The sequence below is a fragment of the Streptomyces sp. NPDC033136 genome (assembly GCF_055578235.1).
In genome coordinates this window covers 406,100-463,770 of the sequence record NZ_JBVIPD010000005.1, presented here as the reverse complement: position 1 = coordinate 463,770, position 57,671 = coordinate 406,100, and the positions used below count along the sequence as shown (strand labels likewise).

Genomic DNA, 57,671 nt, shown 5'->3' with positions numbered 1-57,671 from the left:
CCGCCTGGAAGGTCGGCCCCGCACTCGCCGCGGGCAACAGCCTGCTGCTCAAGCCCGCCGAGGCCACCCCGCGCTCCACCCTGCACCTGGCCGCTCTGGCGGCCGAGGCAGGCATGCCGGACGGCGTGCTCACCGTGCTGCCCGGCCACGGCACCGTCACCGGTACGGCGCTCGCCCGCAGCCCGCTGGTGCGCGCACTGTCGTTCACCGGATCCACCGCCACCGGACGCCGCGTCCTGGCCGCCGCGGCGGAGACCAACTTCAAGCGGGTCTCCTTGGAGATGGGCGGCAAGAGCCCCCAGATCCTCATGCCGGACGCGCTCGACTACGGCGACGAACTGATCGACAGCATGATCGAGGCCGCGTTCCTGACCATGGGGCAGAACTGCACCGCCGGCTCCCGCGTCCTGGTCCACCACAGCATCGCCGAGGAGGTGCTGGACCGGTTCACCGCCGCCGCGGGGAGCCTCACCATCGGCGATCCCGCCGACGTACGCACCCAGGTGGGGCCGCTCATCAGCCGTGCCGCCTTCGACCGGGTCGCGGCGGCGGTGGACGCGGCCCGTTCCGCCGGAGCCCACATCCGCACCGGCGGTCTGCCGCACGGTCTGCCGCCCCGCGGTGCCTACTACCCGCCCACCGTGATCAGCCGGGCCCCGGCGGGCAGCGACGTGCTCACCAAGGAGCTGTTCGGCCCTGTCGTCACCGTGCAGACCTTCACCTCGGAGGACGAGGCGGTGCGGTTGGCGAACGCCACCGAATACGGGCTCGCCGCCTCGGTGTGGACCCGCGACCTCGACGCCGCGCTCCGGCTCGCGCGGGGTGTCGAAGCCGGGGTGGTCTCCGTCAACGCGTACAGCGAGGGCGACATCACCACTCCCTTCGGCGGGTGGAAGCAGTCGGGGTTCGGCGGCGCGGAGAAGTCCACCGACGCCTTCGCGCAGTGGACCAGGGAGAAGACCGTCTGGATCCGCACGCGGTGACCGGGTGGCCCAGTGGGACGTGGGTACCGGCCCTACTGTTCCGCGGCCTCCCCGCGCAGCCGGGCCGGGGTCACCCCGTGCCAGCGGTGCACCGCCCGCCGCAGTGCTCGCACGTCGGAGAAACCCGCCTGCCGGGCGATGTCCCGCAGGGTCAGCTCGGGACGGCCCAGCAGCTGCTCGACCCGCTCGCGGCGCACTCCGCCGACGATCGCCTCGTACGTCGTGCCGCACTCGGCCAGCCGACGGCGCAGCGTGCGCTCGCTGGAGGCGTGCCGTCGGGCCTGCTCGACGAAGGACGGCACGTCGGGCAGGCTCTGCGCGATCGAGATCTCCAGCACCTCCAGCAGGTCCTGCTGATCGCGCCTCGACGCCGCCTGCTCTTCCAGGAGCTCCACGACGGCGGTGTACGTGACCGGGTCGCGGCCCGGCATCGGCCGCCCGGCCCATGCAGTGGCGAACACCAGGCGGTTCGCAATGGCGCCGAAACGCACCGGGCAGCGGAACTGTTCCGTGAACGGCCCGGTGTCGCGTGGGGCGGGGAAGGCGAACTCGACGCTCTGCGGGGCGAACTCTGCCCCTGAACTCAGCCGCGTGAGGGCGACGACGCTGGCGAACGCCTCCTCCGCCAGGAAGACCGCGACCGTCGGATCGAGGCCGGGATCGGGCAGTTCCGCCCGTAGCGCGTAGCCGGCTTCCTCCGGCCCGGCCGACCAGACCACCATCGCCCCGGACAGGTTCTGGAAGCGCACGCCCGTCTCGATGGCCTCCCGCAGCGTGCCGGCGGCCAGCTGGGCGAACCCCAGCAGCCCCCAGGAGGTCAGGTGCTGCGCGGCACCCACCCGCAGGCCCAGGTGGGCGTCACCGGCGAGCTCCACGGCACGCCGGATGACGGCACTGCCCTGGCGGTAGGAGACCCGCAGCGCCGCCGAGCGCATCATCGCCTCGTCCAGCCCGACCCGGATCAGCTCGGGCCGGAGGTCGACCCCGTACCCCTCGGTGACCGGGGTGAGACAGCGCAGGATGTTCGGCGGGATGGTCGCCGAGGTGCTGCGGCTGGTTCCCGGCGGGTGCGCCGGGGCGGGGCTGTCGGGCATGGCGTTCCTCGTGACCGGGTGTTGCTCGCTGCACACACAGTAGAAGGGCACTGTTTCCCGATGCTGCTCAGGCGGGCCTCGACCTGGCCTCCACCGTCGTACGCGTACGCCTGGCGCTGACCGGTGTGACGCTCGCGGTCATCGGCTACGGCCGCTCCTGGCTGGCGCTCCACCTCGTGCCCGGCGCGCTCTTCGCCATCGGCGAATACCGGGTGGGGGGGACCCGGCGAGCGCGTCATGGTCCGACACTGCCGATCCCCGGTCGGTGACACCCCCTCAACTGGCTGCTGATGACCTCCCCGCACAGCGAAACGACCCTGTCGATCCTCGGCAACACCGGTGTGGCGATCACCGTCTCGACCGCCTGTCTCGCCGCGACGTACACCTTCCCCCGCCTGCGCCGCCTGACCGGGCCGGTGCGAGGGCATCGATTGAGAACTGCAACCACTTTTTCTGCGTGCGGGTGTTCGAGACCGCCGCCGGGACGACGGGCCTGTGTCAGTGGACGGTGGAACACTGGGCAGCGGGCCGGACTCCGGCTTCCCGGCAGCGGACTCGCGGCGGGACTCGCAGCGGGAACCCAGCGAGACACGAGGAAGTGATCGCCATGGCAGGCACCTCCGGCGGGCGTCCGAGCGTCTACCCGACACTGTTGTACGCGGACGCGAAGGCGGCGATCCGGCAGCTCACGGAGGCCTTCGGGTTCACGGAGCTGTCGGTGTTCGAGGGCGAGGACGGCGCGGTGCTGCACGCCGAGCTGGTGCAGGGCAACGGCGCGGTGATGGTCGGCAGCAAGGGCAGGGGCGGTGTGTTCGACGCGGCGATGAAGGGCGCGGGCACGACCGGGGTGTACGTGGTGGTGGACGACGTGGACGCGCACCACCGCCGCGCCGTGGACCACGGCGCGGAGATCCTGATGCCCCCGACGGACCAGGACTACGGCTCGCGGGACTACATGGCCCGGGACGTCGAGGGCAACGTGTGGAGCTTCGGGACGTACGCGCCCGAGATAGGGGGCTGACGCCCCACGGGAGTGGGTGCCGGCTAGCTGCCGCCGGTGTGCACCTGGAAGGCGGCCCGGCGGACGGCCTTGGCCAGGGCCGGGTCGGGGTGGGCCGCGGCGAGGGCGACCAGGACCTGCACGGTCCGCGGGTGCCCGACGGCGCGGACCTCGTCCAGGAGCATCGGTATGGTCGGCTGCACGGCGGACTCCAGGTGGCGGACGAGCAGCGGGGCCTCGCCGTGGTCGGCGACGGCCGCGGCGGTGTCCACCCACAGCCAGGTCGCCTCCTGCCGGGTGAGGACCTCGTGGGCGTCCTCCGGGTCGGCCCCGTCGTGCTCGGCCAGCCACAGCAGCGCGTACGGCCGCAGCGTCGGCTCGGTCAGCACGCCACGCACGTCCGGCTCGGCGGGGGCGCCGACGACGCGCAGCGCCTCGAAGGCGAGGCCGCGCAGCAGGGCGTCCTCGCCGCGGGCGGCGCCGAGGAGTTCGGTGACGGCGCTGCCGACGGGACGGGCGGCGAGCCAGGCGCGGTACTCGGCGCGGGCCGCGTTCGGGCGCAGCTGGGCGCAGCCGCGGAGCATGTCGTCGGCGGCCTGCTCGATGTTTCCGGCCGGGCTCTGCGCGGCGACGCAGATCTGCTCCAGCTTGACCCAGACCGCCCAGCTGCCGAGCGGGGTGAGCGTGGCCTGGCCGTCGCCGTAGGTGAGGGCGCCGACCGAGGCGAGGGCGCGCAGGGCCCAGTCGAGGAGCGGGGCGAGCGGGGCGTCGGTGGGCTGCGGGTCGGCCGGCGCCTCGGGCCGGGGGCCGTAGGGGATCTCGCAGCGGGCGGTGCGCAGCTCGGTGACGCGCTGCTCCAGGAGGTCGAGGAGCTGCTCGACGGGTACGGGGCCGGCGGACAGCTGGAGGAAGGAGAGCGCCTGCGGCATGGCCGAGACGACCTCGGCGACGGCGGCGGGCTCGTGGTCCTCGGGCTCAGGAAGGGCGAGCGACCAGGCGTCGAAGAGGGCGACCCAGCCGCGCAGGACGGCGCTGTCGTCACGGTCCCAGGCGCGCAGCCGCCAGCCGGGGCGGGCGCTGTCGCCGTGCACTTCGATGAGGCCGGCCAGGCGGGCGGTGTCCCAGTCGGTCCGGACCTGAGCGGGGGTCAGGCCGAGGTCGTGGGCGGCGCGTTCGGCGGTCGCTTCGGAGAGGGTGGCCTTGCCGTCGGCGGTGGCGCTGTCCCCGCCGGGTCCGAGCGCGGCGTCGGCCCAGCGGGCGACGCGGGCCGCGCCGGCCAGGCCTGAGCGTGCCATTCCGGCCAGCTCCGCCGGTGCCGGGGTGCCCTCCGGGGGGCGCGGTGCGGGTCGGCGCGAGCGCCGCTGGTTCATCGCTCGGGGGGCGGCGGCCAGGGGTCGCGGGCGGACGAGTCGAAGCCTGGAGTCGCGCGGGATACGGGACGTCACGGGTGCAGTCTTCCGGTTGACGGTCCGAAAACCCAAACGGAATGTCACGGCGGGCGACGGGGATGGCCAACGCACCGGTTCCCGTGAGCGGTCGGGGGCCGGGAACAGGCCAGTGGTACGACGCTAAACGGAATCATTACGACCGGTCGGCGGGGGCGGGATCCGGACGCGGTAGCGACGGGGTGAAGGGGGCGTGAACGGGAGGGTGCGTCCGCGCCCGCGGCGAAGGGCGCGCGAGACGCGCCGCCCGGAGGGTCACAAGGGGAAGGGAAAGGGAAAGGGACCGCGGGACAGGCCTACGGGAGGGATACATGGGAAAGGGCGCGTGCGACAGGCCGGCCGGAGGGTCACATGAGGGGGGTCAGGAAGCGCCGGAGTGCCTCCTCGTAGGCCGTGGGGTCGGCGTTCCACATGGCGCCGTGCGGGGCGTTGCGGACGATGCTCAGGGCGACCAAGTCGGGGCGGGCCTCGGCGAAGCGGCGGGACAGCTGCCAGGGGGCCACCGTGTCGCCCGGCCCGTGGAAGAGCAGCGCCGGGGCGCGGAGCCCCTCGGACGCGGCCGTGGCCGCACCGCGGCCGCCGTACAGGCCGGTGCGGCCCTGGGCGGCGCGGACCGCGAGGGGCAGCAGCGCGCCCGGGGTGCGGCGGGCCGAGGCGAGGGCGCGCAGGGTGGTCTCCCAGCTGAGCACCGGGGAGTCCAGGACGAGCCCGGAGATCCGGTCACGCAGTCCGGAGCGCTCGGCGGCGCGCAGGGCCATGGTGGCGCCGGTGGACCAGCCGTGCAGGACGACCTGCCGGGCTCCGTAGCGCACGGCGTAGCGGATGGCCGCGTCGAGGTCGCGCCACTCGGCCTCGCCGAGGTGGTTCAGGCCGTCGGCCGGGCGGGGGGCACCGAGGTCGCCGCGGTAGGCGAGGGCGAGCACCGGGAAGTGACTGCGCTGCAGGAACCCCATGACGTTCATGGCGAGTTCCCGCGTGGTGCCCAGGCCGTGGACGGCGATCACCCAGGTGTCCCGGGCGCCGGGCACGAACCAGGCCGGCAGGGCGCCGAGTTCGCCGGGGACGTCGACGTCGGCGTGTTCGAGGCCGAGGGCGGCGCCGGGGTTGCCGACGTACACGTTCGGGGTGAGCCAGACCTTGTCGCCGGGTTTCAGGGTGCCGTGCGTGATGCTCTCCAGGCGGCGTACGACGGTGTCGGCGGTGTGCGGGGCGTCGGCCAGGACGGGTCCGACGACCGCGTGGGAGCCGTTGCCGGAGAGGCCGTAGCGGCCGGGGCGCAGGGCGGCCAGGTCCCGGGTGAGGGTGATCTGGCCGGCGGCGGTGCCGTGCACGGTGAGCCGGGGCTCGCCCGGCAGCGGCCTGCCGGGCGGCGCCTTGAGCGCCGCGTCGCTGGCGAACCGGCCGACGGCCACCGCGGCGGCACCGGCACCTATCACGGCGGTGACGGCAGCGGCCGTCGCTCTGACAGTGCGCACGGGTCCAGTGTCCCGGCGGACCCGGCGGGCGACCAGTGGGAGGCCGCGGCGGGGTGACGTCCGCGGCGGAAGGGTCAGGCGCGCTGGCCGTAGCCGCGCAGCCGCTCCTCCACCTCCGCCAGCTGGTCGCGGGACAGCAGGCTCGGGGCCAGGCCGGGCACCGATGTGGCGGTGAGCCACAGGCGGCACATCCATTCCAGCTGGGCCGTGCGGTCGTAGGCCTGGGCGAGGGTGGTGCCGTAGGTGACGGTGCCGTGGTTCTGCAGGAGGCAGCCGGAGCGGCCGGCGAGGGCGCGCAGCATGTTCTCGGCCAGTTCGTCGGTGCCATAGGTGGCGTACGGGGCGACCCGGACGGGGCCGCCGAGCGCGGCGGCCATGTAGTGGATCAGCGGGAGCTCGCTCACGAGCGTCGAGACGGCCGTCGCGTGCACGGCGTGGGTGTGGACGACGGCGCGGGCGCCGGTCGACCGGTAGACCGCGAGGTGCATGGGCAGTTCGCTGGTCGGGACGAGCGTGCCGAGGACCTGCCGGCCGTCGAGGCCGACGCCGGTCACGTCGCCGGGCGTCAGGTGGTCGTAGGGGACGCCCGACGGTGTGACCAGGACGGTGTCGTCGACGCGTACCGAGACGTTGCCCGACGTGCCGACGACGAGTCCCTCGGAGACCGTCCGGCGGGCCGTGGCGAGCAGGTCCTCCCAGGCGCCGGCCTCCTCGGGACGCACGTCCCTGCGCCGCGGCTCCCCCGCGTCCGGTCCGCCGTCCCGTACGCCCCTCGTGCCCGGCTCGTCGTCTCGCTGCTCAGCCATGCGGCGATCCTGCCAGGCAGGGTCCCGACGAGCCGCAGGACGGGGGCACTTCCGGCCGGAGGCCGACCGCCCGCCGGGGCCGGTCGGCGCGCCGATGCCGCGGGGGTCGAGATCGCATACAACCCGTATGACAAGAAACACATGTGCTACGCCCTGAGCACGGCGCGAGCGGGCATGCTGCCGGATGGTCCAGGACGGCCGGCCTGGACCATCCGGCAGCACGACGACGTCAGCGGCCCCCTGCCGGGCGACCGGAACGTCTTCAACGGGTCACTCGATCGGCTGAAGTGGTTCGCCGGAGGCGCCTTGATCGCGGGGGCGCGGGGAGCCTGACAGCACGGTGGAACGGCAACCCTCCGATGTGGACACCCCTGCGCCCCTCCCAGTTCACCTTCCGTTCACTCGGGTTACCTACGTTCGTCCAGCCAATGACCTCGAACGATTGCCTGGGTAAATGGAAAGCTTCTCGCTGATCCTCGCGATTGTGGTGGTAACCGCACTCGCGTTCGATTTCACGAACGGTTTCCACGACACCGCGAACGCGATGGCCACGACCATTTCCACGGGTGCCATGAGGCCCAAGGCCGCCGTCGCCATGTCCGCCGTCCTCAACCTGGTCGGCGCCTTCCTGTCCGTGGAGGTCGCCAACACGATCTCCAAGGGGCTCGTCGACGAAGCCGGCATCCGTCCCGAGGTCATCTTCGCCGCCCTGGTCGGAGCGATCCTCTGGAACCTGCTGACCTGGCTGGTCGGTCTGCCGTCCAGCTCCTCGCACGCCCTCATGGGCGGTCTGATCGGCGCCACGGTCGCCTCGGCGGGCATCGGCGCGGTGCACGGCGACGTGCTCGTCACCAAGGTCCTGATCCCGGCGATCGCAGCTCCGCTGGTCGCGGGCCTCGCGGCGATGCTGGCCACCCGGCTGACGTACTCCCTCGGCAAGAAGGCCGACGGCGAGGCGTCCAGGAAGGGCTACCGGTCCGGCCAGATCGCCTCCGCGGGCCTGGTCTCCCTGGCGCACGGCACCAACGACGCGCAGAAGACGATGGGTGTCATCACCCTCGCCCTGGTCGCCGGCGGCGCCGTCGCACCCGACTCCGACCCGCCCATGTGGGTCATCCTCTCCGCGGGCATCGCGATCGCGCTCGGCACCTACCTGGGTGGCTGGCGCATCATCCGCACCATGGGCAAGGGCCTGACCGACCTCCAGCCGCAGCAGGGCTTCGCCGCCCAGACCAGCGCGGCCACGGTCATCCTGGCCTCCTCCCACCTCGGCTTCTCCCTGTCCACCACCCACTCCGTGTCCGGCTCGGTGATGGGCGCGGGGCTCGGCCGCAAGGGCGGTGTCGTCCGCTGGTCGACCGCGACGCGGATGTTCGTCGCGTGGGGTCTGACGCTGCCGGCGGCCGCGCTGGTGGCCGCGATCGCCGAGTACGTCACCGGTTTCGGCGACTGGGGCACCGCGGCGGTGGCCGTCTTCCTCGTCGCCTCCAGCGCGGCGATCTGGATGCTGTCCCGGCGTGAGGTCGTCGACCACACCAACGTCAACGACACCGACGAGACGGAGCCCGCCGGTGTGGTGACCACGGCGATGGCCGCGGTGACGCCGCCGCCGACCGGCACGGCGACGGAGGACCCGGCGTCGTTCCCGGCCCAGGCCGCCTCCGAGCGGACGCCCTCGCCGACCACCACGGTCTGACCCCGCCCACCGGTAACAAGGAAGAGTCTCCGATATGAAGATCGACTGGGCGTCCCTCGGCTCCGTCTTCGGCGTCAGCCTCGTGGTCACCGTGGCCCTCGTGGGCCTGTTCACCCTCGGCATCACCGGCCTGTCCCGCCGCGAGCGGGCGGTGGCCCAGGGCGGCTCCGCGGGCCTCGCGGTCACCGGCGCGTACGCGTGCTTCGCGGCGTGCGCGGCTGCCGTGGTGTACGGGATCTACCTGATCGTGGCCTGACGGCCCGACCGCGCGACGCATCCGACCGGGCGGCACAGGACTTTGGTCCTGTGCCGCCCGGTCGTCGTGTGTGCCCGGGGGGCGATGTGGGGTTCTCCACACTCTCCCCTCGCAGGTCAACGGCAAGTTGACGGCGGTTCGCGGCCGTGGTGGACTGCCGGGGCCAGTACGGCGGCAGGAGAGGAAGCCGGTGCGAGTCCGGCGCGGTCCCGCCACTGTCACCGGGGTAGCAATCCCCGGGAGCCAGGAACTCTCACCGCCGGTCTAGTCGAACCAGGGCGCGGACACCCTGAGTGAGGACACATATCGCCATGCGCGGCTGCCGATCAAGGTTCAGCACCCCACCCCTGCCCGCCCTTTCGGCCGGCTGAGCCCATGGGTGCCGGTCGCGTCTTCGCGTACGGCGCCGCCGCCGGTCTGATCGGTGACCTGCTGCTCGGCGATCCTCGCCGGGGGCATCCGGTCGCCGTGTTCGGGCGGGCCGCTGCTGCCGTGGAACGGGTGTTGTGGCGGGACCACCGCGGGTGGGGCGCCCTGCACACCGCCGTGTGTACGGGAGGGACCGTCGCCGTCGGGTCCGTCGCCGCGCGTGCCGTGCGGACCTCCCCCGTCGCCTCCGTCGTCCTGACCGGTGCCGCCACCTGGGCGGTCGTCGGGGGGACTTCACTCGCCCGGGAGGCGCGGGCCATCGGGCGCGCCCTGGAGACCGGGGACGTCGAGGCGGCCCGGGCGCGGCTGCCCCATCTGTGCGGGCGGGACCCGCAGGCCCTCGACGCCGACGGGATCGCCCGGGCCGTGGTCGAGTCCGTCGCCGAGAACACCTCCGACGCGGTGGTGGGGGCGCTGGTGTGGGGAGCCGTCGGCGGGGTGCCCGGGCTGCTCGGCTTCCGGGCCGTCAACACCCTGGACGCCATGGTCGGGCACAAGTCGGCCCGGTACCGGCGCTACGGGTGGGCCTCGGCGCGGCTGGACGACCTCGCCGGATGGCCGGGGGCGCGGCTGACCGCCGTACTCGCGGCGCTGGCCGGGCCGGATCCGCGCGGGGCCGTACGCGCCTGGCGGGCGGACGCGGCGAAGCATCCGAGTCCCAACGCCGGGCCCGTGGAGGCCTCTTTCGCCGGGGCGCTCGGGGTACGGCTGGGCGGGACGCTCTCGTACGGCGGGCGGGCGGAGCACCGGCCCGTGCTGAACACCGGGGGGCGTGCCGTCGGCACGCACGACGTCGCGCGGGCCGTGCGGCTCTCGCGGCGCGTCACCTGGCTGGCGCTCGGCGTGTGCGCCGGAGCGCGGCTGCTGAAGAGGGGGACATGACATGAGCGGTGGGCTTCTCGTCGCCGGCACCACCTCCGACGCCGGCAAGAGCGTCGTGACGGCCGGGATCTGCCGTTGGCTGGTGCGGCAGGGCGTCAAGGTCGCGCCCTTCAAGGCGCAGAACATGTCCCTGAACTCGTTCGTGACGAGGGAGGGCGCCGAGATCGGACGGGCGCAGGCCATGCAGGCCCAGGCCTGCCGGGTCGAGCCGACCGCGCTGATGAATCCCGTGCTGCTCAAGCCCGGTGGCGAGCAGAGCAGCCAGGTCGTGCTGCTGGGCAAGCCCGTCGGTGAACTCAGCGCGCGGGGCTACCACGGAGGACGGCAGCAGAAGCTGCTCGGGACGGTGCTGGACTGTCTGGAGCAGTTGCGGGGCACGTATGACGCGGTGATCTGTGAGGGGGCCGGTTCTCCCGCCGAGATCAATCTGCGGCGGACGGACATCGTCAACATGGGTATCGCCCGGGGCGCCGGGCTCCCCGTGCTCGTCGTCGGCGACATCGACCGGGGCGGTGTCTTCGCCTCGTTCTTCGGGACCGTCGCGCTGCTGTCGCCGGAGGACCAGAGCTGCGTCGCCGGGTTCCTCGTCAACAAGTTCCGCGGGGACGTCTCCCTGCTGGAGCCGGGCCTGGACATGCTGCAGGGGCTCACCGGGCGGCGTACGTACGGCGTTCTGCCCTTCCGGCACGGGCTCGGGATCGACGAGGAGGACGGGATGGGGGTCTCCCTGCGGGGGGCGGTGCGGGAGTCCGTCGTCGCCCCGCCCGTCGGCGAGGACGTGCTGCGGGTCGCGGTGTGTGCCGTGCCGCTCATGTCCAACTTCACCGACGTGGACGCCCTGGCCGCCGAGCCGGGGGTCGTGGTGCGGTTCGTGGACCGGCCCGAGGAGCTGGCCGACGCCGACCTCGTCATCGTGCCCGGCACCCGCGGGACGGTCCGCGCCCTGGAGTGGCTGCGCGAACGGGGTCTTGCCCAGGCCCTGGTCCGCAGGTCCGCCGAGCAGCGGCCCGTCCTCGGCGTCTGCGGCGGCTTCCAGCTCCTCGGCGAGCACATCGAGGACGACGTCGAGAGCCGGCGCGGGCACGTCGACGGGCTCGGGATCCTGCCCGTGCGGGTGCGGTTCGCCCGCGAGAAGACCCTCACCCGGCCGGAAGGCGAGGCCCTCGGGGAGCGCGTCGAGGGTTACGAGATCCACCACGGGGTCGCCGACGTCACCGGAGGAGTCCCCTTCCTGGACGGCTGCCGGGTCGGCCAGACCTGGGGCACGCACTGGCACGGCTCGCTGGAGTCGGACGGCTTCCGGCGGGCCTTCCTGCGCGAGGTGGCGGCCGCCGCGGGCCGCCGCTTCGTCCCGGCACCGGACACCTCGTTCGCCGCGCTGCGCGAGGAGCAGCTCGACCGGCTCGGCGACCTGATCGAACAGCACGCGGACACGGACGCGCTGTGGCGGCTCATCGAGTCCGGCGCGCCGCAAGGACTGCCCTTCATTCCACCGGGAGCACCCGCATGAGCACTGTGTTGTTGTTGTCGACCGCCGACACGGACCTGCTGGCGGCCCGGGCCGCCTCGGGTGCCTCGTACCGGATCGGCAATCCGACCCGCGTGGACGTCCGCGAGGAGCTGCCGGCGCTGCTGGACGGCGCCGACCTCGCCGTCGTCCGGCTGCTCGGCGGCAAGCGGGCCTGGGAGGACGGGCTCGCCGCGCTGAAGGCCTCCGGGATCCCCACCGTGCTGCTGGGCGGCGAGGCCGTGCCGGACGCGGAGCTGATGGCCGAGTCGTCCGTGCCGGCCGGTGTCGTGGCGGAGGCGCTGAAGTACCTCGTGGAGGGCGGGCCGGACAACCTCACCGAGCTGGCCCGGTTCCTGTCCGACACGGTGCTGCTGACCGGCGAGGGCTTCGCGGCACCGCGGAAGATGCCCGAGTACGGCGTCCACGGCGAACGTCCGCACGTTCAGGACCGCCCGACCGTCGGTGTGCTCTTCTACCGGGCCCACGAGCTGAGCGGCAACACCGCCTTCGTGGACACCCTGTGCGACGCGATCGAGGCGCACGGCGCCAACGCCCTGCCGGTGTACTGCGGTTCGCTGCGCGGCGCGGACGACGGGCTGTACGAGATCCTGGGCCGGGCGGACACCCTGGTCGCCACCGTTCTGGCCGCCGGCGGCACCCACGCCTCGCAGGCCTCCGCGGGCGGTGACGAGGAGGCCTGGGACATCGGCGCCCTCGCCGAACTGAACATCCCCGTGCTGCAGGGCCTCTGTCTGACGACCTCCCGGCGGGCCTGGGAGGAGTCGGACGCCGCCCTCTCCCCCATGGACGCCGCGATGCAGGTGGCGATCCCGGAGTTCGACGGGCGTCTGATCACCGTGCCGTTCTCCTTCAAGGAGCAGGGCCCGGACGACGTGCCCGTGTACGCCGCCGACCCGGAGCGGGCCGCGCGGGTCGCCGGCATCGCCGTACGGCACGCGCGACTGAGGCACAAGGAGAACGCGGAAAAGCGGCTCGCGCTGGTCTTCACCGCGTATCCGACCAAGCACTCGCGCGTGGGCAACGCGGTCGGACTCGACACCCCCGCCTCGGCGGTGCGGGTGCTGGACGCGCTGCGGGACGCCGGGTACGTCGCCGAGGGGTACCCCGACAACGGCGACGAGCTTATCCACCGGCTGATCGAGGCCGGCGGGCACGACGTGGAGTGGCTGACGGAGGAGCAGCTGTCCGCCGCGCCCGCGCGGGTGCCGCTGGCGGACTACCGGGCCTGGTTCGGCAAGCTCGACCCGGAGCTGAAGGACGCCATGACCGAGGCGTGGGGCGAGCCGCCAGGCAGCCTCTACGTCGACGGGGACGACATCGTGCTGGCGTCCCTGCAGTTCGGGAACGTCGTGGTGATGATCCAGCCGCCGCGCGGCTTCGGCGAGAACCCCATCGCGATCTACCACGACCCGGACATGCCGCCGTCCCACCACTACATGGCGGCCTACCGCTGGCTGGAGGCCGCGACATCCGAGGGGGGCTTCGGCGCCGACGCGATCGTGCACATGGGCAAGCACGGCACGATGGAGTGGCTGCCGGGCAAGGGCCTCGGGCTCAGCGGCGGCTGCGCCCCGGACGCGGTCCTCGGGGACCTGCCGCTGGTCTACCCGTTCATCGTCAACGACCCCGGCGAGGGCACCCAGGCCAAGCGCCGCGGGCACGCCACGGTCGTCGACCACCTGGTGCCGCCGATGGCCCGCGCCGACACCTACGGCGACCTGGCCAAGCTGGAGCAGCTCCTCGACGAGTACGCGCTCGTCTCCGACCTGGACCCGGCCAAGGCCCAGGCGGTGCGCGCGCAGATCTGGACGCTGGTGAAGGCTGCCGAACTCCACCACGACCTGCATGTGGACGAGCAGCCGGACGACGACACGTTCGACGAGTTCGTCATGCACATCGACGGCTACCTGTGCGAGATCAAGGACGTCCAGATCCGGGACGGCCTGCACATCCTGGGCGGCGGGCCGGTCGCCGAGCCGCGCGTCAACCTGGTGCTGGCCGTGCTGCGCGCCTCACAAGTCTGGGGCGGGCAGGCGGGCGCGCTGCCGGGGCTGCGGGCCTCGCTGGCGGAGCACTTCGGGTTGGTCGAGAAGGAGTTGCTGGCCGAGCCGGGCGCTCCGGTGAAGGTGCCCGTCGAGCTGACGGACCTGGTCGAGGGCCCGTCCCGCAGCGCCGCCGACGCGATCGACCTGCTGGAGCAGCTGTGCCGGCGGCTCGCGGAGGGCATGGAGGAGCGCGGCTGGGCGGTCGCCGAGAGCGCGCCGCTGGTCCGGGAGGTCCTCGGCACCGAACTGCCCGAGGCGGTCGCCGTGCTGGAGTTCGCCTGTGCCGAGGTCGTGCCGCGGCTGGAGCGGACCACCGACGAGATCGGGCACATCCTGCGGGCCCTGGACGGCGGTTACGTCCCGGCCGGTCCCTCCGGCTCGCCGACGCGCGGTCTCGTCAACGTCCTGCCGACGGGCCGGAACTTCTACTCCGTCGACCCCAAGGCGATTCCGTCCCGGCTGAGCTGGGAGGTCGGGCAGTCGCTCGCGGACTCGCTGGTGCAGCGGTACCTGCAGGACACCGGGGCGTACCCGAAGTCCGTCGGCCTGACGGTGTGGGGCACCTCGGCGATGCGCACCCAGGGCGACGACATCGCCGAGATCCTGGCGCTGCTGGGCTGCCGGCCGGTGTGGGACGACGCCTCGCGGCGCGTGACCGGGTTCGAGGTGGTCTCCCTCGAGGAGCTCGGCCGGCCGCGCATCGACGTGACGGTCCGCATCTCCGGCTTCTTCCGGGACGCGTTCCCGCACGTGGTGGGGCTGATCGACGACGCCGTGCGGACGGTCGCCGAGCTCGACGAGCCCGCCGACCGGAACTTCGTGCGGGCCCACGCCGACCAGGACACCGCCGAGCACGGCGACCGCCGCCGGGCCACGGCCCGTATCTTCGGCTCCAAGCCGGGGGCGTACGGGGCCGGTCTGCTGCCGCTGATCGACGCCCGCAACTGGCGCTCCGACGCGGACCTCGCCGAGGTGTACGCGGTGTGGGGCGGTTACGCCTACGGCCGGGGGCTCGACGGGCGGGCCGCGCGCGGGGACATGGAGACGGCGTTCAAGCGGATCGCGGTCGCCGCCAAGAACGTCGACACCCGCGAGCACGACCTGGTCGACGCCGACGACTACTTCCAGTACCACGGCGGCATGGTCGCGATGGTCCGCCACCTGACGGGTGCGAGCCCCGAGGCCTACGTGGGGGATTCGGCGACGCCGGACCAGGTGAAGACCCGCACGCTGGGCGAGGAGACGCACCGGGTGTTCCGCGCCCGGGTGGTCAACCCGCGCTGGATGGCGGCCATGCGGCGGCACGGTTACAAGGGCGCCTTCGAGATGGCGGCGACCGTGGACTACCTGTTCGGGTACGACGCCACGGCCGGGGTCGTGGACGACTGGATGTACGAGAAGCTCAGCTCCGAGTACGTCTTCGACCCGGAGAACCGGGACTTCATGAAGAAGTCCAACCCCTGGGCGCTGCGCGGGATCACCGAGCGGCTGCTGGAGGCCGCCGACCGCGGACTGTGGGCCGAGCCGGACGCCGAGACGCTTGAGCGGCTGCGCGCCACCTACCTGGAACTCGAAGGCGACTTGGAGGGCGACGACAAGTGACCACCCCGTTTCCGTTCACGGCCGTCGTCGGCCAGGACGATCTGCGGCTCGCGCTGCTGCTGAACGCCGTGTCGCCGGCGGTCGGCGGTGTGCTGGTGCGCGGCGAGAAGGGCACGGCCAAGTCGACGGCCGTGCGGGCGCTGTCGGCGCTGCTGCCGGAGGTCCCGGTCGTCGCCGGGTGCCGTTTCTCCTGCGACCCCTCCTCCCCGGACCCGGGGTGCCCGGACGGGCCCCACGAGGCCGGCGGCGGTGCCGAGCGGCCCGCCCGCATGGTCGAGCTGCCCGTCGGTGCCTCCGAGGACCGGCTGGTGGGCGCGCTGGACATCGAGCGGGCGCTCGCGGAGGGCGTGAAGGCCTTCGAGCCCGGCCTGCTCGCGCACGCGCACCGCGGGATCCTCTACGTCGACGAGGTCAACCTCCTCCACGACCATCTGGTGGACCTGCTGCTGGACGCGGCCGCGATGGGCGCCTCGTACGTGGAGCGCGAGGGCGTCTCCGTACGGCACGCGGCGCGGTTCCTGCTCGTCGGCACCATGAACCCCGAAGAGGGCGAGCTGCGGCCGCAGTTGCTCGACCGGTTCGGGCTGACCGTGGAGGTCGCGGCCTCGCGGGAGCCCGACCAGCGGGTGGAGGTCGTCAGGCGGCGCCTGGCGTACGACGACGACCCTGCGGGTTTCGCCGCGCGCTGGGCCGAGGAGGAGGCCGCCGTACGGGCGCGGATCGTGGCGGCGCGACAGCTGCTGCCGTCGGTGCGGCTGGGCGACGGGGCGCTGCGGCAGATCGCGGCGACCTGTGCCGCCTTCGAGGTGGACGGCATGCGCGCGGACATCGTGATGGCCCGGACCGCGACCGCGCTGGCGGCCTGGGCCGGGCGTACGGACGTGCTCGCGGAGGACGTCCGGCAGGCCGCGCTGCTCGCGCTGCCGCACCGGCGGCGGCGCAACCCGTTCGACGCGCCGGGGCTGGACGAGGACAAGCTGGACGAGACCCTGGAGGAGTTCTCCGGGGACGACGACCCGGACCCCGATCCCGACCAGGGGCCGAACCCGGACCAGGACCCGGACGGCCCTGGCGGGGGCGGCGGACAGCCGGAACCCGGCGAGGGTCCCGAGGGCGGTGACACCGGGGCCCGGCCCGAGGCCGGTGAGGACGGGCAGCCGCAGCCGTCGGGGGCCGGCGAGCAGTCGGCCGTACGGGCCTCCGAGCCGTTCCGCACCAAGGTGCTGAGCGTGCCCGGGATCGGCGAGGGTGCCGCCGGGCGGCGCTCACGGGCGCGGACCGAGCACGGCCGGACGACCGGGGCCCGGCGACCGCAGGGCGCGCTCACCAAGCTGCACCTGGCGGCGACCGTGCAGGCCGCGGCACCGCACCAGCGGGCCCGCGGGCGGTCCGGACCGGGCCTGGTCGTGCGCCGGGACGATCTGCGGCAGGCCACCCGCGAGGGGCGCGAGGGCAATCTCGTGCTGTTCGTCGTGGACGCCTCCGGCTCGATGGCGGCGCGGCAGCGGATGAGCGCCGTGAAGGGGGCTGTGGTGTCACTGCTGCTGGACGCCTACCAGCGGCGGGACAAGGTGGGTCTGGTGACCTTCCGGGGCTCGGGCGCGGACGTCGCGCTGCCGCCGACCTCGTCGGTGGACGCGGCGGCGGCCCGGCTCGAGTCGCTGCCGACCGGTGGCCGGACGCCGCTCGCCGCCGGGCTGCTGCGCGCGCACGACGTGCTGCGCGTGGAGCGGCTGCGGGACCCGGCGCGGCGGCCGCTGGTCGTGGTGGTGACGGACGGGCGGGCCACCGGCGGCCCGGAGCCGGTCGCCCTGGCCGGGCGGGCGGCACGGCTGTTCGCGGCCGACGGTGTCGCCTCGGTCGTCGTGGACTGCGAGTCGGGGCCGGTGCGGCTGGGGCTCGCCGGACAGCTCGCGGGTGAACTGGGCGGTACGGCGGTGACATTGGACGAGCTGCGGGCGGACAGCATCGCCGGGCTCGTGAAGGACGTGCAGAGGAGGGCCGCGTAATGCCGCAGGGACAGCCGAGTGTGGTGCCGGACGACGGGCTGACCACACGGCAGCGCCGGAACCGGCCGCTGGTCGTCGTGCACACGGGCGTCGGCAAGGGCAAGTCCACCGCCGCCTTCGGGCTCGCGCTGCGGGCCTGGAACCAAGGGTGGCCCATCGGGGTGTTCCAGTTCGTCAAGTCGGCGAAGTGGAAGGTCGGCGAGGAACGGGCGCTGCGGGTCCTCGGGGACTCCGGCGAGGGCGGGTCCGTCGCCTGGCACAAGATGGGCGAGGGCTGGTCCTGGGTGCAGCGCGACGCCCAGATGGACAACGAGGAGAAGGCCCGGGAGGGCTGGGAGCAGGTCAAGCGGGACCTGGCGAACGAGACGTACCAGCTGTACGTGCTCGACGAGTTCGCGTACCCCATGCACTGGGGGTGGGTCGACACCGACGAGGTGGTCGACGTCCTGCGGAACCGGCCCGGCACCCAGCATGTGGTGATCACCGGGCGGAACGCACCCGGGAAGCTCGTGGACTTCGCCGATCTCGTGACCGACATGTCCAAGGTCAAACACCCCATGGACGCCGGGCAGAAGGGCCAGAGGGGCATCGAGTGGTGAGTGCTTCCGCCCCTCGGCTGGTCATCGCCGCACCCTCCTCGGGCAGCGGCAAGACCACCGTTGCCACGGGGTTGATGGCCGCGTTCGCCGCGCGGGGGCTCGCCGTGTCCCCGCACAAGGCCGGGCCGGACTACATCGATCCCGGGTACCACGCGCTCGCGACCGGGCGGGTGGGACGGAACCTCGACGCGTACCTGTGTGGGCCGGAGCTTCTCGGGCCGCTGTTCCTGCACGGGGCCCGGGGGTGCGACATCGCCGTCGTAGAGGGCGTGATGGGGCTGTTCGACGGGGCGGCCGGGGAGGGTGAGCTGGCCTCCACCGCCCATGTCGCGAAGGTGCTGCGGGCGCCGGTGGTGCTGGTCGTCGACGCGTCGTCGCAGTCCCGGTCGGTGGCGGCGCTGGTGCACGGGTTCGCCTCCTGGGACCCGGAGGTGCGGGTCGGGGGCGTGATCCTGAACAAGGTCGGCTCGGACCGGCACGAGGAGCTGCTCCGGGATGCGCTGGACCAGGCCGGGGTGCCGGTGCTCGGGGTGCTGCGGCGCGTGAAGCAGGTGGACACGCCGTCGCGGCATCTGGGGCTGGTGCCGGTCGCCGAGCGGCGCGCCGCCGCGGTGGAGGCCGTGGCGGCGATGAGGGCGCAGGTCGCCGCCGGGTGTGATCTCGAGGCGTTGGTCGCGCTCGCGCGGAGTGCGGGGGCATTGCCGTGTGCGGCGTGGGATGCGGCTGAGGCCGTTTCCTCGCCCCCGCCGCCCCTGCCCTTCCCGTCGTCCAGGGGCTCCGCCCCTTCGACCCCGCCAGGAGGCTCCGCCCCCTGGACCCCCGATCGGCCTGTACGGCCTCGTCCTCAATCGCCGGACGGGCTGGTCGTCGCCGTCGCCGGCGGTGAGGCGTTCACCTTCTCCTACGCCGAGCACGCCGAGCTGCTCACCGCCGCCGGTGCCGACGTCGTGCCCTTCGATCCGCTGCGCGACGAGGAACTGCCCGAAGGCACGCGCGGGTTGGTGATCGGCGGCGGATTCCCCGAGGTGTACGCCCCCGAGCTGTCCGCCAACGAACGCCTGCGCAAGGCCGTTGCCGAGCTGGCGAGCAGCGGTGCTCCCGTGGCCGCCGAGTGTGCCGGACTGCTGTACCTGTGCCGGGAACTGGATGGCCGGCCGATGTGCGGGGTGCTGGACGCCGGGGCGCGGATGACCGAACGGCTCACGCTGGGGTACCGGGACGCCGTCGCGGTCGGCGACAGTGTGCTCGCGGCCGCCGGGACTCGGATGCGGGGGCACGAGTTCCACCGGACCGCCGTGGAGCCCGGGTCGGGGGCGGCGCCCGCCTGGGGCGTCCGGACCCCTCACCCGCGGGTCGAAGGTTTCGTACAGCGTGGTGTGCACGCGAGCTATCTGCACACGCACTGGGCGTCCGAGCCCGGTGTCGCCCGTCGGTTCGTGGAGAGGTGCCGGACGTCATGAGCAGCAGGCTGGTCGGAGTCGGGGTGGGCCCCGGGGATCCGGAGCTGGTGACCGTCAAGGGCGTCAACGCCCTGCGCGAGGCGGACATCGTCGTCGTGCCCGTCATGGACACGGGCGAGCGCGGGCGGGCCGAGGCGACCGTGGTGCACTACGTGCCCGAGGAGAAGGTCGTCCGGGTCGTGTTCGCCCTCAACGAGCGCACCGACCGCGCCCGGCGCGAGGCCGCCTGGGACGCGGCCGGGGAGCGGGTCGCCGAACTGCTGCGCGCACACGCCGCCGTGGCCTTCGCCACCATCGGCGACCCCAACGTGTACTCCACGTTCACCTACCTCGCGCAGACCATCGCCGAGCTGGTGCCGGGGACCGTCGTCGAGACCGTGCCCGGGATCACCGCCATGCAGGACCTCGCCGCCCGGTCGGGTGCCGTGCTGACCGAGGGGACCGAGCCGCTCACGCTCGTGCCCGTCACCGCGGGGTCGGCCGTGCTCAAGGAAGCCCTCGCCGGGCCCGGGACCGTCGTCGCCTACAAGTTCGGCCGGCAGGCGCACGAAGTCGCCGAGGCACTGCGGGAGACCGGGCGGCTCGAGGGCGCGGTGTGGGGGTCGGCCCTGGGGCTGGCGGAGGAGTCGATCCGGCCGGCCGCCGAACTCGACGGCGCTCCCCTGCCCTACCTGTCGACGCTCATCGCCCCCGCCCTGCGCGACGGCGGGCGGGGCGGAAAGCTCTGACCCGCCGCCACATCACCGTCAACCCCCTGTACGAGAGGACCCCTTCCATGGCCGACGCCCCCACCGGCAAGGTGACCTTCGTCGGTGCCGGCCCCGGCGCCGCCGACCTGCTGACGTTCCGTGCCGCACGCGCCATCGCCGAGGCCGACGTCGTGATCTGGGCGGCCAGCCTGGTCCAGGCCGAGGTCCTCGAGCACGCGCGCGAGGACGCGGAGATCCTCGACTCGGCGACCATGTCCCTGGAGGACGTCGTCGCCGTGTACGAGCGCGCCCGCCGTGAGGGCCTGAAGGTGGCCCGCATCCACTCCGGCGACCCCGCCCTGTGGGGCGGTACGCAGGAGCAGGTCGACCGGTGTGCCGACCTCGGCATCGCGACCGAGATCGTGCCCGGTGTGTCCTCCTTCTCGGCCGTGGCGGCCCTGGCGCAGCGCGAGCTGACCATCCCCGAGGTCGCGCAGTCCGTGGTGCTGACCCGGCTCGGCGGCGGCAAGACGCCAATGCCGCCCGGAGAGGAGGTCCGCGAGTTCGCCAGGCACGGCACCACCATGGCGGTCTTCCTGTCCGCCGCCCGCAGCGGGCAGCTCGTGCGGGAGCTGCTGGAGGGCGGGTACCCGACGACGACCCCGGTCGTGGTCGCGTACCAGGCGACCTGGCCGGAGGAGCTGATCGTGAAGTGCACGATCGGCACGCTGGAGGAGACGGTCAAGGAGCACAAGCTCTGGAAGCACACCCTGTTCCTGGTCGGCCCGGCCCTCGACGCGCACGGCACGCGCTCGCACCTGTACCACCCGGGGCACTTCCACGGCTACCGCAAGGCGGACCCGCAGGCCCGCCGGGCGCTGCGCGAGCGGGGGGCGAGTACGTGATCACCGTGGTCGGCACGGGGACGGGGGCGCCGCCTTCCGACGACGTCCTCGCCGGTGCCGAGCTGGTCGTCGGCGGACGGCGGCATCTGGATGCCGCACGGCTGCCCGACGGGGTGGGGCGGGTCGTGCTCGGGCCGCTCGCACCCGCCCTCGACACCGTCGCCGCGTACGTCGCCGAGGACCGGCCGGTGGTGGTGCTGGCCTCGGGCGACCCGGGGTTCTTCGGGATCGTGCGGGCACTGGCCGAGCGGTTCGGGCCCGAGCGGCTTCAGGTGCGGCCGGGGGTGTCCTCCGTCGCCGCCGCCTTCGCGCGGATCGGGCTGCCGTGGGACGACGCCGTGGTCGTGAGCGCCCACGGGCGGGAGCTGCGGACGGCCGTCAACGTGTGCCGGGCGCAGGCGAAGACGGCCGTGCTGACCGGGCCGGGAGCGGGCCCGGCCGAGCTGGGTGCCGCGCTGGCGGGCGCGGCCCGGGTGCTGGTCGTCGCGTCCGGGCTCGGCTCGCGGGCGGAGCGCGTGGAGCGGGTGACGCCCGCCGAGGCCGCCGCCCGGGACTGGGGCCCGGCGGTGAACGTGGTGCTGTGCCTGGACGAGGCGCGGGCGCTCGGACCCGTGCGTACGGTCGCGGGGCCCGGGGAGCGGCCGGCCGGCTGGGCCCTGGACGAGGCGGAATTCGCGCACCGCGACTCGATGATCACCAAGTTCGAGGTGCGGGCGCTCGCCCTGGCCCGGCTGGGTCCCCGGCTCGGCGACCTGGTGTGGGACGTGGGCGCGGGCTCCGGCTCGGTGGCCGTGGAGTGCGCCCGGCTCGGGGCGGCGGCCGTCGCCGTCGAGAAGGCCCCCGACGGGGTGGAGCGGATCCGCGCCAACGCCGCCGCGCACGGCGTGGACGTGCGCGTGGTGCACGGGTCGGCGCCGGGCGCGCTGGCGGACCTCGCCGACGACCCGGACGCCGTGTTCGTCGGGGGCGGCGGGCGCGAACTGCCCGCGGTCGTCGCCACCTGCGCGCGGCGTGCCCGGCGCACGGTGGTCGTCGCCGTGGCCGCGCTCGACCGGGTGCCGGCCGCGCGCGAGTCGCTGACGAGCGCCGGCTTCTCCTGCGACGGCGTGCTGCTGCAGTCGTCCCGGCTCGCGCCGCTGCCGGGGGATGTGACCCGGCTCGCCGCGGCCAACCCCGTTTTCCTGCTGTGGGGCGTCCGGCCTCCGGTACGTATCGATGAAGGAGTCGCTCAGTGATCGGCCTCATTTCCGCCACCGCGGCGGGAGCGGCTGCCCGAGACCGGCTGGCCGCCGCGTGGCCGGACCGCACCCGGGTGTACGAGGGTCCCGTCGGGGACGCCGTACGGGCCGCGTTCGCGCAGTGCGAGCAGCTCGTGTGCTTCCTGGCGACGGGGGCGGTGGTGCGGCTGGTGGCACCGCTGCTGTCCGGCAAGACGGAGGACCCGGGCGTGGTGTGCGTCGACGAGGGCGGGCGGTTCGCCGTGTCCCTGCTGGGCGGGCACGCGGGCGGGGCCAACGAACTGGCCCGCGAGGTGGCCGACGTGCTCGGCGCCGAGCCGGTCGTGACCACGGCGACGGACGCCGTGGACCTGCCCGGCCTGGACACCCTCGGCCTGCCCGTGGAGGGCGATGCCGCCGCGGTGTCGCGGGCGCTGCTGGACGGCGAGGCGGTGGCGCTGCGGGCCGAGGTGCCCTGGCCGCTGCCGCCGCTGCCCGTCGCGGCGGAGGGGCCGTACGCGATCCGGCTGACCGACCGGCTCGTCGAGGCGGCCGGGAACGAAGTGGTGCTCCGGCCCCCGTCGCTCGTCGTCGGCGTGGGCGCCTCCCGGGGTGCTCCCGCCGAGGAGGTCCTGGGTCTGATCGAGACGGCGCTGCGGGACGCGGGGCTGTCGGCGCGCAGCGTCGCGGAGCTGGCCACCGTCGACGCCAAGGCCGGGGAGCCCGGCATCGTCGAGGCCGCGCGGCGCCTCGGCGTGCCCCTGGTGACGTACTCCGCCGGGGAGTTGGCCGGGGTGGACGTGCCGCACCCGTCCGACGCGCCGCTCGCCGCCGTCGGCACGCCCTCGGTCGCGGAGGCCGCGGCCCTGCTGCGCGGCGGCGAACTCCTCGTCCCCAAGCGGAAGTCCGCCGCGAGTCCGGCCATGGCGACCTGTGCCGTCGTACGGCGCCCCGGGCGCGGGCGGCTCGCGGTGGTCGGACTCGGGCCGGGCGCCCGGGACCTGCTCACGCCACGCGCGAAGGCCGAACTCCGCCGTGCTTCCGTGCTCGTCGGGCTCGACCAGTACGTCGACCAGATCCGCGATCTGCTGCGCCCCGGTACCCGGATCCTGGAGTCGGGGCTCGGGGCCGAGGAGGAGCGGGCGCGCACGGCCGTCGAGGAGGCCCGCGAGGGGCAGGCCGTCGCGCTGATCGGCAGCGGGGACGCGGGCGTCTACGCCATGGCCTCCCCCGCGCTCGCCGAGGCCTCGGACGACATCGACGTGGTCGGGGTGCCCGGGGTGACGGCGGCACTCGCGGCCGGTGCGATCCTGGGCGCCCCGCTGGGCCACGACCACGTGTCGATCAGCCTGTCCGACCTGCACACGCCGTGGGAGGTCATCGAGCGGCGGGTGCGGGCGGCGGCCGAGGCGGACCTCGTGGTCACCTTCTACAACCCGCGCTCGCGCGGCCGCGACTGGCAGCTCCCCAAGGCGCTGGACATCCTCGCCGGGCACCGGGCGCCCGCCACCCCGGTGGGTGTCGTCCGCAACGCCTCGCGGCCGGACGAGTCCAGCAGGCTCACGACCCTGGGCACCCTCGATCCCGCGACCGTCGACATGATGACGGTCGTGACCGTGGGCAACACCGCGACCCGGGAGATCGCCGGGCGCATGGTGACGCCGCGCGGCTACCGCTGGCAGGCATCGCAGGAGGGCGCCGAGTGAACCGCGTCGTGCATCCGATCGAGGAGGAGTCCTACCGGCGGCTGCGCGCCCGGCTGGACACCTCGCACTTCCCGCCGCTGACCCGGGCGGTCGTGGAGCGGGTCGTCCACTCCGCCGCCGACCTCGGCTACGCGACCGATCTCGTCATGGACGAGGCCGACCTGGAGAAGGCACACGCGGCGCTGCACGCCGGGGCGCCGGTCGTCGTGGACGTGGAGATGGTCGGGGCCGGCATCACCCGTCGCGAGACCGTCTGCCGGCTCGGGGACGCCGAGTCCGGTCCGGGGCTGACCCGTTCCGCGCACGCGATCCGGCTCGCCCACGAGCAGGTCGGCCCGGGCGCCCTGTGGGTGATCGGCAACGCGCCGACCGCGCTGGAGGAGCTCCTGACGCTGGACGCCTCGCCCGCACTCGTCATCGGACTGCCCGTCGGGTTCGTCGGCGCGGTCGAGTCCAAGGCGGCGCTGCGCGAGAGCGGGCTGCCCGCCGTGAGCAACGTGTCCGAGAAGGGCGGGTCGGCGGTCGCCGCCGCCGCGCTCAACGCCCTGCTGTACCACCCCCCGATCGCCGAGGAGAAACTGTGACCACCCCGCCCGCCCTGCTCATCGCCGGCCACGGCACCCGGGACGACGCCGGAGCCGAGGCGTTCCGCGACTTCGTACGGCGGCTGGGCGCCCGGCACCCCGGACTGCCCGTCGCGGGCGGCTTCATCGAGTTGTCCCCGCCGCCGCTGGGGGAGGCCGTCACCGAACTGGTGGAGCAGGGCGTACGGCGGTTCGCCGCCGTGCCGCTGATGCTGGTGTCCGCCGGGCACGCCAAGGGCGACATCCCGGCGGCGCTGGCCCGCGAGAAGGAGCGGCACCCCGGGATCTCGTACACGTACGGGCGTCCGCTGGGCCCGCACCCGGCGCTGCTGAGCGTGCTGGAGCGGCGGCTGGACGAGGCGCTGGGCACCGGGCCCGGGCGCGCTCCCGGCGACCGCTCCGACGTGACGGTGCTGCTAGTGGGGCGCGGCTCGACGGACCCGGACGCCAACGCCGAGGTGCACAAGGCGGCGCGGCTGCTGTGGGAGGGGCGCGGGTACGCGGGCGTGGAGACGGCGTTCGTGTCGCTGGCGGCGCCGGACGTGCCGAGTGGGCTCGACCGGTGCGTGCGGCTGGGTGCCCGCCGGATCGTGGTCCTGCCGTACTTCCTGTTCACGGGCATCCTGCCGGACCGGGTACGGCACCAGACGGAGGGCTGGGCGGCCGCGCACCCGGAGGTCGAGGTGCGCTCGGCCGACGTCATCGGGCCGGAGCCGGAGCTGCTGGACCTGGTGTGGGAGCGGTACGAGGAGGCCGTGAAGGGCGATCTGCGGATGAACTGCGACTCGTGCGTGTACCGCATCGCCCTGCCGGGCTTCGAGGACAAGGTGGGGATGCCGCAGCAGCCGCACTTCCACCCGGACGACGACGACCACCACGGGCACGGGCACGGGCACGGGCACGGGCACCATCATCATGGCGCGCACTCGCATGCGCACTGAGAGCGGGCACGATCTGCGCCACCACGGGGACGCGGAGGTCCGGGACGACGGCGGCTCGCTCGTCGACCTGGCCGTCAACGTCCGCGCGGACACGCCGCCGGTGTGGCTGCGGGAGCACATCGCCGCGTCGCTCACCGGGCTGGCCGCCTACCCGGACGGGCGGGCCGCCCGGGCGGCGGTGGCGGAGCGGCACGGGCTGCCGCCGGAGCGGGTGCTGCTGACGGCCGGTGCGGCGGAGGCGTTCGTGCTGCTGGCTCGGGCACTGAAGGTGCGGCGGCCGGTCGTGGTGCATCCCCAGTTCACGGAGCCGGAGGCGGCGCTGCGGGACGCGGGGCACACGGTCGGCCGGGTACTGCTGCGGGCGGAGGACGGCTTCCGGCTGGACCCGGCGGCCGTCCCCGAGGACGCGGACCTGGTGGTGATCGGCAACCCGACGAACCCGACGTCGGTACTGCACCCGGCGGACACCGTAGCCGCCCTCGCCCGGCCAGGGCGGGTGCTGGTGGTGGACGAGGCGTTCATGGACGCGGTGCCGGGCGAGCGGGAGGCCCTGGCGGGCCGCGTCGACGTGCCGGGGCTCGTGGTGCTGCGCAGCCTGACCAAGACGTGGGGGCTGGCCGGGCTGCGGATCGGGTACGTGCTGGCGGCGCCGGAGATCGTCGAGGATCTTGAGCGGGCGCAGCCGCTGTGGCCGGTCTCCACGCCGGCGCTGGCTGCGGCCGAGGCGTGCGTGGGGCCACGGGCGGTCGCCGAGGCGGCCCACGCGGCCCATCGCATCGCGGCGGACCGCGCCCACCTGCTGGCGGGCCTCGCCGGGGTCGCCCCCGCCGGGCTGCGGATCGTCGAGCCCGCGCAGGGCCCGTTCCTCCTGATCCGTCTGCCGCGCGGGGCGGCCGTGCGCCGGCGTCTGCGCGACCTCGGCTACGCCGTGCGCCGCGGGGACACCTTCCCCGGCCTGGACGAGGAGTGGCTGCGGCTGGCGGTGCGGGACCGGAGGACGGCGGACGGGTTTTTGCGGGCGCTGGAGCGGGCGCTGGAGCGCTGAACCTCACCTGCGGGCGGCCGCGGCCGTTCAGCGGGGACACGTCCAGGCCGGTGCGCAGCACGGTGGCGCCCGCCCGTCCGTGGCCGCCGGCGGCCTGCGCCGGGCTCAGGCCGCTCAGTGCCCCGCCGTCCGGCGGCCAGGGCCGGGGCCGTGGCCGCCGGACGGCGGGCGCGCGTGCGGACAGGTGCTGGCGTAAGGGCGTGCGGACATGCGCGTACGGGCGCGGGCGTGCGGACATGCGCGTGCGGGCGTGCGGAAAAAGGCTGTCCACGGTGGGACTCCCGGAGACGCAGGAAGAGAGAGGCACGGGCCCCGGAAAATCGCCGCCCCGCGCGCGGCGTCCGCGATCCGATGCCGCTCACTCCGACGTGGCGAGACCGTGGATGCCTGCGCATCGCCCGGCACGGCGTTCCCCGCCGTCACGCTCGCGGTTACCCGACCACGCGCCCATTCAGCACCACCCGGCGCGGCGACGCCAGTACGCGTACGTCGCCGCGCGGGTCCTCGTCGTAGACGACGAGGTCGGCCGGGGCGCCCTCGTCCAGGCCGGGACGGCCGAGCCAGGTGCGGGCCGTCCAGGTGCCCGCCGCCAGGGCCTCGACGGGCGGGATGCCGGCGGTGACCAGTTCGGCGACCTCGGCCGCCGCCAGCCCGTGGGCGAGGCCGCCGCCGGCGTCGGTGCCGACGAAGACGGGGATCCCTGCGTCGTAGGCGCTGCGGACGGTGTCGTAGCGGCGTTCGTGGAGTCGGCGCATATGGGCCGACCAGCGTGGGAACCGGCTCTCGCCGCCGTCGGCGAGCCGCGGGAAGGTCGCGATGTTGACCAGGGTGGGGACGATGGCGACGCCGCGTTCGGCGAACAACGGGATGAGTTCCTCCGTCAGTCCCGTCGCGTGTTCGATGCAGTCGATGCCCGCCTCGACCAGGTCCCGCAGGGAGTCCTCCGCGAAGCAGTGCGCGGTGACCCGGGCACCCAGGTCGTGGGCCTGGGCGATCGCCGCCTCGACGGCATCGCGGGGCCAGCAGGCCGACAGGTCGCCGAGGTCGCGGTCGATCCAGTCGCCGACCAGCTTCACCCAGCCGTCGCCGCGGCGGGCCTCCTGGGCGACGTAGGCGACCAGGTCCTCCGGCTCGATCTCCCAGGCGTAGTTGCGGATGTAGCGGCGGGTGCGGGCGATGTGCCGCCCGGCACGGATGATCTTCGGCAGGTCCTCGCGGTCGTCGATCCAGCGGGTGTCGGAGGGCGAGCCCGCGTCGCGGATCAGCAGGGTGCCCGCGTCCCGGTCGGTCAGCGCCTGCTTCTCGGCGACGTCCTCCGGGACCGGGCCGTGCCGGTCGAGCCCCACGTGGCAGTGCGCGTCGACGAGGCCGGGCAGGGCCCAGCCCCGGACGGCACGGATGTCACGGACGCCGACGGGACGGTCGTAGCAGACGCGGCCGTCGACCACCCAGAGTTCGTCCCGGACGTCCTCGGGCCCGACGAGCACCCGTCCCTTCACGTGCAGCACCGCGCGATCGTTCATGCACCGCACCTTAGTGAGGCACGGGCCGGGCGCTGAAGGGGGTTGGTGCCCGAGGGACTCACCTCGATGAGGGTCGAGGGCGTCCGGCTACCCTCGTTGCCGTCGAACCTGTGAGTGAAGAGAGCATTGCCGTGACGCATCCGTTTCTGGACCTGGCCCCGCTCGGCGCGGACCGCTTCGCCGCCATCGAGGACCGTGTGGCGCGGCTGCTGGGCACCGGGCAGGACGTCGTGATCATGCAGGGCGAGGCGCTGCTGCCGCTGGAGGGTGCCATCCGTGCCACGGCCGGGCCGGGCACGACGGCGCTGAACGTCATCACGGGGCCGTACGGGCAGACCTTCGGCGACTGGCTGCGGGACTGCGGTGCCACGGTGATCGACCTGGCGGTGCCCTTCCACACGGCCGTCACGGCCGAGCAGATCCGGGAGGCCTTCGCCGAGCACCCGGAGATCGACTTCGTGTCCCTGGTGCACGCGGAGGCGGCCACCGGCAACACCAACCCGGTCGCGGAGATCGGCGAGGTCGTGCGGGCGCACGGGGCGCTGTTCTACCTGGACGCGGTGGCGTCGATCGGTGCCGAGCCGGTGCTGACGGACGCGTGGGGCGTGGACCTGTGCGTGATCGGGGCGCAGAAGGCGATGGGCGGGCCGGCCGGGGTCTCGGCGGTCTCGGTGAGCGAGCGGGCCTGGGCCCGGATGGCGGCGAACCCTCGCGCGCCGCGCCGGTCGTACCTGTCGCTCCTGGACTGGAAGGAACGGTGGATCGACGGCGGCCGCAAGGCACTGCCGCACGCGCCCGCGCAGTTGGAGATGCTGGCGCTGGAGGCGTGTGTGGAGCGGATCGAGGCGGTGGGTCCGGACGCGGTGATGGCCCGGCACGCGTCCGCCGCGGCTGCCACGCGGGCCGGTGCCGTCGCGCTCGGTGGCGGTCTGGAGCCGTATGTGTACGAGGCCCGTGACGCGGCGCCCGTCGCCACGACGCTGCGGGCGCCGGCCGGGGTGGTGGCCTCGGAGCTGGTGGGACGGGCTCTGGAGTCGGACCCGGCGGTGCCGGTCGCCGCAGGCGGGGGCGCCTTGGCCAAGGAGATGATCCGGGTCAACCACTACGGGGCCGATTCGACGCCGGGAGCGGTGCGGGCGAGCCTGGCGGCGCTGGGGGGCGCGCTCTCGGAGGCAGGGCTGCCGGTGGATGTGGCGGGGGCACTGCGGGCGGCCGAGAAGGCGTGGCGACAGTCGTCGGCTTAGACGGCCGAGACGGTTGAGACCGCCGAGACAGACTGCCGAGACGGACGAGACGGACGAGACTGCTGAGACGGTTCAGACAGCCGAGGTCCACCGGAGGCTCCGTTTTCGGGCCTCCGATCTGCGTCAACTTGACCCGGCCCTAAAGGACCGGGCTTGGAGGTAGTGCCCAACTGGCTGCTGGGGTGGACTCCTCCGTCCAGGCACCCCCTGAAACACAGGCTGGCGTGACCGGGACGGTGCGGGCCGGTCTGTTCGGGACGGCACCATCCGGCGTGACCGGGACGGTGCGGGCCGGTGTCAGTGCCCCCTGGCATGCTCCCCGCATGACCACCAACACCCCTGCCGACGCCCCCGCCACCCTGCCCGACGGCCGCCCCGTGCCCCGCCTCACCGGTGACGAGCGCGCCATGCTGGAGAGCTGGCTCGACTTCCACCGGGCCACGCTGGAGCTGAAGTGCGCCGGGCTGGACGACGCCCAGGTGCGGACACCGTCGGCCCCGCCGTCGGAGCTGACCCTGCTCGGGCTGGTGCAGCACCTCGCCGAGGTCGAGCGGAACTGGTTCCAGCGGGTGGCCGGGGGTCTCGGCGTACCACCCGTGTACGAGGACGGCACCGGTTACACCCTGGATCCCGGGCGCGGGCTCGACGAGGCACTCGAAACCTGGCGGCGGGAGATCGCGCGGGGGCGGCAGCTGTGCGCGGGTCTGCCGCTGGACCACGTCGGGCGGGTCGCCGAGGGGCCCGCGCCGGGGATGGAGGTCAGCCTGCGCTGGGTGCTCATTCACATGATCGAGGAGTACGCACGGCACAACGGTCACGCCGATCTCCTGCGAGAACGCATCGACGGAGTGACCGGGACCTGAATTCGACCTGTTATCCGAGATATCTCACATGTAAGCTGGCACACAATATAAGAATTCTCTCAAGAATAGCTTCCCGTACTCTTCTGCCCGCTTTTCACGGTCCTAAACACGCAGATCCCAAGAACCTTGCACAGGGCAATTCCGGTAGGTCTCGTAGACGTTACGCAGTTGTGACTCGTTGCACACAGAGACCGTTTTGCCCGTTATTACCCGGACAATATCGGGCATACAGTCGCCCGTCCGGGCGAAGCCTCGCGCTCGCGCGATAACACATACGTGGCTCATATGTAACCCTTATCGGCGATGCAATTTCAAATTTCGCTGGGTAAATTCATTTCGCATGACTGCCGTACAAGCAGATCCGCTAATCGACCGCCCGACGGTGGCTGACGGAGCCGCGCTCTGGCGGATGGCGAAGGACTCGAAGGTTCTCGATGTGAACTCGTCCTACAGCTATCTGCTGTGGTGCCGCGACTTCGCCGCCACGTCGGCCGTCGCGCGCGACGAGCGTGGCGAGCCGATGGGCTTCATCACCGGGTACGTGCGGCCGGACAGCCCGCGCACCCTGCTGGTCTGGCAGGTGGCGGTGGACGAGGCCCACCGCGGGCGCGGGCTGGCAGCCGCGCTGCTCGACGGTCTGGTCGCGCGGACCGTGGCCGATCGCGAGGTGACGACGGTGGAGACCACCATCACCCCGGGCAACACGGCCTCGGAGCGCCTGTTCACGTCGTTCGCCGAGCGTCACGGCGCGCGGCTGGAGCGCGAGGTGCTGTTCGACACGGGGCTGTTCCCCGACGGACCGCACGACGCAGAGGTGCTGTACCGCATCGGCCCGCTGCCCCACTGAGACTTCCCGCCCCACCCCACTCCCGCAGACTTCCCCCACGTACCGAGGAGCGATTCGTCGTGACCATCACCCAGCCCGACCTGAGCGTCTTCGAGACCGTCGAGTCCGAGGTGCGCAGCTACTGCCGCGGCTGGCCCACCGTCTTCGACCGTGCGGTGGGCAGCCGCATGTACGACGAGGACGGCCATGAGTACCTCGACTTCTTCGCCGGAGCGGGGTCACTGAACTACGGGCACAACAACCCCGTCCTGAAACGCGCGCTGATCGACTACCTGGAGCGGGACGGCGTCACGCACGGGCTCGACATGTCGACCACCGCCAAGCGCACGTTCCTGGAGGCCTTCCAGAACCTGCTGCTGCGCCCGCGCGACCTGCCGTACAAGGTCATGTTCCCCGGCCCGACCGGCACCAACGCCGTGGAGGCCGCGCTGAAGCTGGCGCGGAAGGTGAAGGGGCGCGAGTCGATCGTGTCGTTCACCAACGCCTTCCACGGCATGTCGCTGGGCTCGCTGGCCGTGACCGGCAACGCCTTCAAGCGGGCCGGCGCCGGTATCCCGCTGGTGCACGGCACGCCCATGCCGTTCGACAACTACTTCGACGGCACCGTCGAGGACTTCCTGTGGTTCGAGCGGCTGCTGGAGGACCAGGGCTCCGGCCTGAACAAGCCGGCCGCCGTGATCGTCGAGACCGTGCAGGGCGAGGGCGGCATCAACGTGGCCCGGCCCGAGTGGCTGCGCGCCCTGTCCGAGCTGTGCGAGCGGCAGGACATGCTGCTGATCGTCGACGACATCCAGATGGGCTGCGGCCGTACCGGGGCGTTCTTCTCCTTCGAGGAGGCCGGCATCACGCCGGACATCGTCACCGTCTCCAAGTCCATCAGCGGCTACGGCCTGCCGATGTCGCTGTGCCTGTTCAAGCCGGAGCTCGACGTCTGGGAGCCCGGCGAGCACAACGGCACCTTCCGCGGCAACAACCCCGCCTTCGTGACGGCGACCGCGGCCCTGGAGGCGTACTGGGCCGACGGCTCCGCCATGGAGAAGCAGACCCGCAAGCGCGGCGAGCAGGTCGAGCAGGCCCTGATCTCCATCACCGAGGAGAACCTGGCCGACGTCAAGGAGTACCGGGGCCGCGGCCTGGTGTGGGGCATCGAGTTCCACGACAAGGAGCGCGCGGGCAAGGTCGCCAAGCGCGCCTTCGAGCTCGGGCTGCTGATCGAGACGTCCGGCCCGGAGAGCGAGGTCGTGAAGCTGCTTCCCGCCCTCACCATCACGCCCGAGGAACTGGACGAGGGCCTGACGACGCTGGCCCGCGCCGTCCGCGAGACCGCCTGACCCACCAGCACCACCCATCTAGGAGGCATCGCAGCACCGTGATTGTCCGTTCGTTCAAGGAGATCGAAGGTACCGACCGGCACGTGAAGGCCGCGTCCGGTACGTGGGAGAGCAAGCGCATCGTCCTCGCCAAGGAGAAAGTCGGTTTCTCCCTGCACGAGACGATTCTGTACGCGGGTACGGAGACGTCGATGTGGTACGCGAACCACATCGAGGCCGTCGTCTGCGTGGAGGGCGAGGCCGAGCTGACCGACCACGAGACCGGGCAGACGCACACCATCACGCCCGGCACCATGTACCTCCTGGACGGGCACGAGAGGCACACGCTGCGGGTCAAGCAGGACTTCCGCTGCCTCTGCGTGTTCAACCCGCCCGTGACCGGCCGGGAGGACCACGACGAGAACGGCGTATACCCGCTGCTCACCGAGGAGGTGTGACGTTTCCATGACCACCATCACCGAGACCACCACCGGTATCCCCGACCTCTACCCCAGTCGCGGCGCCAGCGAGGTGCTCACCCCGCGCCAGGACCCGGTCGTCTGGGGCGCCCCCGACGCACCCGGCCCGGTCGCTCCGGCCGACCTGCTGTCCTTCGAGCGTGACGGCTTCCTGGCCATCGACGAACTCATCAGCGACGACGAGGTCACCGTCTACCGCGACGAGCTGAACCGCCTGGTGAACGACCCGGACATCCGTGCCGACGAGCGGTCGATCGTCGAGCCGATGTCCAAGGAGATCCGTTCGGTCTTCGAGGTGCACAAGATCAGCGAGGTGTTCGCCAAGCTGGTCCGTGACGAGCGGGTCGTCGGCCGGGCGCGGCAGATCCTCGGCTCGGACGTGTACGTCCACCAGTCGCGGATCAACGTCAAGCCGGGGTTCGGCGCCAGTGGTTTCTACTGGCACTCGGACTTCGAGACGTGGCACGCCGAGGACGGTCTGCCGCGGATGCGCACGGTGTCGGTCTCGATCGCGCTGACCGAGAACTACGACACCAACGGCGGGCTCATGATCATGCCGGGGTCGCACAAGACGTTCCTCGGGTGCGCGGGGGCCACGCCGAAGGACAACTACAAGAAGTCGCTGCAGATGCAGGACGCGGGCACGCCCTCGGACGAGGCGCTGACCCAGCTGGCCTCGCAGCACGGCATCAAGTTGTTCACGGGCAAGGCCGGTTCGGCGACGTGGTTCGACTGCAACTGCATGCACGGCTCCGGCGACAACATCACGCCGTTCCCGCGCAGCAACGTGTTCATCGTGTTCAACAGCGTGGAGAACACGGCGGTGGAACCCTTCGCGGCACCGGTGCGCCGGCCGGAGTTCATCGGGGCTCGGGACTTCACGCCGGTGAAGTGACCAACCCCCTCGGCCGGGGGCCCGGGGGTTGCCCCCGGAGAACACAGCATCGGAGCTCGGGACTTCACGCCGGTGAAGTGACCAACCCCCTCGGCCGGGGGTCCGGGGGTTGCCCCCGGAGAACACAGCATCGGAGCTCGGGACTTCACGCCGGTGAAGTGACCGCTGCCTTCCGGTGAAGTGACCGGATGACACAGCTGCCGGGTGGGGCCTCCTCGTGTGGGACGGGAGGCCCCACCCGGTTCTGTCATGCGGCCAGTACCTCCAGGAGGCGGTCGACGTCCGCCGTGGTGTTGTAGAGGTGGAACGCCGCCCGCAGGTTCCCCGCCCGGTCGGACACCTCGATGCCCGCCCGGCTCAGCTCGCCCTGCCGGTGGCCCAGCCCCGGCACGGACACGATCGCCGAGCCCGGCGCGGGCACCGGCTCGCGGCCCAGCTCGGCGAGCCCGAAGCGGAAGCGGTCCGCGAGGGCGACAGCGTGGGCGTGCACGACGTCGATCCCGATGTCCTCGAGCAGTTCCAGGGAAGCGCGCAGCCCGGCGTAGGTGAACAGGGACGGGCTGACGTCGAACCGCCGTGCGGAATGGGCGAGTTGTTCGACGGGGCCGTAGCAGCTCTCCCAGGGGACCTCACCCGCGACCCACCCGGCGAGCAGCGGGGTGAGCCCGCCGAAGTCCCGCGGGACGACGAAGAACGCGGCCCCGTGCGGCCCGAGCAGCCACTTGAAGCCGATGGCGGCCAGGAAGTCGTCCGCGTCGGCCTCCATCGGCAGCCAGCCGGCCGACTGGGAGGCGTCGACATAGGTACGGGCCCCGTGCGCCCGGGCCGCCTCGCGCACGGCCGGCAGGTCGGCGAGCCGGCCGTCGGCGGACTGGACGGTGCTGACCGCGACGAGTGCCGTGCCGGGGCGGACGGACTCGGCGAGCCGCTCCAGGGGCACGGCGCGCACCTTGAGGTCTCCGCGCGCGTGGAACGGGTTGACCAGGGAGGCGAAGTCGGCCTCGGCCGTGAGGACTTCGGCGCCCGCGGGCAGGGAAGCGGCGATCAGGCCGCCGTACTCGGCGACCGAGGCCCCGGTCGCGACGCGTTCGGCCGGCACGCCGGCCAGCCGGGCGAAGGACGCGCGGGCGGACTCCACGTACTCGTACAGGGGACCCAGGGGTGTGCCCTCGGCGCGCATCCGCACGGCCTGCTGTACGGCGGTGACGGTACGGGCGGGCAGGAGCCCGTTGCTCGCGGTGTTGAGGTAGGTGTGCTTCGGGGTGAACTCGGCACGGACGAGGTTCTCGAAGGTCTCCATGGGACCACTCTGCGTCCCCTGGATCTCCCCGTCCATTGCCGATTTCTGCGCGATGTCACTAAGGAGAGCTTATGGATATGCCCCGACCTGCAGTTTCAGCGTTGGGGCACCGCACAGCCGTCCGGGCCACAGGCGTCTGCGTCGTCGCCGACTCCGCCGTCGACGGTCTTCAGCGGCGCGCGCTCACCGAACGCCTGGGTCAGCGCCTGGGTGAAGACCTCGGCGGGCTGGGCGCCGGAGACGCCGTACGTGCGGTCGAGCACGAAGAACGGCACGCCGCTCGCGCCGAGTTGGGCGGCTTCCCGCTCGTCGGCGCGGACGTCGTCGGCGTAGGCGCCGGGGTCGGCGAGCACGGCGCGGGCGGACTCCGCCTCCAGTCCTGCGGCCACGGCGAGTTCCACCAGCCGCTCGTCGTCGTTGAAGACGGAGCGCTCCTCGGCGAAGTTGGCCCGGTACAGCAGGTCGAGCAGCCGCTCCTGACGGCCCTGCTCCTTGGCGAGGTGGAGCAGGCGGTGCATGTCGAAGGTGCTGCCGTGGTCGCGGCCCCGGGTGCGGTAGCCGAGCCCCTCCGCGGCGGCCTGGGCTCCCAGGTTGTCCTCACCGGCCTCGGCCTGCGCGGCGCTCATCCCGTACTTCTGGGTGAGCATGGTGATCACGGGCTGGATGTCGTCCCTGGCACGGCCCGGGTCCAGCTCGAAGGAGCGGTGCACCACCTCGACCTCGTCGCGGTGCGGGAAGTCCCGCAGTGCTTTCTCGAAGCGGGCCTTGCCCACGTAGCACCAGGGACAGGCGATGTCGCTCCAGATCTCGACGCGCATGTGTCGGCACTCTCCAGGTCGTACGGTACGGAGACTCCCTCCGCCGAGTGCATGAACGTTCAAGCAGCTGTGTTCATTCCCCGGGCAGGGCGAACCGCATCGTCAGATGGTGATCCTCCGGCCCCGCCGGTTCCGGCACCCACCCCTGCCGCCGGTAGAACCCCTGGGCCCGCCGGTTGCCGGCGTGCACGTCGAGGACGGCGGTCCGCCTGGCGTCGGCCCGCCACTCCTCGACGCACGCCGCGTGCAGCGCGCTGCCGACACCGCGACGCCAGTGGCCGGGGTCGACATGGAACTGGAACAGCTTCACCGTGTCCGCCGGGGCGCCCTCGGGAGTGCGGAAGGAGGCCAGGGCGACGATGCGCCCCGCCTCCACGACGCACAGCACCCGCCCGTCCGGCCGCGCGATGGCGCTCTCCCAGGAGGCGAGCCAGTCGGTGCCGTCCTGCGGCAGCCCGTCGGGGTAGTACGTGGCCCGGGCCCGCGAGTGCAGCGCGACGACGTCCGCCGCCTCGGCGAGCCGGACGGTACGGATGACACGGTCCGGAGTCACTCGGTTCCTGATCATGGAAGGGATGACGTGCCCGGCCGGGACGCGGTTCCGGGCCGGGACGCGCCTCCCGGGCGCGCCGGTTCAGCTCCCGCAGGTTCAGCCCCGCCGGTTCAGCTGCCGTCCCGCAGGTCGTCGGGCCAGTACGGCCGGAACTCGATGTGGTCGTACGTCACCACACAGCCCTCCCCCATCGGCGACTGGGTCATGAAGCCGATCAGGGCCGCGCCCGTCTCCTTCTCGTCGCCGAGGGTGAAGAGGCGGATGAAGGTCCAGCGTTCACCGTCGCGGGAGGCGTGGAAGGCGAAGGCGCGGCCGGTGCGGCTCACCCGCAGCCAGACGGAACTGCCGTCGACTGTGAAGGAGTTGGCGTCATCGGAGTGGCCCCGGGTGACGACCGTGCAGACGGTGGGGACGTCCGGGGAGTACTCCAGGCAGAGCTTCGCCCAGGCCCGCTCCCCGACATGGACGTACAACACCCCGGCGTCGAAGGCCGCGCCGAAACCGACCGTGACCTTGGCGATCAGCTGGAAGTCCCCTTCGGGCGCCCCGAGCAGCCGTGGCGCGTCGGAGGCGGGGTCCAGCGCCTCACCGGTGGGCGGCACGAACCGGTCCTGCCGGGCCCCGGCCCACCCGGTGAGCACCCCGTCCTCATGGGACCAGTGGGCCTCCGGCCCGTACGTGCGCAGGGGGAAAGGAAGTTCGGGAAGTTCGAGATCCATTCGGCCGAGTCTTTCACCTCCGGCCCGCGGGGGCGCGGGACTGTGTCGATGTGCGGCTCCGCCGCGGGGTGCGATCAGCCGAAAACGAGCCGGCACCCCGCAACTCACCGCGCCCCCGCGGGGCTACCGCTCCAAGCGCCCGTCGAACCGCCGCGGCAGCCCCAGCGGGTTCTCGTCCCGCAGCTCGGCCGGCAGCAGCGCCTCCGGAGCGTTCTGGTAGACGACCGGCCGCAGCCACCGCTCGATCGCCGTACCGCCCACCGACGTGGACGTCGACGTCGTCGCCGGGTAGGGCCCTCCGTGGTGCTGGGCGGGCGCGACCGCGACACCCGTCGGCCAGCCGTTCACCAGCAGCCGCCCGGCCAGCGGCGTCAGCTCCGTGAGGATCTCGGCCCCCCGGCCCTGCCCCGCCGCCTCTTCCTCGGACAGCTGCACCGTCGCCGTGAGGTTGCCCGGCAGTCGCGACAGCACCGCCTTCACCTCGGTCTCGTCCTCGTAGCGGGCCACCACGGTGACCGGCCCGAAGCACTCCTCCAGGAGCAGGTCGTGCTCGCCCTCCTGGGCCAGCCTGCTCGCCGGGACGGTGAGGAAGCCCGCGCTGACGGTGTGCTCGCCGCCCGCGCCGGGCGTGACCGGGGAGTCGACGTCGGGCAGTTCGGCGCGCTCGGCGACGCCGGCGACGAAGTTGTCGCGCATGCGGTGGTCGAGCAGGACCCCGGCGTCGGTGTCGCTGACGGCGTCGGTCAGCGACTTCAGCAGGGCGTCACCGGCGGCGCCGGACGGGGCGAGGACGAGGCCCGGCTTCACGCAGAACTGTCCGACGCCCAGGGTCATCGAGCCGGCCAGGCCCGCGCCGATCGCCTCGGCGCGCTCGGCGGCCGCGGCCTCGGTGACGACGACCGGGTTCAGGGAGCCCAGCTCACCGTGGAAGGGGATCGGCACGGGGCGGGCGGCCGCCGCGTCGAAGAGGGCCCGGCCGCCGCGGACGGAGCCGGTGAAGCCGGCCGCCGCGACCAGCGGGTGCTTGATCAGCTCGACGCCCGCGTCGAAGCCGTGGACCAGACCCACGACCCCCTCGGGGATGTCGTGCCGGGCGGCGGCGCGGCGCAGCACCTTGGCGACGTACTCGGACAGGGCCGGGTGGTCCGGGTGGGCCTTGACGACGACCGGGCAGCCGGCCGCGAGCGCGCTCGCGGTGTCGCCGCCGGCGACGGAGAAGGCGAAGGGGAAGTTCGAGGCCGAGTAGACGGCGACGACGCCGAGCGACACCTTGTAGCGGCGCAGATCCGGGATCGGCGGGGTCGCGGTGTCGTCGGGGTGGTTGATGACGACGTCCAGGAAGGCACCCTCGTCGACGATGTCGGCGAAGGCCCGCAGCTGGTAGCAGGTGCGGGCGAGCTCGCCGGTCAGCCGGACCGGGCCGAGCGCGGTCTCGGCGTCGGCGGTCTCGACGAGGCCGTCCTTGGCCGCCTCCAGCTCGTCGGCGGCGCTGCGCAGGAAGGCCGCGCGGACGGTACGGTCCGTGAGCGCGCCCCGCGCCTCGTGCGCGGCGCGGACGGCGGCGTCCACCTCCTGGGCTGTGGCCTCCACCGCAACCTGTTCACGCTGCTTCCCGGTTCGGGGGTCGACACTCCAGACTGGTGCTGCTGCCACCGCGGGTCCCTCCACACATGTATTGCCGCAGTACTGGGTCATCCACCAGGGACGTTCGATATGCTGAACACTGTCTCTGATGATGAATATGCTGTGGAGACTATTTCCCGTCGAACGAAGGGGTCAAGGGCGATGTCGGCTGGGGAGACGGGCGGCGGGGCGCAGGTCAAGTCCGCGGTGAGAACGGTTGAACTGCTCGAATACTTCGCCGGGCGTCCCGGTATGCACTCCCTCGCGGCGGTCCAGGAGGCCGTCGGTTACCCCAAGTCCAGTCTCTACATGCTGCTGCGCACGCTCGTCGAACTGGGCTGGGTGGAGACCGACGCGACCGGCACGCGGTACGGCATCGGGGTGCGGGCCCTGCTGGTCGGCACCTCCTACATCGACGGCGACGAGGTCGTGGCGGCGGCCCGCCCGACCCTGGACCGGCTCTCGGACGACACCACCGAGACGATCCACCTCGCCCGCCTCGACGGCACGAACGTCGTCTACCTCGCCACCCGCCAGTCGCAGCACTACCTGCGCCCCTTCACGCGGGTCGGCCGCCGGCTGCCCGCGCACTCCACCTCCCTCGGCAAGGCGCTGCTGAGCACCTGCTCGGACGAGCAGGTCCGCAAGATGCTGCCCGAGACGCTGCCCGCGCTGACCGAGAACACGATCACCGACCGCGAGAAGCTCATCGAGGAGCTGCGCCAGGTCCGGGAGCAGGGCTTCGCCGTGGACCGCGAGGAGAACACACTGGGGCTGCGCTGCTTCGGCGTGGCGATCCCGTACCGCACGCCGGCGCGGGACGCGATCAGCTGCTCGGTGCCGGTGGCCCGGCTGACCCCGGCGCACGAGCAGCTGGTGAAGGACGCGCTGTTCGACGCGCGGGACCGGCTGACACTGGCCACCCGTAGGCTCTGAGGCATGAACGTCGAGTTGCGCGCGGTCCACGACAGTGATCTGCCGGCCTTCTTCCGGCAGATGAACGACCCCGAGGCACTCCGCATGGCGGCCTTCGTCCCCAAGGACCCGGCCGACCGGGACGCCTTCGACGCTCACTGGGCGAAGATCCGATCCTCGTCCGCCGTGGTGCGGACCGTCCTGGCCGACGGCGACGTGGTCGGCAGCGCGGCGGTGTACGGGGTGCCGGGCGAGCGCGAGGTGACGTACTGGGTCGACCGCGCCTACTGGGGCAAGGGCATCGCCACGGCGGCCCTGCGGGCGCTGCTGGCCGAGGTGCCGGAGCGCCCCCTGTACGCGCGGGCCGCCTCGGACAACACGGGGTCGCTGCGAGTGCTGGAGAAGTGCGGGTTCCGTGCCGTGGCGGCGGCCAGGGAGTACGCGCGGGCCCGGGGCGCCGAGATCGACGAGACGGTGCTGCTCCTGGAGGGCTGAGCCGCCCTCCCCCGTCCGGCGGAGGCGGATCGTCGTCGTGCAGGAGATGCCGTCTGCCGCGCGGGAGATGAACGGCGGACTCGATAGCGACGCGGTGCCTGTCGGCGGGGAAACAACCCAGGGCGCCCCTGCCGACGCCCCGGGAGGCGCCTGGACGGTAAAGAGACCGTCAAGAACAAAAAGAACGCAACCGCGACGTGCGCGGTGTCGCATGCCACATTTCCAGACACCGGCTTTACAGCGAAGTGGCCGGAACGTTTCGGAGGAGACGGTCATGGAAATCGACACCAAGCGCGCAGAGGCTCAGGCGCGGACCTCGGCCGGCCCCCGGCCGGGCGCGGACGAGTCCCATCTGTCGCAAAAACGCGTCTGGTTCGGCCGAGCGCTGGGGCCCGTCCTCGCGTTCGTCACGTACTTCCTGCTGCCCCAGGACGACGCCTTGTCCACCCCGGCGCGGACCACGGCGGCGGTCGTCGTACTGATCGCCGTGTGGTGGATGACCGAGGCACTTCCGCTGGCGGTGACCTCATTGGTACCCATTGTCGCGTTCCCGCTGCTCGGCGTACTGGAAATCGCCGACGCGACCGCGCCCTACGCCCACCCGACGGTCTTCCTGTTCCTCGGGGGCTTCGTGATCGCGCTGGCCATGCAGAAGTGGAACCTGCACAAACGGATCGCGCTGCTCACCATGCGGGCCATCGGCACCAAGCCGCGGCAGCTGATCCTGGGCGTCATGGTGGCCACGGCGTTCCTCAGCATGTGGGTGTCCAACACGGCCACCACCTTGATGATGCTGCCGATCGGCACCAGTGTGCTGGCCCTGGTCATAGCCAAACAGACCGGCACGGACGCATCCCGAACGAGAGAGATCGAGAATCCTGTCGCCGAACTCGCCCAGGACCAGGACACCAGGAACTTCGCCACCGGGCTGATGCTGGCCATCGCCTACGCCGCCACGATCGGCGGTCTGGGCACCCTCATCGGCAGCCCCCCGAACCTGATCATGTCGGGGTTCGTCGAGCAGAACTACGACCTCGTCATCGGCTTCGCGGACTGGATGAAGGTCGGCGTCCCGCTCTCCGCCGTCTTCCTCGTCATAGCCTGGCTCTTCCTCACCCGGGTCGCCTATCCCACGAAGCTCACCGACGTGGTCGGAGGCAGGGAAGTCATCCAGGAGGAGATCGACAAGCTGGGCAGGATGTCCCGCGGCGAGTGGAACGTTCTCGCGGTCTTCGTCAGCGCCGCCCTGCTCTGGGTGTTCAAGGATCCGATCACCGGTTGGTCCGCACTGACCTCCGTCCTGCCCTTCATGGCGAACATCACGGACGAAGCCGTCGCCATCGCCGCCGTACTGACGCTGTTCCTGCTCCCCGTCGCATTGAAGAAGGGGCAGCAGACCATGGACTGGCGTACGGCCCAGGCCGGCATCCCCTGGGGGGTGCTCCTTCTCTTCGGCGGCGGGCTGAGCCTGGCCAAGGCCGTACAGGAGACCAAGCTCAGCGACTGGATCGGCACGCGGATGAGCGGTCTGGGCACGCTGCCCACCATCCTGCTGGTCGCCGTGATCTGCCTGATCATCCTGATGCTCACCGAGCTGACCAGCAACACCGCCACCGCCTCCACCTTCCTGCCGGTACTCGGCGGGGTGGCCGTCGGGATCGGCCTCGACCCGCTGCTGCTGCTCGCCCCTGCGGCACTGGCGGCCACCTGTAGCTTCATGCTGCCGGTGGGCACCCCGCCCAACGCCATTGTCTTCGGCTCCGGGTACGTGACGATGCCCCAGATGGTGCGAGCGGGCCTCTGGCTGAACGTGTTCGGGGTCGTGCTGATCACCGGCATGGTGATGCTGCTCGGCGGATGGGCGCTCGGCATCCGGTTCTGACTGAGCGGGGCCGGGCACTGGCGCGGTGGCTGACGCTCCGCTGCCAGTCCCGCCCGCTTCAGCCTGTTCTCGCGAGAGACCCGGGACTTCACTTCAGCCCTGGGAGGAGTCGCAGCGACAGGCGGGTGACACCGTGCATGCGGTCTCCCCCGCGTCGCGGACATCGCACGTCGTCATGCTGCGGACCATGGCCGTGGCTGAACGCCAGATGAGAAAAGCCACCACCGGATGAGAAATCCGGACGAGCAGGAACGGTCCGCCCACTGCGGTTCGTCTTTCTGTTCGGCATGAACAAGACGATCAGGCGCGCATCGGTCTTCACGCTGCTGCTGGTGTTGGCTCTGCTGGGCAGGGCGACGTGGGTGCAGTTCTACGAAGGCCAGGCGCTCGCAGACGACAAGGACAACCGGCGGAACGCGATCGAGACGTACTCGGAGCCGCTCGGGAACATCATCGTGGGCGGGCGGGCGGTCACCGGCTCGGCCCAGACCAGGAACAGCGACCTCGAGTACAAGCGCACGTACACCGACGGCCGGCTGTACGCCGCGGTGACGGGATACGCGTCGCAGGCCTACGCACCGACCCAGCTGGAGGGCATCTACACCGACCTGCTCAACGGCACGGACAGCCGGCTGAAGTCCGTGCTGGACACCCTCACCAACCAGCGGGCCGACCCGGGCAACGTGGTCACGACGATCGACCCGGACGTGCAGAAGGCGGCGTTCGACGCGCTCGGCGACAAGAAGGGCGGGGCCGTCGCCATCGACCCGAAGACCGGGAGGATCCTCGCGGTCGTGTCGACCCCGTCGTACGACCCCTCGTCGCTGACGGACGCCAACACGGCGGGGGCGGCCTGGAAGAAGCTCACCACGGACCCGGACAAGCCGCTGGTCAACCGTGCGCTGCGGCAGCCGCTGCCGCCGGGCTCCACGTTCAAGCTGGTCGTGGCGGCGGCCGCGCTGGAGGACGGGCTGTACGCGTCGGTGGACGAGAAGACGGACAGCCCCGACCCGTACACCCTGCCCGGCACCACCCGGGAGCTGACGAACGAGAACCCGGACGCGCCCTGCACCGACGCCACGATCCGCACGGCGCTGGAGTACTCCTGCAACAACGTCTTCGCGAAGATGGCCGTCAAGCTGGGCCAGGACGAGGTGAAGGCGATGGCCGAGAAGTTCGGCTTCAACGACGACCAGCTGGACGTGCCGGTGCGGGCCTACACGAGCGTGTACCCGTCGGACATGTACCCGTCGCAGACGGCCCTGACGGGCATCGGCCAGTTCGACGTCACCGCGACCCCGCTGCAGATGGCCATGGTGTCGGCGGCCATAGCCAACGGCGGCAAGCTGGTCTCGCCGCACATGGTGTCGCAGATCACCGGCAGTGGCGGTGACGTGTTGCGGGACTACGACGACGAGGCGGGGACGAAGGAGATCCTCTCCTCCTCGACGGCCGAGCAGTTGCAGTCGGCGATGCGGACGGTCGTGGAGCAGGGCACGGGCACCAACGCCCAGGTCCCGGGCGCGACGGTCGGCGGCAAGACGGGCACGGCCCAGCACGGCGAGAACAACAGCCAGGTGCCCTACGCCTGGTTCACCTCCTACGGCAAGTCCGGCTCGTCGGGCGAGGAGGTCGCCGTGGCGGTCGTCGTGGAGCAGTCGGACGCGGCCCGCTCGGAGGTCAGCGGCAACGGCCTGGCGGCACCGGTCGCCAAGGCGATGATGGAAGCGGCGCTGAAGGACTGAACCTCCGCCGCCCGGAACGCGTCTGTACGGACGGGCCGCCCCCTTCCCCCCGGGGGCGGCCCGTCACCGTTACTTCGCTCCCAGGAGCTGCTCGATCGGGTCGATCGCGAAGTACACGAGGAACAGCGCCGAGGTGGCCCACAGCAGCCAGTGGACCTCCTTGGCCTTGCCGAGCACGGTCCTGATGACGACGTAGGCGAGGAAGCCGGCGCCGATGCCGTTGGTGATGGAGTAGGTGAACGGCATCACGGCGATGGTGAGGAACGCGGGGATGGCGATGTCGTAGCGGTCCCAGTCGATGTGCTTGACCTGGGTCATCATCAGGAAGCCGACGGCGACCAGGGCCGGGGCGGCCGCCTGGAGCGGGACGATGGTGAGCAGCGGGGTCAGGAACAGCGCGAGGCCGAACAGGCCGCCGGTGACGAGGTTGGAGAAGCCGGTGCGCGACCCCTCACCGACACCGGCCGCCGACTCGATGTAGGAGGTCGCGGAGGAGGCCGAGGCCGCGCCACCCGCGACGGCCGCGGCACCGTCGATGAGCAGCACCCGGCCGAGGTTCGGGACCTTGCCCTCCTCGTCGAGCAGACCAGCCTCGGCGCTGATGCCGACGACCGTGCCCATCGTGTCGAAGAAGTCGGACAGGATCAGCGTGAAGATCAGCAGGACGACGGTGATGACGCCGACGCCGGGGGCGCTGAAGGCGCCGAACAGGTCGAAGTCGCCGATGAGTCCGAAGTCGGGGGCGTCGACGAGCCGGTCGGGCCAGGACGGTGTGGTCAGGCCCCAGCTCTTGATGTCGGCCGTGGAATTGATCACTACGGCCACCGCCGTCATGGTGACGATGCTGATCAGGATGGCGCCCTTGACCTTGCGGGCGAGCAGGCCGATCGTCAGCAGCACACCGAGGCAGAAGACGAGCATCGGCCAGCCGGCGAGGGTGCCGGTGCCGCCCAGCTGGACGGGCACGGTGGTGTTCGCGGCGTCCGGGATGCGGCTGACGAACCCGGCGTCGACGAAGCCGATGAAGGCGATGAACAGGCCGATGCCGACGCTGATCGCCTGCTTGAGCGGCTGGGGTATCGCGTGCATGACGGCTTCACGCAGGCCGGTCACCACCAGCGCGCAGATGAGCAGGCCCTCCAGGACGACCAGGCCCATCGCGTCGTCCCAGCTCATCAGCGGGGCGATCTGGAAGGCGACCACGGCGTTGAGGCCGAGTCCGGCGGCGAGCGCGAGGGGCAGGTTGCCGCCGACGCCCATGATGATCGTCATGACCGCGGCGACCAGGGCGGTGGCGGTGGTGAGCTGGACGGCGTCCAGCTGGTGTCCGAACTTGTCCTCGGCGCTGCCCAGGATGATGGGATTCAGGACAAGGATGTAGGCCATCGTGAAGAAGGTGGCGAAACCGCCGCGGATCTCACGGCCGAAGGTGGAGCCCCGCTCGGAGATCCGGAAGAACCGGTCGACACTGTTCGCCGGGGGTGGCGTGGCGGGTGGCCGGTCGGTGGTCTTCTGCGGTTCGGACATGGCGCGTGCTCCTCGGTGCCTGGGTGATCGGTGTGCGGATGCTGGCCGGATTGTGCCTGTGCTGAACCGCGTTCAGGTTTTCTCCGTGTTACGGAATCAGAGTCCGGCCCGCCATTCGCTGTTCGAAGCTCCGTACGAACCATCCTGAGATCGCTGCTACGCTTCCGGATCTCGTCCGGGCCTCCCCCGGATGCTCACATGTCATCTACATGACACTCACGGGCGCCCCCCGCCGGGAGTGCCCGCAGCCGCTGCGAGGAGAGGTCGCCCGTGGGCACAGTCGTCGACGACGCCGCCTCCGTGGAGTTCCACGCCTTCTTCGAGCGTCACTACGCCGAACTGTCCCGTCTGGCCCACCTGCTGACGGGCGAGCAGGACACCGCGGACGACCTGGCGGCGGACGCGCTGCTGGCGCTGTGGCACCGCTGGGACCGGGTCCGCGCGGCCGACCATCCGGCGGCGTACGCCCGCGGTGTGGTGGCCAATCTGGCCCGCACCCGTATCCGCAGCGCGGTGCGCGAGCGGCGGCGCATCGCCCTTTTCTGGTCGCAGCGCGATGAGAACACCGAGAACCCGGACGTCGCGGGTGTCGTCGACGTCCAGGAGGCCCTGCGCCGGCTGCCGTTCCGCAAGCGGGCCTGCGTGGTACTGCGGCACGCCTTCGACCTCTCGGAGAAGGACACCGCGCTCGCCCTCGGGGTCTCGGTGGGTACGGTGAAGAGCCAGACCTCGAAGGGAATGGCCGAACTGCAGCGGTTGCTGGGCACGCGGGGAGTACCGCAGCGCGTGCACGCGGCACTGGGCGCTCCGCGCTGCTCACCCGCCGTGGAGGGCGTGCGCACCGGTGAGGGCGGAGGGAGGGACCGATGACCATGCGGCGGGACGTGCACGAGGAGCTGCGCACACGGCTGCACGAGGCGGCCGGGGCGCACGAGCCCGACCGGGAGCGCATGCTGGCCCGGATCGAGCGCGGCATGGCCGGTCCGGCCGGTTCCGGCCACCGGGCGACGCGTCCGCCGGTGTTCGGCTGGATGCGGGTGGCCGGCGCGACGGCCGCGGTGGCCGGTGTGCTGGCGGTGGGAGGCTACGCGGTGGCCTCCGCGGTGAAGGAGGAGACCGCCCCGCAGCAGGAGGTGGCGACGTCCCCGACACCCACACCGTCGCCGGAGGCGACGAGCCGGGCCCCCGCGCCGCCGGTGGACCCGGCGCCGAGCAGCCCGCCGGAGCGCACCGAGTCCGGTCCCCCGCCGTCGCGGACACCGAGCGCCTCCGCACCCGAGCGGCCGCCCGCCGCCACCGAGGACGGGCCGCTGTGGTCGGACGGCTCGGTCGACCCGCACAGCAACGACTTCTGGGCGCAGAGCAACATCACGATCAAGACCCGCGAGCAACTGACCGCGCTGACCGTGCGGTTGCGGATCGCCCAGACCGGCGGGGTCTCCGACGCGGGCGCCTGGCGCTCCCTGCCCGAGAACGACTTCGCCCTCACCGTCGCCGAGCAGGACGGCTTCCTCGTCTACACCTGGACCCTCAAGGAGGGCCGCACGGTCCCGGCCGGCGAGTGGGTGTTCGCGGGGCAGTTCGACCACGACCGCGGCGGCCGTGACGCGGGCGCGGACCGCTATTCCGTGACGGCCGCCGCGGGCGCGCGGCAGCTGTCCGTGGGCGGCGGCTTCGCCGCCGTGGACGACGGCGACTCGTGAGCACCCCGCAACGGTGACCCCGTGGACGGCGTCGGCACCGAGGGATACGGGCGCACGGCCCTCCGGCGGGCGGGGGCCGATCGGCCCGAGCAGCCGCGTCCAGGCCCCGAGCGCCACGGGCGGTGGCGGGTCGGCCGGCCTCGCCGACCGGGTCCGACGTGTCCGACGTACTGGTGTGAAAAAAATCCGAAGACATGGCAACCCTTTCCTCACCAGTGGCGACCACCAGGCGCCAGAGTCACCACCCAGCTGAGGAATCGGTACATGACTGCACCAGCTGAACAGCGCGTCCGCCACCGTCGCCGGGTCACCAGGCGGCGGGCCGTGATCGCCGGGGTGTCCGCGTTCGGCATCACGGGCGCGGCCGTCGTCACCACGACGATGCTGTCGACGGCGGGCGCCGCGTCCTCCTGGCCCTCGGACAAGGGCAAGACGCCCGTGTCCAAGACCATCCCGGTCTCCGGTGTGCGCGACGGCGGGATGAAGATGTTCTACGGCACGGGCGCCCTGGGCGGCGGAAGCCAGGACGAGGGGCAGGACCCGCTCTTCGAGCTGGCCGACGGCGCGGTTCTCAAGAACGTCATCATCGGCACCCCGGCCGCGGACGGCGTGCACTGCAAGGGCAGTTGCACGCTCCAGAACGTGTGGTGGACGGACGTCGGCGAGGACGCGGCCAGCTTCAAGGGCAAGTCGTCGTCGGCCGTGTACAAGGTGATCGGCGGCGGCGCGAAGAACGCCGACGACAAGGTGCTGCAGTTCAACGGCGCCGGCACGCTGAACGTGTCGGGCTTCCAGGTGCAGAACGCCGGGAAGCTGGTCCGCTCCTGCGGCAACTGCAAGACGCAGTACAAGCGCACGATCGTGCTGAACGACATCGACGTGACGGCTCCGATGAACTCGATCGTCGGTGTGAACGCCAACTACGGCGACACGGCCACGCTGTCGAAGATCCGTATCCACGGCGACAGCAAGAAGAAGATCAAGACGTGTGTGCGCTTCCAGGGCAACAACACGGGCAAGGAGCCCAAGGAGCTGACGCCGCCCGGCCCGGACGGCAAGACCTGCAAGTTCCAGGCCTCCGACATCAGCTACCGGTGAGGTCACACCTCTCCTGAGTTCCGGCCGGTCCGAAACCCCCCTTGGGCCGGTCGGCCGCCGGACGTCCGGCCCCCCAGTCGGGCGCCCCGGCACCCCGACCCCTCCGGAGCCCCCCTCCGGACGGTCGGACAGCACTGGCCGAGCCCCCCTCGGCCGGTTCGCGGGACGCCCCCGCCGATTCGCACCGGCGGGGGCGTCGTCGTCCGCGCGCGACGGGCGTCACCGTCGTGAAGCGACCCCTCAGTCCATTCAGTCCATTCAGTCCATCGTCGAGCCGATGGCCGTGGAGCCGGTCGTCAGGAACGCCGTCGCCGGGAGGGAGCCGTCCGCCCCGCGTGCCCCGGAGGCGCCGGCCGCGTCCGTCGACCGGAAGCGCGGGGTGGCGACGCCGCTGTCCCAGGAGTTGCCGGCCGAGACGGTCGAGGAACCCAGCTCGGCCGGTCCTCCCTGGTCCCGGACGGCGAGGTTCCGGCCGAGGCGGGCCGTACCCGTGGCGAAGCGGAAGCCGTTCCCGGCATTGGCGTACGCGGTGTTGCGGCTCAGGGCGACGGCGCCGGTGTTGGAGTTCTCGGTGAAGCCGTGGAGCCTGTTGTCCCAGGCGGCGTTGCCGGTGACGGCATGGGCGGCGGACGCGCCCCCGCCGCCCAGTTCAAAGCCGTTGCCGTCGCCCTCGAAGGCCGGGTCGTTCCAGCGGTTGTCTCCGTTGCCGAACGCCCAGGAGTGCTCGATGGTGACCGGCGAGGAGAACTGCCACAGGTCGAGTCCGTCGTCGGAGTTGCCGTACAGCCGGGCGCCGGTGATGCGGTTGCCCGTGCCGGAGCCGAACTTGACGGCGATGCCGTCGGCGTTCTGCCCGTGGCCGGCCGGGTCGTAGTTGCCGTGGCTGTCGAGGTTCTGCACGAGGTTGTCCCTGGTGCCGTCGCCGCGCAGGGTGAAGCCGGAGTCGCCGTTGTCCGAGGTGACCAGGTTCCGGAAGATGCCGCCGGCCGAGGACGTGGCGACGAAGCCCTGGGCCGGGGACCTGGTGAAGGTGAGGTCCTCGACCGTCCAGTGGTCACCGTGGATCGCGGCCAGCCAGGAGCCGGCGGGCAGCCTGGAGCCGTCGATCCGCACCTTCTCGCCGCCGTGCGCACGCAGCGTGATGCGTGCCGAACCGGTGCCGTTCGCCGAGGACTTGAGGGTCGCCGCCGGGTAGTAGGTGCCGCCGCGGACCTCGATGGTGGTGCCGGCGACGGCGTTCTTCACGGCTGCTTCGAGCTGGGCCGTGGTGGAGACGGTGACCGTCGGGGAGGCGGCCTGTGCGCCGCCGCCCGACAGCCCGAGGTACACACCGCCCGCCGCCGCGGCACAGGCCACCGCGGCGGCGATGGAGAGCGTACGGGTCCTGCGGTGACCTCCGGCGCTCGGCAGCACGGAGCGTTCCTTTCCTGGGGGGTCCTGGGGGGTGTCCTGGGGGATCAACGACGAAAACGGTTCGGGGGCCCGCTCCGGCCCGTTTCCAAGCACCAGTCGCCGCCGCGCCGGGAAGGGTTGCCGCCGAGCCCGGCGATGTCCCGAAAGTTTCGGAACCGCCCGCCTCCTGCACACCCGTTGACGCCCTGCTCCCCTGGGGTGAAACTCCGAGGGGCCGTTATCCAACAGAATCCCCCACACTCCGACAGGAAGTGTCATGCGTCCCCGCACGCTCATGCTGCCGTTCCTGGCACTGACCGGCCTCCTCCTGACCCTTCTCACCGCGCCACCCGGCACCGCGGACTCCGGAGCACCACCCATGAAGCACTCCAGGTACGCCGGCTATCTCTTCGCCTACTTCACCGGCGAGGGCACCGCCGACGGCGAGCAGATCCGTTACGCCCTGAGCCGGGGCAACGACGCGCTGCACTGGCGTGAGCTGAACGCCGGCAAACCGGTCCTGACCTCCACGATCGGCGAGAAGGGCCTGCGCGACCCGTTCGTGATCCGCTCCCCCGAGGGCGACAAGTTCTACCTGATCGCCACCGACCTGCGGATGTACAAGAACTCCAGCGGCAGCTGGGACCAGGTCCAGCGGCACGGCAGCAAGTCGATCATGGTCTGGGAGTCCGCCGACCTGGTCAACTGGACCGACCAGCGCCTGGTGAAGGTCTCGCCGGACAACGCGGGCAACACCTGGGCCCCGGAGGCCTACTGGGACGACGAGCTCGGTGAGTACGTCGTCTTCTGGGCGTCGAAGCTGTACGCCGACGACGACCCGGACCACAAGGGCAGCACGTACAACAAGATGATGTACGCGACCACCAAGGACTTCCGCACCTTCAGCGAGCCGAAGATCTGGAACGACCCGGGCTACTCGGTCATCGACTCCACGGTCGTGAAGCACGAGGACGAGTACTACCGCTACACCAAGGACGAGCGGGACCCCGGCTCCTCCAGCCCCTGCTCCAAGTTCATCACCGGTGAGAAGTCGACGTCCCTGACCTCGACGAAGTACGACTTCGTGGCCGACTGCATCGGCAAGGGCGCGATGAACCAGGGTGAGGGCCCGACGGTGTTCAAGTCGAACACCGAGAAGAAGTGGTACCTGTTCATCGACGAGTACGGCGGCCGCGGCTACGTCCCGTTCGAGACCACCGACCTCGCCTCCGGCAAGTGGACCCCGTCCACGGACTACCAGCTCCCGGCGAGCCCCCGGCACGGCACGGTGCTCCCGGTGACGCAGAAGGAGTACGACCGGCTGCTGGCGGCCTACCCGAGCACCCCCACCTCCGTGGTGGACGCGACGGCCAGGCACCAGAAGGGCTACTCGATCGTCACGGACAGCGCGTCCAAGGTCGTCCTGCCGATGGAGCCGGATGCCGATCTGCGCCGTCTGGCCCCGAAGCTGTGGGTCGGTGAGGGCGCGAAGCTCAGCCCGAAGTCCGGCACCCGGCGTGACTTCCGCAAGCCGCAGAAGTACACCGTGACGGCGGCCGACGGCACCCGGCGCACCTGGACGGTCGAAGCGGTCCGCACCCGCAGCCCCCTGCTGCCCGGCCTCAACGCCGACCCCGACGTCCACTACCTCGACGGCAGGTACTGGATCTACCCGACGACGGACGGCTTCCAGGGCTGGAGCGGCACCAAGTTCAAGGCGTACTCGTCGAAGGACCTGGTCCACTGGAAGGACCACGGCGTCATCGTCGACCTCGGGCCTGACGTGACCTGGGCGGACAAGTACGCCTGGGCGCCCGCGATCGCCGAGCGGAACGGCAAGTACTACTTCTACTTCTGCGCCGAGCAGCAGATCGGCGTGGCGGTGGCCGACTCCCCCGCCGGTCCCTTCAAGGACGCCCTCGGCAAGCCGCTGGTCGCCAAGGGCGGCTCGCTCAAGGGCCAGATGATCGACCCGTCGGTCTTCACGGACGACGACGGGCAGGCATACCTGTACTGGGGCAACGGGCGCGGGTACGTCGTGCCGCTCAACGACGACATGGTGTCCTTCGACGCGTCGAAGGTGCAGGACATCACCCCGGACAACTTCCGCGAGGGCGCCTTCGTGATCAAGCGGAAGGGCACGTACTACTTCATGTGGTCGGAGGACGACACCCGCAGCGAGAACTACCACGTGGCCTACGCGACCGGACCGTCCCCGCTCGGCCCGTGGACCAAGCACGGGACGATCCTTCAGAAGCGGCCCGAGTACGGCATCCTCGGCACCGGTCACCACTCGGTGGTGAACACCCCCGGCACCGACGACTGGTACGCCGTCTACCACCGCTTCGCCCTCAACGGCCCCGGACGGCCGGGCGGCGACGGCATGCACCGGGAGACCACCATCGACCGCATGGAGTTCGCGGCCGACGGCAGCATCAAGCCGGTGGTACCGACGCTGGAGGGGATCAGGCCGGTGAAGAGGTAACTCCGGCTCAGTCCATCGTCGCGCCGATCGTCGCGCTGCCCGTGGTCAGGAAACTGGTCACGGGCAGCGCGCCGTTCGACTGCCGGGCGTTGTAGGTGGTCGAGGCGTCGGTGGACCGGAAGGCGGGGGTCCCGGTCCCGGAGTCCCAGTTGTTGCCGGACGACACCACCGAAGCGCCCCTGCTGGCCGAACCGCTGCCGTTGCTCACGGCGAGGTTCTTGCCGAGGCGGGCCGACCCGGTGGCGAAGTAGTAGCCCCACTTGGCGTTGGCGTAGGCGGTCGTGCGGTTGATGACGATCGCACCCCTGTTGGAGTTCTCCGTGAAGCCGTTGCCGGTGTTGTCCCAGGCGGCCGAGTTGTTGACCACGTGTGCGACGGCCTCGCCGTCGCCGCCGAGCTTGTAGCCGTTGCCGTCGCCCGCGAAGGCGGAGTCGGACCAGCGGTTCTTGCCGTTGCCGAAGGCCCAGGTGTGCTCGATGGTGACCGGGGAGGAGAAGGACCAGAGGTCGATGCCGTCGTCGGAGTTGTTGAAGAGCCGGGCGCCGGTGATCAGGTTGCCGGTGCCCGAGCCGTACTTCACGGCGATGCCGTCGGCGTTCTCGCCGTGGTTGGCGGCGTCGTAGTGGCCGTAGGAGTCGATGTTCTTCACGGTGTTGTCGACCGTGCCGTCGCCGGTGAGCGTGAAGCCCGAGTCGCCGCCGTTGATGGTCTTGATGTTGTTCCAGTTCGTGCCGGTGCAGGACCCGCAGACGACCGCGCTGTCCGGGGAGTTCTGGAAGGTGATGCCGGAGACGTTCCAGTAGTCGGCGGTCAGCTTGAAGATCCAGGAGCCGGCGGGCAGGTTCGAGCCGTCGATCTTCACGGTCTCCGAGCCGTACGGGGTGAGTGTGATCGGCGAGGAACGAGGTGCCGTTGGCCGTGGACTGGAGGGTGGCCGACGGGTAGTAGGTGCCGCCGCGGACCTGGATGACGGTACCGGGCGTGGCGTTCTTGAGGGCGCTGGACAGGTCGGACGAGTTGCTGACGACCACGGCCTGGGCCTGGGCCTGGGTGGGCAGGGCGGCGAGGCCGGCGCCGGCGACGAGTGTCGCGACGGCCAGGAGGGGGGTACGACGAGGCATGGGAAGCGGTGCCCTTCTCGTGCGGGTATGGGGGGGACGGTTCACAGGGCGGAGTCGAGCCAGGTGAAGACCTCGTCCTGCATGCGGTCGACGAAGACATGACCGAGGTCGGGCCAGGTCTTGAGGTGCAACCGCTCCTCGGCGTGGCGTGACCGCCAGACGGCGCGCAGCTTGTCGTGGGCCACCCGGACGCCGTCGGCGGGGAAGAGGGTGTCCAGAGCGCCGCTGAAGAAGAGCATCGGCCTGGGTGCGGCGATGCCCGCCACGTCGGGGAAGTCGAGGAACCGGGGAAGCCCGGGGTGGAGCATGTAGTACGCCGACTGCCCGCGCAGCGCGTTGTTGCCGGGCACCATCATTTCCTTGAGCCCGGTCATCCAGCAGACGCTCACGGCAGCGGCGATGTCGTCGCTGAGGGCGGCGGTCTGCCAGGCGCGGTAGGCGCCCATGGAGAACCCGGCGGCCGCGACCCGGCGCCCGTCCACGCGGTCGAGGCCCGCCAGGAACGCCGCCGCCCGCTGGTCCTCGCGGGCCATCAGCCCGGCGAGTGAGGAGCCGAGGTGGTAGAAGTTGCTCGCGAGGGCCTGCTGCTGCTCGTAGGCGAGGGGCCCGCGGTCGCCCCAGCCGAGCGCGTCCAGGCACAGCACCACATAGCCCCGCCGGGCCAGTTCGTCGCCGACGAACCGCCCGCTGAAGTACTTCTCCGCCCACGCCCGCGCGGAGGCGAGCCGCGTGTCGTCGTACCAGGGCCGGACGAGTTTCTCCTTCCCGATGTCGAACCTGGCGCCGTGGTCGTGCAGCAGCAGCACGGCGGGAAAGGGGCCGCGGCCGTGCGGGGTGAGCAGGGCGCCGCGCACGCGCTCGTGGCGGGTGAGGGAGAGGGTGACCAACTCCCTTGTGTAGCCCTCTGCCTGGGCACGGGCGCCGAACTCCGGTGCGTAGGGCGTCCCGTCCTGTCGCTCCACGAGGAGGTGCCCCTCGACCGTGGCCCGGGCGGCGCGCCGCCAGGCGCGGAAGTCTCGGATCGGGGAGCGGCCCCAGGCGAGCGGGAAGGTCAGGGCGTCCTTCAGCGCCGGGTGGAAATCGGGCAGCGGGCCGTCCACGACCGCGGCCTCCGCCCCGCTCACCGCTCCCCCGGCCAGCAGCGCCGTGCTCGCCCCGACCACGAACGTCCGCCGGCCCAGCGGCTCATGGGCACCCATACGGCCTCCCCGTTCCGGCGTGCCGCAGTACGTACCCGCTCGACCGCTGAGGGGACGTCAAGGCGCGGTGGTCGTACAGGTCGGCAGGGTCGGCCCGCCGGCGGCGTCCACGGCTGCCTGGACCGGGCAGCCGGGGCGGACGGGCAGGACGCGGTGGCGCGGCGCGGCGGAGGCGGGCCGGGTGCCGGCGGCGGTCAGGCCGCCGGCGACGCCGGTGAGCAGGAGTGCGCGTCGGCGCATCTCAGCACGCCTTCGGTGGCTGCCAGTCGCCGAGCCAGGTGGCGCGGGTCGCCGACTGGGCCTGCTCGTCGGTGAGGTGGGGCCGGTTCTCCGGGACGGTGACGACGGCGCCCGGGCCGGTGTTGCGGTACTCGGCGAAGCGCTGGTCCTGCCATGGGTGTGCGTCGCGCATGTTGGCGTAGGGCGCGACCGCGTCGATGCCCGGGCCCAGCCAGGTGTCGCGCACCGTGAGCATCGGGCGGACGGTGGTGCTGGAGCTGGGCACCCAGGGGCGGGCCAGTTTGTAGTAGCCGCCCGGAGCCTCGCTGCTGACGTGGCCGCGCGTCACGAGGTAGCCGTGCGGGTTGGCGCGCTCCGTGGAGGGGGCGAAGACGAAGCCGTACGGGGCCTTGGACAGGTCGGTGCGGTTCAGGGTGCGGAAGTGGCAGTGCTCGAAGACGGCCGAGGCCCGGCCGAAGACGAAGTCGACGTCGCCCTCGACGTAGCAGTGCGAGAAGAACTGGCGGGCGAAGAGGCTCGCCGCGTTGGAGTCGGCGTACAGGGTGTCCTGGTGGCCGAGGAAGCGGCAGTGGTGGAAGGCCGAGCGGTCGCCCTGCACCTTGATGGCGACGGCCTGGGTGCCGGTGATCTCGGGGTGCTCCTCGCGCAGGAAGTCGTTGGCGAAGGTGATCCGGTGGGCGGTGAAGCCGTCGGCCCGGACGGTGGTGGTGGCCGAGCCGGTGGTGCCGTAGGTGCCCGAGCCGTCCGGCTTCGGGGTGCCGGCCGCGTTGTCGTAGACGATGACGACGTCACGCGGACCGTCTCCGGCGCCGAGCCAGGTCATCTCCGTGCGGGAGCGGTCGACGGAGACCGTCTCCCGGTAGGTGCCCGGCGCGATGACGAGGGTCCAGCCGCTGCCTCCGGCGGCGGTCACGGCGGCCTGGACGGAGGTGAAGTCGCCGCGGCCGTGCGGGTCGACGTACAGGGTCTGCGGGGTGCGGCGGGCGTCCGGCGAACCGTACCGGCCGAAGGGACGCGGCCGGGCCTGGGCGGGGGCGGCCGCCCCGACGACGAGCGCGGCCGCGGCACCGGCGCCCGCGAGCAGGATTCCCCTTCTGGGCAGGGAGGGCCGGGGGTGGGGGTGGGGGTGGGGCGAGGACATGCGGGTGCTCCTTGGGGGTGCGGCTCGGGCGGTGGTTCCTCGCGTGGGGGGTGGGGGGTGGGGGCCGGGGCGGTCCGCCCCGGCCCGGGGCGTGCGGGTGACGTCAGCGCAGGCGGCCGGCGCCCGCGAAGTGGTCGACGAGCCACGGGATCGCCCGCGGCGAGTGGACCTGGGTGCGCAGGGTCGGCTTCCAGCCGGCGCCGGACTGCAGCGTCTCCTCGGGGATCTCCGCGTTGTGCACGGCGATCAGGTCGGTGAGCCTGCCGTTGACGTAGTTGTTCTCGGCGGTCAGCGGTGCCTCCTTCCACTTCTTCAGGATCTTGGCCGTGCTGACGCCCTTCGCCAGCGAGAAGGCGTTGTCCGTGGCGTGCAGCCGCGATTCGATGCCGATGCCGAAGACGTAGCCGAACGGCTGGTCCTTGGTCACCACGAAGTGGTTGTTGTACGAGTCGACCTGCCCGAACCGCACGCGGGGCGCACGCTCGACGATGCCCTCGAAGCGGTTGTGGTGCAGGGTGACCTTGAGCTTGCCGGCGTCGTCCGCGGCGGCGCTGTCGCTGTTGCCGATCAGCATGGTCTTGTCGTGGTTCTTGAAGGAGTTCCAGGACACGGTCACGTGGTTGGAGCCGCGCACGATGTCGAGCAGCCCGTCGTGCTGCTGGTAGACCTTGCCGAGGTACTTCGGCAGGGAGCTGTCGGGGTGGCGGCCGTCGGTGAGGGTGTTGTGGTCGACCCACACATGGGTGGAGCCGTAGACGACGACGCCGTCGTACTCGGAGTTCCAGGCGCCGGTTCCGTTGTCGTCGGTCGGGTCCCACTGCGGGAAGCAGTCGATCGGGGCCTCGATGGTGAGGTTGCGCAGGATGACGTTGTGCACGCCCTTGATCTGCAGGCTGCCGCCGAGGATCCCGGAGTTCTCCCCGACGCCCACGATGGTGGTGTTGGAGGGGACGCTCACCCTGACGGCCTTGCCCTGGTTGTCCGAGGACGCGTCCCGCAGGTCCTCCTGCTCCCCGCTGACCGGGGTGTCGTGGCCCCAGACGGCGGGGTCGTAGTCGGCGAGGTACTGCTGGAAGTCGTAGCCCTCGGCCTCGAAGGCCTCGCAGCCCTGGGCCACGGCGTCGATCATCCCCTTGACCTTGATGATCTTCGGGGCGTCACCGCCGGCCTTCAGGGCGGCCTTGAACTCCTCCCAGGTGGTGACGGTGTGGACGTGCTCGGCGTCGGCGGCCGAGCCGCCCGTCGTGCCCGTCCCCTGAGAGGCCCAGCCGTCCTTCGCGGCGAGTACCTCACGGCCGAGGTCCCGGCCGCCCGCCTGGGCGGTGGCGCCGGTCAGGGACAGCACCAGGGCGGTGCATCCGACGAGCGCGGCGGCTCTTGCTGCGGCATGCCCATGCCAGTCGCGTGTGTTCATGGTGCGGCTCTCCTAGTACAGGACGGGGTGGGGTCAGGCGGCGGACTGGGGCCAGGTGATCCAGGACTCCGGGATGTCGTCGTCCAGCCGGCGCACGTCCCGCGGTGCCAGCACCCGGATGCGCAGCAGTTCCCGCACCACCAGCCGCGCCACGGCGATCGCGCCGGGCGGGTTGAAGTGCGTGTTGTCCTGCTCGGTCTCGGTCCAGTTGAAGTACTTCTTCGTCTCCTCGACCCCGAGTTCCTGCCACAGCGCGATGGACAGGGCCTGGATGTCGAGCAGCGCCACGCCCTCCGCCTGGGCGAGCGCCCGCATCGCCGCGGGGTACTCGCCGTGGCTGGACCGGGCGTTGCCGTTCGCGTCGAATCTGCGGCGCTCCACGGACGTGGCCAGCACGGGGCGCGCGCCGCGTGCACGGGCGCCGGCGATGTATCGCCGCAGGTAATCCTGGTACGTCGTCCAGGGCTCGGTGTAGCGGGCGGGGTCGTCGGACTTGGCGTCGTTGTGGCCGAACTGGATCAGCAGGAGGTCGCCGGGCCGGATGGCGTCGAGAATGGCGTCGAGGCGGCCCTCGTCGATGAAGCTCTTCGAACTGCGGCCGTTCACGGCGTGGTTGGAGACCTTGAGGGGCTCGTGGAGGAAGAACGGCAGTGCCATGCCCCAGCCGGTCTCGGGGGCGGCGTCGGCGTACTTCTGGGCGGCGGTGGAGTCGCCGGCGATGTAGAGGGTGCGGGTGCGCGG

At 72.1% G+C, this 57,671-nt stretch carries 48 protein-coding genes, 1 pseudogene and 1 riboswitch (2 of these 50 running past the window's edge); of the genes and pseudogenes, 31 read left to right on the top strand and 18 right to left on the bottom strand.

Translation table 11 applies throughout. The features are described 5' to 3' along the window. Positions 1-983, top strand: the 3' portion of a protein-coding gene (locus ACZ5TL_RS12685) for an aldehyde dehydrogenase family protein (protein WP_468589505.1). It extends 448 nt beyond the left edge of the window; 983 of the gene's 1,431 nt are visible here — the last part of the coding sequence; the start codon falls outside the window, past its left edge; it ends in the stop codon at positions 981-983. A gap of 32 nt (positions 984-1,015) precedes the next feature. Here ACZ5TL_RS12685 and ACZ5TL_RS12680 read toward each other — a convergent pair whose 3' ends face one another. Beyond that, positions 1,016-2,077 carry an AraC family transcriptional regulator gene (locus ACZ5TL_RS12680; protein WP_468589504.1) on the bottom strand — a complete coding sequence of 354 codons (1,062 nt, stop codon included), beginning with the start codon at positions 2,075-2,077 and terminating at the stop codon, positions 1,016-1,018. A 607-nt stretch (positions 2,078-2,684) separates the two neighbouring features. Here ACZ5TL_RS12680 and ACZ5TL_RS12675 point away from each other — a divergent pair. Beyond that, complete coding sequence (locus tag ACZ5TL_RS12675) at positions 2,685-3,098, top strand: VOC family protein (protein WP_468589503.1); 414 nt, start codon at positions 2,685-2,687, stop codon at positions 3,096-3,098. 23 nt (positions 3,099-3,121) lie between these two features. Here ACZ5TL_RS12675 and ACZ5TL_RS12670 read toward each other — a convergent pair whose 3' ends face one another. The 3 genes from ACZ5TL_RS12670 to ACZ5TL_RS12660 form a co-directional block, all read right to left on the bottom strand. Continuing rightward, positions 3,122-4,522, bottom strand: coding sequence for a hypothetical protein (locus tag ACZ5TL_RS12670; protein WP_468589502.1), 1,401 nt, complete (start codon positions 4,520-4,522; stop codon positions 3,122-3,124). 347 nt (positions 4,523-4,869) lie between these two features. After that, positions 4,870-5,997 carry an alpha/beta hydrolase gene (locus tag ACZ5TL_RS12665; RefSeq protein WP_468589501.1) on the bottom strand — a complete coding sequence of 376 codons (1,128 nt, stop codon included), beginning with the start codon at positions 5,995-5,997 and terminating at the stop codon, positions 4,870-4,872. Positions 5,998-6,071: 74 nt separating this feature from the next. Continuing rightward, a complete protein-coding gene (locus tag ACZ5TL_RS12660) occupies positions 6,072-6,803 on the bottom strand; it encodes a class II aldolase/adducin family protein (protein ID WP_468589499.1) in 732 nt (243 codons plus the stop codon). Between the two features lie 454 nt (positions 6,804-7,257). Here ACZ5TL_RS12660 and ACZ5TL_RS12655 point away from each other — a divergent pair, with 454 nt between their 5' ends. From ACZ5TL_RS12655 to cobC, 15 genes are all read left to right on the top strand, one after another. After that, positions 7,258-8,499, top strand: a complete 1,242-nt coding sequence (locus tag ACZ5TL_RS12655) for an inorganic phosphate transporter (RefSeq protein WP_468589498.1) — start codon at positions 7,258-7,260, stop codon at positions 8,497-8,499. A 34-nt stretch (positions 8,500-8,533) separates the two neighbouring features. Then, on the top strand, positions 8,534-8,755 hold the full coding sequence (locus ACZ5TL_RS12650) for a hypothetical protein (protein WP_468589497.1): 222 nt from the start codon (positions 8,534-8,536) through the stop codon (positions 8,753-8,755). A 133-nt stretch (positions 8,756-8,888) separates the two neighbouring features. Further along, positions 8,889-9,027, top strand: a riboswitch (cobalamin riboswitch). A 103-nt stretch (positions 9,028-9,130) separates the two neighbouring features. Then, complete coding sequence (locus ACZ5TL_RS12645; RefSeq protein WP_468589496.1) at positions 9,131-10,066, top strand: cobalamin biosynthesis protein; 936 nt, start codon at positions 9,131-9,133, stop codon at positions 10,064-10,066. 1 nt (position 10,067) lies between these two features. Continuing rightward, positions 10,068-11,576 (top strand): cobyric acid synthase, encoded by a 1,509-nt coding sequence (locus tag ACZ5TL_RS12640; protein WP_468589494.1) that lies wholly within the window; start codon positions 10,068-10,070, stop codon positions 11,574-11,576. Beyond that, positions 11,573-15,244, top strand: coding sequence for a cobaltochelatase subunit CobN (gene cobN / locus ACZ5TL_RS12635; protein WP_468589493.1), 3,672 nt, complete (start codon positions 11,573-11,575; stop codon positions 15,242-15,244). Before ACZ5TL_RS12640 ends, cobN begins: the two co-directional genes overlap by 4 nt. After that, entirely contained in the window at positions 15,241-17,253 is a 2,013-nt protein-coding gene (locus ACZ5TL_RS12630; protein ID WP_468589492.1) for a putative cobaltochelatase, read from the top strand. The genes cobN and ACZ5TL_RS12630 overlap by 4 nt, the downstream gene beginning before the upstream one ends. Continuing rightward, positions 17,253-17,852, top strand: a complete 600-nt coding sequence (gene cobO / locus ACZ5TL_RS12625) for a cob(I)yrinic acid a,c-diamide adenosyltransferase (protein ID WP_468589490.1) — start codon at positions 17,253-17,255, stop codon at positions 17,850-17,852. Before ACZ5TL_RS12630 ends, cobO begins: the two co-directional genes overlap by 1 nt. Beyond that, complete coding sequence (locus tag ACZ5TL_RS12620; protein ID WP_468589488.1) at positions 17,849-19,312, top strand: cobyrinate a,c-diamide synthase; 1,464 nt, start codon at positions 17,849-17,851, stop codon at positions 19,310-19,312. Before cobO ends, ACZ5TL_RS12620 begins: the two co-directional genes overlap by 4 nt. Further along, complete coding sequence (gene cobI / locus ACZ5TL_RS12615) at positions 19,309-20,040, top strand: precorrin-2 C(20)-methyltransferase (protein WP_468589487.1); 732 nt, start codon at positions 19,309-19,311, stop codon at positions 20,038-20,040. The genes ACZ5TL_RS12620 and cobI overlap by 4 nt, the downstream gene beginning before the upstream one ends. 47 nt (positions 20,041-20,087) lie before the next feature. Beyond that, positions 20,088-20,906 (top strand): precorrin-4 C(11)-methyltransferase, encoded by an 819-nt coding sequence (gene cobM / locus ACZ5TL_RS12610; RefSeq protein ID WP_468589485.1) that lies wholly within the window; start codon positions 20,088-20,090, stop codon positions 20,904-20,906. Then, positions 20,903-22,141 carry a precorrin-6y C5,15-methyltransferase (decarboxylating) subunit CbiE gene (gene cbiE, locus ACZ5TL_RS12605; RefSeq protein WP_468589483.1) on the top strand — a complete coding sequence of 413 codons (1,239 nt, stop codon included), beginning with the start codon at positions 20,903-20,905 and terminating at the stop codon, positions 22,139-22,141. Before cobM ends, cbiE begins: the two co-directional genes overlap by 4 nt. Further along, on the top strand, positions 22,138-23,829 hold the full coding sequence (cobJ, locus tag ACZ5TL_RS12600) for a precorrin-3B C(17)-methyltransferase (RefSeq protein ID WP_468589482.1): 1,692 nt from the start codon (positions 22,138-22,140) through the stop codon (positions 23,827-23,829). Before cbiE ends, cobJ begins: the two co-directional genes overlap by 4 nt. Then, positions 23,826-24,413 carry a precorrin-8X methylmutase gene (locus ACZ5TL_RS12595; RefSeq protein WP_468589481.1) on the top strand — a complete coding sequence of 196 codons (588 nt, stop codon included), beginning with the start codon at positions 23,826-23,828 and terminating at the stop codon, positions 24,411-24,413. The genes cobJ and ACZ5TL_RS12595 overlap by 4 nt, the downstream gene beginning before the upstream one ends. Beyond that, the gene (locus tag ACZ5TL_RS12590) at positions 24,410-25,354 is read left to right on the top strand and encodes a sirohydrochlorin chelatase (RefSeq protein WP_468589480.1); all 945 of its coding nucleotides are present in this window, start codon (positions 24,410-24,412) and stop codon (positions 25,352-25,354) included. Before ACZ5TL_RS12595 ends, ACZ5TL_RS12590 begins: the two co-directional genes overlap by 4 nt. Beyond that, complete coding sequence (cobC, locus tag ACZ5TL_RS12585; protein ID WP_468589479.1) at positions 25,344-26,399, top strand: Rv2231c family pyridoxal phosphate-dependent protein CobC; 1,056 nt, start codon at positions 25,344-25,346, stop codon at positions 26,397-26,399. The genes ACZ5TL_RS12590 and cobC overlap by 11 nt, the downstream gene beginning before the upstream one ends. 431 nt (positions 26,400-26,830) lie before the next feature. On the opposite strand, the gene ACZ5TL_RS12580 is transcribed toward cobC, so the two are convergent. Then, the gene (locus ACZ5TL_RS12580; protein ID WP_468589478.1) at positions 26,831-27,922 is read right to left on the bottom strand and encodes an amidohydrolase family protein; all 1,092 of its coding nucleotides are present in this window, start codon (positions 27,920-27,922) and stop codon (positions 26,831-26,833) included. A gap of 131 nt (positions 27,923-28,053) precedes the next feature. Here ACZ5TL_RS12580 and ACZ5TL_RS12575 point away from each other — a divergent pair, with 131 nt between their 5' ends. The 6 genes from ACZ5TL_RS12575 (at position 28,054) to thpD (ending at position 33,560) form a co-directional block, all read left to right on the top strand. After that, a complete protein-coding gene (locus ACZ5TL_RS12575) occupies positions 28,054-29,166 on the top strand; it encodes a pyridoxal-phosphate-dependent aminotransferase family protein (protein WP_468589477.1) in 1,113 nt (370 codons plus the stop codon). 323 nt (positions 29,167-29,489) lie between these two features. Beyond that, positions 29,490-30,029, top strand: coding sequence for a DinB family protein (locus ACZ5TL_RS12570; RefSeq protein ID WP_468589476.1), 540 nt, complete (start codon positions 29,490-29,492; stop codon positions 30,027-30,029). A gap of 340 nt (positions 30,030-30,369) precedes the next feature. Continuing rightward, a complete protein-coding gene (gene ectA, locus ACZ5TL_RS12565) occupies positions 30,370-30,876 on the top strand; it encodes a diaminobutyrate acetyltransferase (protein WP_468589474.1) in 507 nt (168 codons plus the stop codon). Between the two features lie 59 nt (positions 30,877-30,935). Then, positions 30,936-32,207: a diaminobutyrate--2-oxoglutarate transaminase gene (ectB, locus tag ACZ5TL_RS12560; RefSeq protein WP_468589473.1), complete on the top strand. Its 1,272-nt coding sequence runs from the start codon at positions 30,936-30,938 to the stop codon at positions 32,205-32,207. Between the two features lie 38 nt (positions 32,208-32,245). Continuing rightward, complete coding sequence (locus tag ACZ5TL_RS12555; protein ID WP_363121574.1) at positions 32,246-32,644, top strand: ectoine synthase; 399 nt, start codon at positions 32,246-32,248, stop codon at positions 32,642-32,644. Between the two features lie 16 nt (positions 32,645-32,660). Next, positions 32,661-33,560 (top strand): ectoine hydroxylase, encoded by a 900-nt coding sequence (gene thpD, locus ACZ5TL_RS12550; RefSeq protein WP_468589553.1) that lies wholly within the window; start codon positions 32,661-32,663, stop codon positions 33,558-33,560. A gap of 247 nt (positions 33,561-33,807) precedes the next feature. On the opposite strand, the gene ACZ5TL_RS12545 is transcribed toward thpD, so the two are convergent. From ACZ5TL_RS12545 to ACZ5TL_RS12525, 5 genes are all read right to left on the bottom strand, one after another. Further along, positions 33,808-34,860: an aminotransferase class V-fold PLP-dependent enzyme gene (locus ACZ5TL_RS12545; protein WP_468589471.1), complete on the bottom strand. Its 1,053-nt coding sequence runs from the start codon at positions 34,858-34,860 to the stop codon at positions 33,808-33,810. Positions 34,861-34,955: 95 nt separating this feature from the next. Further along, complete coding sequence (locus tag ACZ5TL_RS12540; RefSeq protein ID WP_468589470.1) at positions 34,956-35,678, bottom strand: DsbA family oxidoreductase; 723 nt, start codon at positions 35,676-35,678, stop codon at positions 34,956-34,958. Positions 35,679-35,751: 73 nt separating this feature from the next. Then, positions 35,752-36,246, bottom strand: coding sequence for a GNAT family N-acetyltransferase (locus tag ACZ5TL_RS12535; protein WP_468589469.1), 495 nt, complete (start codon positions 36,244-36,246; stop codon positions 35,752-35,754). A 95-nt stretch (positions 36,247-36,341) separates the two neighbouring features. Beyond that, a complete protein-coding gene (locus tag ACZ5TL_RS12530) occupies positions 36,342-36,950 on the bottom strand; it encodes a DUF1349 domain-containing protein (protein WP_468589467.1) in 609 nt (202 codons plus the stop codon). Between the two features lie 123 nt (positions 36,951-37,073). Then, positions 37,074-38,603, bottom strand: coding sequence for an aldehyde dehydrogenase (NADP(+)) (locus tag ACZ5TL_RS12525; RefSeq protein ID WP_468589466.1), 1,530 nt, complete (start codon positions 38,601-38,603; stop codon positions 37,074-37,076). 132 nt (positions 38,604-38,735) lie between these two features. Between ACZ5TL_RS12525 and ACZ5TL_RS12520 the strand changes: the two genes are divergently transcribed. From ACZ5TL_RS12520 to ACZ5TL_RS12505, 4 genes are all read left to right on the top strand, one after another. Then, complete coding sequence (locus ACZ5TL_RS12520; protein WP_468589465.1) at positions 38,736-39,509, top strand: IclR family transcriptional regulator; 774 nt, start codon at positions 38,736-38,738, stop codon at positions 39,507-39,509. A 3-nt stretch (positions 39,510-39,512) separates the two neighbouring features. After that, the gene (locus ACZ5TL_RS12515) at positions 39,513-39,983 is read left to right on the top strand and encodes a GNAT family N-acetyltransferase (protein WP_468589464.1); all 471 of its coding nucleotides are present in this window, start codon (positions 39,513-39,515) and stop codon (positions 39,981-39,983) included. A gap of 274 nt (positions 39,984-40,257) precedes the next feature. After that, entirely contained in the window at positions 40,258-41,865 is a 1,608-nt protein-coding gene (locus ACZ5TL_RS12510) for an SLC13 family permease (RefSeq protein WP_468589462.1), read from the top strand. Between the two features lie 287 nt (positions 41,866-42,152). After that, entirely contained in the window at positions 42,153-43,610 is a 1,458-nt protein-coding gene (locus ACZ5TL_RS12505; protein ID WP_468589461.1) for a peptidoglycan D,D-transpeptidase FtsI family protein, read from the top strand. Positions 43,611-43,679: 69 nt separating this feature from the next. On the opposite strand, the gene ACZ5TL_RS12500 is transcribed toward ACZ5TL_RS12505, so the two are convergent. Next, positions 43,680-45,137: an NCS2 family permease gene (locus ACZ5TL_RS12500; RefSeq protein ID WP_468589460.1), complete on the bottom strand. Its 1,458-nt coding sequence runs from the start codon at positions 45,135-45,137 to the stop codon at positions 43,680-43,682. A gap of 270 nt (positions 45,138-45,407) precedes the next feature. Between ACZ5TL_RS12500 and ACZ5TL_RS12495 the strand changes: the two genes are divergently transcribed. From ACZ5TL_RS12495 to ACZ5TL_RS12485, 3 genes are all read left to right on the top strand, one after another. Next, a complete protein-coding gene (locus ACZ5TL_RS12495; RefSeq protein ID WP_468589459.1) occupies positions 45,408-46,007 on the top strand; it encodes a SigE family RNA polymerase sigma factor in 600 nt (199 codons plus the stop codon). After that, on the top strand, positions 46,004-46,840 hold the full coding sequence (locus tag ACZ5TL_RS12490) for a hypothetical protein (protein ID WP_468589458.1): 837 nt from the start codon (positions 46,004-46,006) through the stop codon (positions 46,838-46,840). The genes ACZ5TL_RS12495 and ACZ5TL_RS12490 overlap by 4 nt, the downstream gene beginning before the upstream one ends. Positions 46,841-47,104: 264 nt before the next feature. Further along, positions 47,105-47,938 (top strand): pectate lyase, encoded by an 834-nt coding sequence (locus ACZ5TL_RS12485; protein ID WP_468589457.1) that lies wholly within the window; start codon positions 47,105-47,107, stop codon positions 47,936-47,938. Between the two features lie 258 nt (positions 47,939-48,196). On the opposite strand, the gene ACZ5TL_RS12480 is transcribed toward ACZ5TL_RS12485, so the two are convergent. Further along, positions 48,197-49,351 (bottom strand): right-handed parallel beta-helix repeat-containing protein, encoded by a 1,155-nt coding sequence (locus tag ACZ5TL_RS12480; RefSeq protein ID WP_468589456.1) that lies wholly within the window; start codon positions 49,349-49,351, stop codon positions 48,197-48,199. A 256-nt stretch (positions 49,352-49,607) separates the two neighbouring features. Between ACZ5TL_RS12480 and ACZ5TL_RS12475 the strand changes: the two genes are divergently transcribed. Continuing rightward, the gene (locus tag ACZ5TL_RS12475; RefSeq protein WP_468589455.1) at positions 49,608-51,815 is read left to right on the top strand and encodes a glycoside hydrolase family 43 protein; all 2,208 of its coding nucleotides are present in this window, start codon (positions 49,608-49,610) and stop codon (positions 51,813-51,815) included. A 7-nt stretch (positions 51,816-51,822) separates the two neighbouring features. Here ACZ5TL_RS12475 and ACZ5TL_RS12470 read toward each other — a convergent pair. The 6 genes and pseudogenes from ACZ5TL_RS12470 to ACZ5TL_RS12445 all read right to left on the bottom strand — a co-directional run. Further along, positions 51,823-52,936, bottom strand: a pseudogene (locus ACZ5TL_RS12470) (right-handed parallel beta-helix repeat-containing protein). A gap of 41 nt (positions 52,937-52,977) precedes the next feature. Continuing rightward, positions 52,978-54,135, bottom strand: coding sequence for a dienelactone hydrolase family protein (locus ACZ5TL_RS12465; RefSeq protein WP_468589454.1), 1,158 nt, complete (start codon positions 54,133-54,135; stop codon positions 52,978-52,980). Positions 54,136-54,192: 57 nt separating this feature from the next. Then, the gene (locus ACZ5TL_RS12460; protein WP_468589453.1) at positions 54,193-54,375 is read right to left on the bottom strand and encodes a hypothetical protein; all 183 of its coding nucleotides are present in this window, start codon (positions 54,373-54,375) and stop codon (positions 54,193-54,195) included. Between the two features lies 1 nt (position 54,376). Beyond that, on the bottom strand, positions 54,377-55,516 hold the full coding sequence (locus ACZ5TL_RS12455) for a pectinesterase family protein (protein WP_468589452.1): 1,140 nt from the start codon (positions 55,514-55,516) through the stop codon (positions 54,377-54,379). Positions 55,517-55,619: 103 nt separating this feature from the next. After that, complete coding sequence (locus tag ACZ5TL_RS12450) at positions 55,620-56,930, bottom strand: pectate lyase family protein (RefSeq protein ID WP_468589451.1); 1,311 nt, start codon at positions 56,928-56,930, stop codon at positions 55,620-55,622. Positions 56,931-56,963: 33 nt separating this feature from the next. Further along, positions 56,964-57,671 carry the 3' portion of a rhamnogalacturonan acetylesterase gene (locus ACZ5TL_RS12445; RefSeq protein WP_468589449.1) on the bottom strand. 108 nt of this gene lie beyond the right edge of the window, so the window shows 708 of its 816 coding nt (coding positions 109-816); its start codon lies off the right edge, out of view; its stop codon occupies positions 56,964-56,966.

Bases quoted from the DNA above. Each gene is read 5' to 3' on its own strand.
- ACZ5TL_RS12680 (WP_468589504.1), bottom strand. From the start codon at position 2,077: ATGCCCGACAGCCCCGCCCCGGCGCACCCGCCGGGAACCAGCCGCAGC.
- ACZ5TL_RS12675 (WP_468589503.1), top strand. From the start codon at position 2,685: ATGGCAGGCACCTCCGGCGGGCGTCCGAGCGTCTACCCGACACTGTTG.
- ACZ5TL_RS12660 (WP_468589499.1), bottom strand. From the start codon at position 6,803: ATGGCTGAGCAGCGAGACGACGAGCCGGGCACGAGGGGCGTACGGGAC.
- ACZ5TL_RS12655 (WP_468589498.1), top strand. From the start codon at position 7,258: ATGGAAAGCTTCTCGCTGATCCTCGCGATTGTGGTGGTAACCGCACTC.
- ACZ5TL_RS12650 (WP_468589497.1), top strand. From the start codon at position 8,534: ATGAAGATCGACTGGGCGTCCCTCGGCTCCGTCTTCGGCGTCAGCCTC.
- ACZ5TL_RS12645 (WP_468589496.1), top strand. From the start codon at position 9,131: ATGGGTGCCGGTCGCGTCTTCGCGTACGGCGCCGCCGCCGGTCTGATC.
- ACZ5TL_RS12640 (WP_468589494.1), top strand. From the start codon at position 10,068: ATGAGCGGTGGGCTTCTCGTCGCCGGCACCACCTCCGACGCCGGCAAG.
- cobN (WP_468589493.1), top strand. From the start codon at position 11,573: ATGAGCACTGTGTTGTTGTTGTCGACCGCCGACACGGACCTGCTGGCG.
- cobO (WP_468589490.1), top strand. From the start codon at position 17,253: ATGCCGCAGGGACAGCCGAGTGTGGTGCCGGACGACGGGCTGACCACA.
- cobI (WP_468589487.1), top strand. From the start codon at position 19,309: ATGAGCAGCAGGCTGGTCGGAGTCGGGGTGGGCCCCGGGGATCCGGAG.
- cobM (WP_468589485.1), top strand. From the start codon at position 20,088: ATGGCCGACGCCCCCACCGGCAAGGTGACCTTCGTCGGTGCCGGCCCC.
- cobC (WP_468589479.1), top strand. From the start codon at position 25,344: ATGCGCACTGAGAGCGGGCACGATCTGCGCCACCACGGGGACGCGGAG.
- ACZ5TL_RS12580 (WP_468589478.1), bottom strand. From the start codon at position 27,922: ATGAACGATCGCGCGGTGCTGCACGTGAAGGGACGGGTGCTCGTCGGG.
- ACZ5TL_RS12570 (WP_468589476.1), top strand. From the start codon at position 29,490: ATGACCACCAACACCCCTGCCGACGCCCCCGCCACCCTGCCCGACGGC.
- ectA (WP_468589474.1), top strand. From the start codon at position 30,370: ATGACTGCCGTACAAGCAGATCCGCTAATCGACCGCCCGACGGTGGCT.
- ACZ5TL_RS12545 (WP_468589471.1), bottom strand. From the start codon at position 34,860: ATGGAGACCTTCGAGAACCTCGTCCGTGCCGAGTTCACCCCGAAGCAC.
- ACZ5TL_RS12540 (WP_468589470.1), bottom strand. From the start codon at position 35,678: ATGCGCGTCGAGATCTGGAGCGACATCGCCTGTCCCTGGTGCTACGTG.
- ACZ5TL_RS12535 (WP_468589469.1), bottom strand. From the start codon at position 36,246: ATGATCAGGAACCGAGTGACTCCGGACCGTGTCATCCGTACCGTCCGG.
- ACZ5TL_RS12530 (WP_468589467.1), bottom strand. From the start codon at position 36,950: ATGGATCTCGAACTTCCCGAACTTCCTTTCCCCCTGCGCACGTACGGG.
- ACZ5TL_RS12520 (WP_468589465.1), top strand. From the start codon at position 38,736: ATGTCGGCTGGGGAGACGGGCGGCGGGGCGCAGGTCAAGTCCGCGGTG.
- ACZ5TL_RS12515 (WP_468589464.1), top strand. From the start codon at position 39,513: ATGAACGTCGAGTTGCGCGCGGTCCACGACAGTGATCTGCCGGCCTTC.
- ACZ5TL_RS12510 (WP_468589462.1), top strand. From the start codon at position 40,258: ATGGAAATCGACACCAAGCGCGCAGAGGCTCAGGCGCGGACCTCGGCC.
- ACZ5TL_RS12505 (WP_468589461.1), top strand. From the start codon at position 42,153: ATGAACAAGACGATCAGGCGCGCATCGGTCTTCACGCTGCTGCTGGTG.
- ACZ5TL_RS12500 (WP_468589460.1), bottom strand. From the start codon at position 45,137: ATGTCCGAACCGCAGAAGACCACCGACCGGCCACCCGCCACGCCACCC.
- ACZ5TL_RS12490 (WP_468589458.1), top strand. From the start codon at position 46,004: ATGACCATGCGGCGGGACGTGCACGAGGAGCTGCGCACACGGCTGCAC.
- ACZ5TL_RS12485 (WP_468589457.1), top strand. From the start codon at position 47,105: ATGACTGCACCAGCTGAACAGCGCGTCCGCCACCGTCGCCGGGTCACC.
- ACZ5TL_RS12475 (WP_468589455.1), top strand. From the start codon at position 49,608: ATGCGTCCCCGCACGCTCATGCTGCCGTTCCTGGCACTGACCGGCCTC.
- ACZ5TL_RS12465 (WP_468589454.1), bottom strand. From the start codon at position 54,135: ATGGGTGCCCATGAGCCGCTGGGCCGGCGGACGTTCGTGGTCGGGGCG.
- ACZ5TL_RS12460 (WP_468589453.1), bottom strand. From the start codon at position 54,375: ATGCGCCGACGCGCACTCCTGCTCACCGGCGTCGCCGGCGGCCTGACC.
- ACZ5TL_RS12455 (WP_468589452.1), bottom strand. From the start codon at position 55,516: ATGTCCTCGCCCCACCCCCACCCCCACCCCCGGCCCTCCCTGCCCAGA.
- ACZ5TL_RS12450 (WP_468589451.1), bottom strand. From the start codon at position 56,930: ATGAACACACGCGACTGGCATGGGCATGCCGCAGCAAGAGCCGCCGCG.